This window comes from Pseudoalteromonas obscura (assembly GCF_030135505.1).
In the GTDB taxonomy this organism is placed as follows: Bacteria; Pseudomonadota; Gammaproteobacteria; order Enterobacterales; family Alteromonadaceae; genus Pseudoalteromonas; species Pseudoalteromonas obscura.
In genome coordinates this window covers 227,762-285,432 of the sequence record NZ_JASJUT010000002.1, presented here as the reverse complement: position 1 = coordinate 285,432, position 57,671 = coordinate 227,762, and the positions used below count along the sequence as shown (strand labels likewise).

General features: G+C 42.2%; 58 protein-coding genes and 1 tRNA gene (2 of these 59 running past the window's edge). 36 read left to right on the top strand and 23 right to left on the bottom strand.

What is annotated here, in order from left to right:
* On the top strand, positions 1 to 558 hold the 3' portion of the coding sequence (aroC, locus tag QNM18_RS05385; protein ID WP_211009648.1) for a chorismate synthase. The gene continues 543 nt to the left of window position 1, outside the view; 558 of the gene's 1,101 nt are visible here — the last part of the coding sequence; the start codon falls outside the window, past its left edge; the stop codon is at positions 556 to 558.
* Between the two features lie 54 nt (positions 559 to 612).
* On the opposite strand, the gene QNM18_RS05380 is transcribed toward aroC, so the two are convergent.
* The 5 genes from QNM18_RS05380 to QNM18_RS05360 form a co-directional block, all read right to left on the bottom strand.
* A complete protein-coding gene (locus QNM18_RS05380; RefSeq protein ID WP_211009647.1) occupies positions 613 to 3,159 on the bottom strand; it encodes an Ig-like domain-containing protein in 2,547 nt (848 codons plus the stop codon).
* A gap of 146 nt (positions 3,160 to 3,305) precedes the next feature.
* Entirely contained in the window at positions 3,306 to 4,145 is an 840-nt protein-coding gene (locus QNM18_RS05375; protein WP_284136608.1) for a mechanosensitive ion channel family protein, read from the bottom strand.
* Between the two features lie 34 nt (positions 4,146 to 4,179).
* Positions 4,180 to 4,869 (bottom strand): LrgB family protein, encoded by a 690-nt coding sequence (locus QNM18_RS05370; protein ID WP_284136607.1) that lies wholly within the window; start codon positions 4,867 to 4,869, stop codon positions 4,180 to 4,182.
* On the bottom strand, positions 4,862 to 5,152 hold the full coding sequence (locus tag QNM18_RS05365) for a CidA/LrgA family protein (RefSeq protein WP_284136606.1): 291 nt from the start codon (positions 5,150 to 5,152) through the stop codon (positions 4,862 to 4,864). Before QNM18_RS05365 ends, QNM18_RS05370 begins: the two co-directional genes overlap by 8 nt.
* 102 nt (positions 5,153 to 5,254) lie before the next feature.
* Positions 5,255 to 6,052, bottom strand: coding sequence for a crotonase/enoyl-CoA hydratase family protein (locus QNM18_RS05360; RefSeq protein WP_284136605.1), 798 nt, complete (start codon positions 6,050 to 6,052; stop codon positions 5,255 to 5,257).
* Between the two features lie 248 nt (positions 6,053 to 6,300).
* On the opposite strand from QNM18_RS05360, the gene QNM18_RS05355 reads away from it, so the two are divergent.
* From QNM18_RS05355 to QNM18_RS05345, 3 genes are read left to right on the top strand one after another with little or no spacing between them, the layout of a single operon-like run.
* Positions 6,301 to 6,618, top strand: a complete 318-nt coding sequence (locus QNM18_RS05355; protein ID WP_284136604.1) for a DUF440 family protein — start codon at positions 6,301 to 6,303, stop codon at positions 6,616 to 6,618.
* An 18-nt stretch (positions 6,619 to 6,636) separates the two neighbouring features.
* Entirely contained in the window at positions 6,637 to 7,461 is an 825-nt protein-coding gene (locus QNM18_RS05350; RefSeq protein ID WP_284136603.1) for a DUF481 domain-containing protein, read from the top strand.
* 6 nt (positions 7,462 to 7,467) lie between these two features.
* The gene (locus QNM18_RS05345) at positions 7,468 to 7,926 is read left to right on the top strand and encodes a hypothetical protein (protein ID WP_211009640.1); all 459 of its coding nucleotides are present in this window, start codon (positions 7,468 to 7,470) and stop codon (positions 7,924 to 7,926) included.
* A 9-nt stretch (positions 7,927 to 7,935) separates the two neighbouring features.
* Here the strand turns inward: QNM18_RS05345 and QNM18_RS05340 are convergent, their stop codons facing one another.
* Positions 7,936 to 8,421, bottom strand: coding sequence for an FKBP-type peptidyl-prolyl cis-trans isomerase (locus QNM18_RS05340; RefSeq protein WP_211009639.1), 486 nt, complete (start codon positions 8,419 to 8,421; stop codon positions 7,936 to 7,938).
* 10 nt (positions 8,422 to 8,431) lie between these two features.
* The gene (gene ygfZ / locus QNM18_RS05335; RefSeq protein ID WP_284136602.1) at positions 8,432 to 9,340 is read right to left on the bottom strand and encodes a CAF17-like 4Fe-4S cluster assembly/insertion protein YgfZ; all 909 of its coding nucleotides are present in this window, start codon (positions 9,338 to 9,340) and stop codon (positions 8,432 to 8,434) included.
* A gap of 239 nt (positions 9,341 to 9,579) precedes the next feature.
* Here ygfZ and QNM18_RS05330 point away from each other — a divergent pair, with 239 nt between their 5' ends.
* Together QNM18_RS05330 and QNM18_RS05325 are read left to right on the top strand one after the other, a co-directional pair.
* Positions 9,580 to 9,831, top strand: a complete 252-nt coding sequence (locus QNM18_RS05330; RefSeq protein WP_211009637.1) for an FAD assembly factor SdhE — start codon at positions 9,580 to 9,582, stop codon at positions 9,829 to 9,831.
* Positions 9,812 to 10,222 carry a hypothetical protein gene (locus tag QNM18_RS05325; protein WP_284136601.1) on the top strand — a complete coding sequence of 137 codons (411 nt, stop codon included), beginning with the start codon at positions 9,812 to 9,814 and terminating at the stop codon, positions 10,220 to 10,222. Before QNM18_RS05330 ends, QNM18_RS05325 begins: the two co-directional genes overlap by 20 nt.
* Before the next feature lies 1 nt (position 10,223).
* Here QNM18_RS05325 and nadB read toward each other — a convergent pair whose 3' ends face one another.
* A complete protein-coding gene (gene nadB, locus QNM18_RS05320) occupies positions 10,224 to 11,819 on the bottom strand; it encodes an L-aspartate oxidase (RefSeq protein ID WP_284136600.1) in 1,596 nt (531 codons plus the stop codon).
* A gap of 247 nt (positions 11,820 to 12,066) precedes the next feature.
* Here nadB and rpoE point away from each other — a divergent pair, with 247 nt between their 5' ends.
* The 10 genes from rpoE (at position 12,067) to pdxJ (ending at position 20,521) form a co-directional block, all read left to right on the top strand.
* Positions 12,067 to 12,648 (top strand): RNA polymerase sigma factor RpoE, encoded by a 582-nt coding sequence (gene rpoE, locus QNM18_RS05315; RefSeq protein WP_023398661.1) that lies wholly within the window; start codon positions 12,067 to 12,069, stop codon positions 12,646 to 12,648.
* The gene (locus tag QNM18_RS05310; protein ID WP_284136599.1) at positions 12,649 to 13,254 is read left to right on the top strand and encodes a sigma-E factor negative regulatory protein; all 606 of its coding nucleotides are present in this window, start codon (positions 12,649 to 12,651) and stop codon (positions 13,252 to 13,254) included.
* 6 nt (positions 13,255 to 13,260) lie between these two features.
* On the top strand, positions 13,261 to 14,211 hold the full coding sequence (locus QNM18_RS05305) for a MucB/RseB C-terminal domain-containing protein (RefSeq protein WP_211009916.1): 951 nt from the start codon (positions 13,261 to 13,263) through the stop codon (positions 14,209 to 14,211).
* On the top strand, positions 14,208 to 14,657 hold the full coding sequence (locus QNM18_RS05300) for a SoxR reducing system RseC family protein (protein ID WP_211009633.1): 450 nt from the start codon (positions 14,208 to 14,210) through the stop codon (positions 14,655 to 14,657). The genes QNM18_RS05305 and QNM18_RS05300 overlap by 4 nt, the downstream gene beginning before the upstream one ends.
* A 67-nt stretch (positions 14,658 to 14,724) precedes the next feature.
* Complete coding sequence (gene lepA, locus QNM18_RS05295) at positions 14,725 to 16,512, top strand: translation elongation factor 4 (protein WP_211009632.1); 1,788 nt, start codon at positions 14,725 to 14,727, stop codon at positions 16,510 to 16,512.
* Between the two features lie 15 nt (positions 16,513 to 16,527).
* Entirely contained in the window at positions 16,528 to 17,463 is a 936-nt protein-coding gene (gene lepB, locus QNM18_RS05290; protein WP_023398666.1) for a signal peptidase I, read from the top strand.
* A 2-nt stretch (positions 17,464 to 17,465) separates the two neighbouring features.
* Positions 17,466 to 18,143: a ribonuclease III gene (rnc, locus tag QNM18_RS05285; protein ID WP_023398667.1), complete on the top strand. Its 678-nt coding sequence runs from the start codon at positions 17,466 to 17,468 to the stop codon at positions 18,141 to 18,143.
* Positions 18,133 to 19,032, top strand: coding sequence for a GTPase Era (era, locus tag QNM18_RS05280; RefSeq protein ID WP_211009631.1), 900 nt, complete (start codon positions 18,133 to 18,135; stop codon positions 19,030 to 19,032). The genes rnc and era overlap by 11 nt, the downstream gene beginning before the upstream one ends.
* Positions 19,033 to 19,782 (top strand): DNA repair protein RecO, encoded by a 750-nt coding sequence (gene recO, locus QNM18_RS05275; protein ID WP_284136598.1) that lies wholly within the window; start codon positions 19,033 to 19,035, stop codon positions 19,780 to 19,782.
* 4 nt (positions 19,783 to 19,786) lie between these two features.
* Positions 19,787 to 20,521, top strand: a complete 735-nt coding sequence (pdxJ, locus tag QNM18_RS05270; RefSeq protein ID WP_284136597.1) for a pyridoxine 5'-phosphate synthase — start codon at positions 19,787 to 19,789, stop codon at positions 20,519 to 20,521.
* Between the two features lie 51 nt (positions 20,522 to 20,572).
* Here the strand turns inward: pdxJ and bcp are convergent, their stop codons facing one another.
* Positions 20,573 to 21,046, bottom strand: coding sequence for a thioredoxin-dependent thiol peroxidase (bcp, locus tag QNM18_RS05265; protein WP_211009628.1), 474 nt, complete (start codon positions 21,044 to 21,046; stop codon positions 20,573 to 20,575).
* A gap of 9 nt (positions 21,047 to 21,055) precedes the next feature.
* Positions 21,056 to 21,589, bottom strand: coding sequence for a glycine cleavage system transcriptional repressor (locus QNM18_RS05260; protein ID WP_211009627.1), 534 nt, complete (start codon positions 21,587 to 21,589; stop codon positions 21,056 to 21,058).
* 311 nt (positions 21,590 to 21,900) lie between these two features.
* Here QNM18_RS05260 and bamC point away from each other — a divergent pair, with 311 nt between their 5' ends.
* Positions 21,901 to 22,962, top strand: coding sequence for an outer membrane protein assembly factor BamC (bamC, locus tag QNM18_RS05255; protein ID WP_284136596.1), 1,062 nt, complete (start codon positions 21,901 to 21,903; stop codon positions 22,960 to 22,962).
* 65 nt (positions 22,963 to 23,027) lie between these two features.
* Positions 23,028 to 24,398, top strand: coding sequence for a YjiH family protein (locus QNM18_RS05250; RefSeq protein ID WP_211009915.1), 1,371 nt, complete (start codon positions 23,028 to 23,030; stop codon positions 24,396 to 24,398).
* Positions 24,399 to 24,435: 37 nt separating this feature from the next.
* Here the strand turns inward: QNM18_RS05250 and QNM18_RS05245 are convergent, their stop codons facing one another.
* Positions 24,436 to 24,615, bottom strand: coding sequence for a DUF2897 family protein (locus tag QNM18_RS05245; protein ID WP_211009625.1), 180 nt, complete (start codon positions 24,613 to 24,615; stop codon positions 24,436 to 24,438).
* Positions 24,616 to 24,890: 275 nt separating this feature from the next.
* Here QNM18_RS05245 and QNM18_RS05240 point away from each other — a divergent pair, with 275 nt between their 5' ends.
* Entirely contained in the window at positions 24,891 to 26,225 is a 1,335-nt protein-coding gene (locus tag QNM18_RS05240; RefSeq protein WP_284136595.1) for an ankyrin repeat domain-containing protein, read from the top strand.
* A 69-nt stretch (positions 26,226 to 26,294) separates the two neighbouring features.
* On the opposite strand, the gene QNM18_RS05235 is transcribed toward QNM18_RS05240, so the two are convergent.
* Positions 26,295 to 26,654: an outer membrane protein assembly factor BamE gene (locus QNM18_RS05235; protein WP_211009623.1), complete on the bottom strand. Its 360-nt coding sequence runs from the start codon at positions 26,652 to 26,654 to the stop codon at positions 26,295 to 26,297.
* 86 nt (positions 26,655 to 26,740) lie between these two features.
* Here QNM18_RS05235 and QNM18_RS05230 point away from each other — a divergent pair, with 86 nt between their 5' ends.
* A complete protein-coding gene (locus QNM18_RS05230; RefSeq protein ID WP_349774886.1) occupies positions 26,741 to 27,139 on the top strand; it encodes a GIY-YIG nuclease family protein in 399 nt (132 codons plus the stop codon).
* Here the strand turns inward: QNM18_RS05230 and QNM18_RS05225 are convergent.
* The 4 genes from QNM18_RS05225 to ilvC form a co-directional block, all read right to left on the bottom strand.
* Positions 27,022 to 27,843 carry a M20/M25/M40 family metallo-hydrolase gene (locus QNM18_RS05225; RefSeq protein ID WP_211009622.1) on the bottom strand — a complete coding sequence of 274 codons (822 nt, stop codon included), beginning with the start codon at positions 27,841 to 27,843 and terminating at the stop codon, positions 27,022 to 27,024. The genes QNM18_RS05230 and QNM18_RS05225 overlap by 118 nt on opposite strands.
* A 52-nt stretch (positions 27,844 to 27,895) precedes the next feature.
* Positions 27,896 to 29,083: a tetratricopeptide repeat protein gene (locus QNM18_RS05220; protein ID WP_211009621.1), complete on the bottom strand. Its 1,188-nt coding sequence runs from the start codon at positions 29,081 to 29,083 to the stop codon at positions 27,896 to 27,898.
* Positions 29,084 to 29,185: 102 nt separating this feature from the next.
* Positions 29,186 to 31,090, bottom strand: a complete 1,905-nt coding sequence (locus QNM18_RS05215) for a methyl-accepting chemotaxis protein (RefSeq protein WP_284136594.1) — start codon at positions 31,088 to 31,090, stop codon at positions 29,186 to 29,188.
* 182 nt (positions 31,091 to 31,272) lie between these two features.
* Entirely contained in the window at positions 31,273 to 32,745 is a 1,473-nt protein-coding gene (ilvC, locus tag QNM18_RS05210; protein WP_284136593.1) for a ketol-acid reductoisomerase, read from the bottom strand.
* Between the two features lie 131 nt (positions 32,746 to 32,876).
* Between ilvC and ilvY the strand changes: the two genes are divergently transcribed.
* The 6 genes from ilvY to QNM18_RS05180 all read left to right on the top strand — a co-directional run bounded on the left by ilvY (position 32,877) and on the right by QNM18_RS05180 (position 41,317).
* Positions 32,877 to 33,770 carry an HTH-type transcriptional activator IlvY gene (gene ilvY, locus QNM18_RS05205; RefSeq protein WP_023398682.1) on the top strand — a complete coding sequence of 298 codons (894 nt, stop codon included), beginning with the start codon at positions 32,877 to 32,879 and terminating at the stop codon, positions 33,768 to 33,770.
* Positions 33,771 to 33,834: 64 nt separating this feature from the next.
* A complete protein-coding gene (locus QNM18_RS05200; protein WP_211009618.1) occupies positions 33,835 to 34,542 on the top strand; it encodes a winged helix-turn-helix domain-containing protein in 708 nt (235 codons plus the stop codon).
* Between the two features lie 297 nt (positions 34,543 to 34,839).
* Positions 34,840 to 36,663, top strand: coding sequence for a DUF4856 domain-containing protein (locus QNM18_RS05195; protein WP_284136592.1), 1,824 nt, complete (start codon positions 34,840 to 34,842; stop codon positions 36,661 to 36,663).
* 87 nt (positions 36,664 to 36,750) lie between these two features.
* Positions 36,751 to 38,040: an imelysin family protein gene (locus tag QNM18_RS05190; RefSeq protein ID WP_284136591.1), complete on the top strand. Its 1,290-nt coding sequence runs from the start codon at positions 36,751 to 36,753 to the stop codon at positions 38,038 to 38,040.
* Positions 38,033 to 40,252, top strand: a complete 2,220-nt coding sequence (locus tag QNM18_RS05185) for a TonB-dependent receptor family protein (RefSeq protein WP_284136590.1) — start codon at positions 38,033 to 38,035, stop codon at positions 40,250 to 40,252. Before QNM18_RS05190 ends, QNM18_RS05185 begins: the two co-directional genes overlap by 8 nt.
* 87 nt (positions 40,253 to 40,339) lie before the next feature.
* Entirely contained in the window at positions 40,340 to 41,317 is a 978-nt protein-coding gene (locus QNM18_RS05180) for a sterol desaturase family protein (protein WP_211009614.1), read from the top strand.
* A gap of 76 nt (positions 41,318 to 41,393) precedes the next feature.
* On the opposite strand, the gene QNM18_RS05175 is transcribed toward QNM18_RS05180, so the two are convergent.
* Both QNM18_RS05175 and QNM18_RS05170 read right to left on the bottom strand, forming a co-directional pair.
* Positions 41,394 to 41,678, bottom strand: coding sequence for a hypothetical protein (locus QNM18_RS05175; protein WP_211009613.1), 285 nt, complete (start codon positions 41,676 to 41,678; stop codon positions 41,394 to 41,396).
* A 291-nt stretch (positions 41,679 to 41,969) separates the two neighbouring features.
* Positions 41,970 to 43,538, bottom strand: coding sequence for a cation:proton antiporter family protein (locus QNM18_RS05170; protein ID WP_211009612.1), 1,569 nt, complete (start codon positions 43,536 to 43,538; stop codon positions 41,970 to 41,972).
* A gap of 202 nt (positions 43,539 to 43,740) precedes the next feature.
* Here QNM18_RS05170 and QNM18_RS05165 point away from each other — a divergent pair, with 202 nt between their 5' ends.
* Complete coding sequence (locus QNM18_RS05165; RefSeq protein ID WP_023398690.1) at positions 43,741 to 44,484, top strand: sporulation protein; 744 nt, start codon at positions 43,741 to 43,743, stop codon at positions 44,482 to 44,484.
* A gap of 26 nt (positions 44,485 to 44,510) precedes the next feature.
* Positions 44,511 to 44,957 carry a GNAT family N-acetyltransferase gene (locus QNM18_RS05160; protein ID WP_284136589.1) on the top strand — a complete coding sequence of 149 codons (447 nt, stop codon included), beginning with the start codon at positions 44,511 to 44,513 and terminating at the stop codon, positions 44,955 to 44,957.
* A 62-nt stretch (positions 44,958 to 45,019) separates the two neighbouring features.
* Here QNM18_RS05160 and QNM18_RS05155 read toward each other — a convergent pair whose 3' ends face one another.
* The 4 genes from QNM18_RS05155 to QNM18_RS05140 form a co-directional block, all read right to left on the bottom strand.
* Positions 45,020 to 46,366: a sodium-dependent transporter gene (locus QNM18_RS05155; protein WP_284136588.1), complete on the bottom strand. Its 1,347-nt coding sequence runs from the start codon at positions 46,364 to 46,366 to the stop codon at positions 45,020 to 45,022.
* Between the two features lie 201 nt (positions 46,367 to 46,567).
* The gene (locus tag QNM18_RS05150; RefSeq protein ID WP_284136587.1) at positions 46,568 to 47,881 is read right to left on the bottom strand and encodes a sensor histidine kinase; all 1,314 of its coding nucleotides are present in this window, start codon (positions 47,879 to 47,881) and stop codon (positions 46,568 to 46,570) included.
* 101 nt (positions 47,882 to 47,982) lie between these two features.
* Entirely contained in the window at positions 47,983 to 48,690 is a 708-nt protein-coding gene (locus QNM18_RS05145; RefSeq protein WP_211009608.1) for a response regulator, read from the bottom strand.
* A 145-nt stretch (positions 48,691 to 48,835) separates the two neighbouring features.
* Positions 48,836 to 49,639 carry a hypothetical protein gene (locus QNM18_RS05140; protein WP_211009607.1) on the bottom strand — a complete coding sequence of 268 codons (804 nt, stop codon included), beginning with the start codon at positions 49,637 to 49,639 and terminating at the stop codon, positions 48,836 to 48,838.
* 264 nt (positions 49,640 to 49,903) lie between these two features.
* On the opposite strand from QNM18_RS05140, the gene QNM18_RS05135 reads away from it, so the two are divergent.
* Positions 49,904 to 51,019 carry a serine hydrolase domain-containing protein gene (locus QNM18_RS05135; RefSeq protein WP_284136586.1) on the top strand — a complete coding sequence of 372 codons (1,116 nt, stop codon included), beginning with the start codon at positions 49,904 to 49,906 and terminating at the stop codon, positions 51,017 to 51,019.
* A 19-nt stretch (positions 51,020 to 51,038) separates the two neighbouring features.
* Here QNM18_RS05135 and yhbY read toward each other — a convergent pair whose 3' ends face one another.
* Entirely contained in the window at positions 51,039 to 51,335 is a 297-nt protein-coding gene (yhbY, locus tag QNM18_RS05130) for a ribosome assembly RNA-binding protein YhbY (protein WP_023398697.1), read from the bottom strand.
* A gap of 84 nt (positions 51,336 to 51,419) precedes the next feature.
* Here yhbY and rlmE point away from each other — a divergent pair, with 84 nt between their 5' ends.
* The 7 genes from rlmE to QNM18_RS05095 all read left to right on the top strand — a co-directional run.
* Positions 51,420 to 52,049 (top strand): 23S rRNA (uridine(2552)-2'-O)-methyltransferase RlmE, encoded by a 630-nt coding sequence (rlmE, locus tag QNM18_RS05125; protein WP_023398698.1) that lies wholly within the window; start codon positions 51,420 to 51,422, stop codon positions 52,047 to 52,049.
* A 67-nt stretch (positions 52,050 to 52,116) separates the two neighbouring features.
* Positions 52,117 to 54,054: an ATP-dependent zinc metalloprotease FtsH gene (ftsH, locus tag QNM18_RS05120; RefSeq protein ID WP_211009605.1), complete on the top strand. Its 1,938-nt coding sequence runs from the start codon at positions 52,117 to 52,119 to the stop codon at positions 54,052 to 54,054.
* A gap of 181 nt (positions 54,055 to 54,235) precedes the next feature.
* Entirely contained in the window at positions 54,236 to 55,081 is an 846-nt protein-coding gene (gene folP, locus QNM18_RS05115; RefSeq protein WP_284136585.1) for a dihydropteroate synthase, read from the top strand.
* The gene (gene glmM / locus QNM18_RS05110) at positions 55,078 to 56,418 is read left to right on the top strand and encodes a phosphoglucosamine mutase (RefSeq protein ID WP_211009603.1); all 1,341 of its coding nucleotides are present in this window, start codon (positions 55,078 to 55,080) and stop codon (positions 56,416 to 56,418) included. The genes folP and glmM overlap by 4 nt, the downstream gene beginning before the upstream one ends.
* A gap of 80 nt (positions 56,419 to 56,498) precedes the next feature.
* Positions 56,499 to 57,242 carry a triose-phosphate isomerase gene (tpiA, locus tag QNM18_RS05105; RefSeq protein ID WP_211009602.1) on the top strand — a complete coding sequence of 248 codons (744 nt, stop codon included), beginning with the start codon at positions 56,499 to 56,501 and terminating at the stop codon, positions 57,240 to 57,242.
* A 4-nt stretch (positions 57,243 to 57,246) separates the two neighbouring features.
* Positions 57,247 to 57,588, top strand: a complete 342-nt coding sequence (gene secG / locus QNM18_RS05100) for a preprotein translocase subunit SecG (protein WP_211009601.1) — start codon at positions 57,247 to 57,249, stop codon at positions 57,586 to 57,588.
* Positions 57,589 to 57,595: 7 nt separating this feature from the next.
* Positions 57,596 to 57,671 (top strand) — tRNA-Leu (locus tag QNM18_RS05095) (it continues 10 nt past the right edge of the window).

Genomic DNA, 57,671 nt, shown 5'->3' with positions numbered 1-57,671 from the left:
GATGAAAGCAAGTTAGACGCACTTGATGAGTATATGAGAGACCTTAAAAAACAGGGCGACTCAATCGGTGCTAAAGTCAAAGTAGTTGCTAAAAATGTCCCTGTTGGCCTTGGCGAACCTGTTTTTGATAGACTGGATGCCGAACTTGCGCATTCATTAATGAGCATTAACGCGGTGAAAGGCGTCGAGATTGGTGATGGTTTTGACGTAGTCGAGCAAAAGGGTTCTGAGCATCGAGATGAGCTGACGCCTGAAGGTTTTGTTAGTAATCATGCCGGTGGTGTGCTTGCGGGTATATCTACAGGGCAAGACATCATCGCTTCTATTGCCTTAAAGCCAACATCAAGCATTACAGTGCCAGGCCAGAGTATCAATACCGCGAACGAGTCTGTGGAAATGATCACCAAAGGCCGTCATGATCCCTGCGTAGGTATTCGGGCGATCCCCATTGCTGAAGCCATGATGGCTATCACAATTATGGACCACCTACTGAGGCAGCGTGGACAAAACCCGCATGTTGAAGTTCCTCAAGGACCAATTCCTGCTCAAGTAAAATAAGAAAAGGCACCATTTGGTGCCTTTTTACGATTTTGCACAGATAACAATACCTGATTAATTGCCTTGGTTCATTTGAGTTAACTTGTCGCCAATTGGTTTTGAGAAGTTATACCCATCATACTTATCCCAATTGATTGACCAAGTCATCACACCGCCAAACTTTGGATAGTTAAATGCGGGTTTGATAGTGCCACAGCTGAGGCCTTTGGTTAAGCAGTCCAATGCTGCGATGATGTTTGCTGTTGGTGCTTGTCCTGAGTTAGCTGATTTCGGACCAGATGGCAAACCGATAGCAACTTGGTCATCTCTTAGTGGCGCAAAGCGTGTGCCATCGGCTAGGTCAAATCCTTCTATGAGCATTTTAGCGTGAGCGACCATCATATTAACGGAGCCCTCTGGTGCGCTACCTGGTTCGTATGGGTTAGGTAAGCCACCATTGTTGTAAAGTTGCACGTGCAGTAAGTCTAATGTATCTCTAAGTGCGTCAATTAAAGGAATATAGGCACCCCAAATGCCGGTATATGCAACCATACCTCCATGAACATAAGGGTGCTCCGGTGCCATGGTAAGTACCATATTGCCGCCGATATTTTGTTCGATTTGTTTAAGTGCACGAGGTAGACGAGCTTGTATTTGTGAACCGTGTACTAGGTTAGAGCCACTTTCTAAATCGATATCCAGCCCGTCAAACCCCCACTCTTGTATGATGTTGGTTAGGCTAGATACAAACTTTGCCTCATCAGCATCGGTATTAAGTGTAATGGTACCTTCTGCACCACCTAGGCTTAAGACGAATACTTTACCCTGTGCTTGTAGTGCTTTCATATCTGCTTTGAATTGCACCGGGTCAATCGGTGGGCAGTTGGAGCGAATGTCTTTTTCAAATGGCTGGAAGTGAACCGTGCCATCGGAATTTCGGTCATTTTCTGCAAACGCAATATCGATAATATCCCATGCAGGTGACATCTGCGCGAGTGGGATAGGGCAGCCAGCTGGATTGACAAAGTTATGCCAATAACCGATCAATTTGTGTGTCTTACCTATCGGCTTATCGATGACATTAATCGTGGTACCAGCACTGCTTGCTTGGTTCCCGGCACTGTCTTTTGCAACAGCTGTAAGTGTCTGAGTGCCAAGCACAGCAGGTGTGTATACCCAACTGTATGGCGACGTTGTGTCACTACCTAATAGTGTGCCGTTGGCATAAAATTCCACACTGCTAACTGTACCTGTAAGTGCTTGAGCCTGCGCTTTAATATTAACCGAGTCACCAAGTGTGTATTGTGTACCTGCTGTCGGTGAAGTTAAGTCCACAACTACAGGCTTATCCGTGATATTCACTTGAATTTGCTCAGTGCTAACATTCCCTTCATTGTCTGTAGCACTCGCTGATAGAGTCACAGCACCAAGCGTAACAGGCTGCCAATTGACCGAGCCCGTTCCACTGGTAAAACTACCCAGCAATGTTTGATCTGCATAAAGCTCCAGTTGTGCCACAGTACCATCTGCATCTGTTGCTACAATGCTGACTTCACTGCTTTGCCCCTGAAGAAGTGTACTGTTTGGCTCTGGCGAAACGAAGCGAATTTCAGGTGCTATTGCGCAAATACCAAGATCGCTCCATGCATCCTGCCAATGTTGGCCCGCGCCTGGTTCGTATGCCCATTGTGCATTCGAACTACACCAGCCACCAACATCACAGCGGTATTTCCTATTGTTATGGGAAACCAGCTCACCAGTTTGGTATGTCTGGCCTGCTAGGTATGATTTAAGACCTTTACATCCACCTTGGTTGGACGATGCGATGTTGATATTAACGCTTGCATTACTGCTGGCATTTTTATCATCAACGGCAGATATCTTTATTTGCACTTGGCCGGTTGTATCACTTACCCAGTTATAAGAGATATTTCCATTTGCAAATGTCGCAACCTCTAAATTGTTGATGGATATTGATGCCCCAGAAATAGAGCCGTCCTGATCTGTTGCTGTCGCTTTGATGCTTACTGTATCACCCAGCGTAAATTGATTGTTATTGCCGGGAGATGTTAGCTCGATCGCCGGCGGTGTATTGATTGTTCCATCGGTAACCTCGATTGTTGCCGAGCTAGCTTGGCTGACAGCGCCTTGATCATCTGTTGCCACGGCTGAAACTACATGCGGGCCGAGCTGTGCTGACCATGTGACCTGATAAGGGGCTTGATTGTCAAAACCGACAGACACATCATCGACGAAAAACTCTACCTGGCCTACTGCACCATCTATATCTGCCGCATCAGCTGATAAGACAACGCTGTCATTAAGGGTGAAAACACTTCCTTGAGCAGGTGTTACTAATGTAACTTCTGGGTTTTGGTTGCCACCACACGCACCTAAGTTTTTCCAGACCTTAAAATCGCCAAAATTTTGCTGTGGGTCTTCATTTTGACTATACCACCTTGCTTCAAAGGCACTGTTTAAATGTTTTACTTGATCGCCAGCGCGATACACATCGGAAGCTTGCCAAGTGGTCAAGCCGGTACAATTTGCTGCCAGTGTCTGCATGCTAGATAGCAACAGCACGCCACTGCCGAGCAAGTAACTAATATTACTATTTCTCATTGTTTTTCTCCTTACATGTTGTATGTTTTGTGAACAAAACGTTTCCAGCATAGAACTATGTAAAGGGTTAATCAATGGCTTTTTTTATGAACGCTATAATGCAGAAAGGGGCTGCAGTTGGTTTATACCACCTGCAGCACAAAGGTTTATTCTGGCTTTGATGTGTTTGATTTAATAGTGACAACTCGTTGAGGGAACGGAATTTCGATATTTGTGTCTTTAAAACCTTGGTAGATTGCTTGATTGACATTGAGCTTATTTTCAATCAAAGATGTGGTGGGTGTCCAATATCGATAGCTGATAGTGATCGCGCTATCAGAAAATGCTTCTATGCCAACTTGCGGGGCTGGATTATCTGCGACATTATCATCATCAACCAGTATTTTTTGGATAACAGATATTGCTAGGTCGACTGGTGCATCATAGGCTATACCGACCTGACCCTCGATATGAGAATAGTTAAAAGAGTTATGTAATACCTCGCCAATAATGTGTTTATTGGGCACCGTGATTTCGACTTTTTGTTCATTGATTAAAATTGTATGACCGAGCTCTATGGACTTAACTTGTCCACTGACCCCTTTTATGGCGATAGTGTCACCAACAACAAACGGGCGAGTTGCAATCAGCGCAAGACCTGCGCCATAGTTTGATAGCATACCCTGTACTGCTAAGCCGGCCCCAAGAGAGGCTGCACCAATTGCCGCGACAAAAGGTGTGACACTGATCCCAACCTTTCCTAAAGCAATGATAATAAACATTGTAACAACTAAGACTTTAACAACATTTGATACGAAATTGGTCAAGGTAATATCAATATTGTGTCGTATCATCACTGCATGGGTTGCTGAGGCTAGTTTCTTAGCAAGCCATAAGCCCACAACTAAGATCAACAAAGCAGCTATTAGTTGCATACTGTAGGTAAGTAAATAAGTACGGATCATATCGTAGTACTTTTCAAACTGTTCTATTTCTTGCTCTATCAAGTTGAGCTCCTTTGAACGTCATGTTTAGTGCCTGTTAGGCGTATAAGCTATTGAGTATAGTAAAAAGTATCGGAACCCAAAAAGCGCTTATTATGGCGCTTAAGATCATAGCGACGGATGCAAAAGCACCGGCTAGCGGGTGGTATTCCATTGCAGCAGCAGTGCCAATCGCATGGCAACTGACACCCAATGCAATCCCCTTTGCTTGGGGTTGAGAAATATTGAGCAGTGTAAGTAGTTTAAGGCCAAAAACGCCGCCAAATACGCCGATTAAAATAACCATAGCAGCAGCTATACTTGGTACTCCCCCCAGCGACTCTGTGATAAGCAATGTGATAGGGGATGTGACCGACAGTGCCATCATAGTGCTGGTTAAATCACTGTCTGCTTGCATGAATACACATAAGGCATATGCAAAAATAGTAGACACGGATACGCCAATGAAAGCACAAAAGATCAATAGTTTAAATGCCGATTTTATATGGGTGTATTGCTGATACAGTGGGTAAGCGAGGGCCACAACTGCGGGTTCCAAAAACCAATCTATGGGTATACTGGCTTGGAAATAGGTCGGGTATTTATAACCGGTTAACAGCAATACTAAAGTGATTATAGTGATACAAATTAATACAGGGTTGAGCAAAGGGCTCGGCCAGCTTTTATAAACTTGTCGCGCAACTAAGAATAAGCCAATTGTCAGAATACAAACAAGTATACTAGTCACGGTATTTACCTTTTGCGGCAAGTTTACCAACACTGAATAGAACCAGGCAGGGAAGCAGAAAAAGTAACGATAATATTAAAAGTTTATGCTGTGCTATTAGCTGTAGGTGCTCAATAAAGCCAACTCCTACAGGGATAAAAAATAGTGCCATATATGCAATCAGTGATTGACATGTCGCAGCCAACCTTTGTGGCGCAAGTATACGACCTTTGAGCAACAGAAACAGCATGATCAAACCTACTAAAGGGGCGGGAATGTTTAGCCCGGTCAATAGGATAAGCATTTTGGCGCTATATAGGCATATAAGTACATAAAACATGCCGATGATGTAATTGAACTTTTCCACTACCTTATTCACTCAAAGGGTAAGGGCACGAATAGGATGCTATTTCCATTTTGCACGCTCAAAGTAAGGTTGCTTTTCGTTATTTTTTACACCATTTTTCATAGCGATACGAGTGTTTTTTGAGCATAAAAGCTTAATTTGATACCAGGTTTCCCGCCATAATAGCTGACGAGTAACTGGTTGGTAGGCACGATTGTAGAGTTGCTTGATCGCGGCTAATGCATCGGGCGAATGGCAACTTAAAGAGTCGATGTGTTGTTTTACATATGCCAGTGGGTTTTGATCAATTTTACTAATAAGACCAAACTCCAATGCTTGTACAGCAGGAATTCGCTCGGCGCTCAGTGCCATAGCTAAAGCATGGTCTTGTTTGACGTAGGATGGCAAAACAATGCTAGTGCCCATGTCAGGGCAGAGCCCCCAACGGGACTCCATAATAGCGACCTGTGTATTGGGGTGGGCAATTCTAAAGTCTGCGCCCAGTGCAATGTGCAGGCCACCCCCTAAGCAATTACCTTGCAAGATGGCGTATACAGGTACTGGGAGAGTACGCCAACCTAATACAACTTTTTGTACCAGGTTTTGGTTTCCCGGGAGCAATTTGAATAACAACTTAAATATTTGCGAGGGGTGCTTGGTGACACTTTGTACATCTAGTCCAGAGCAAAAGTGCAGTCCTTCTCCTTGTATAACAGCTGCTCTGAGTTGGCGGTTCGATTTGATCTGTTTGATTGAGTGAGCTAGCTGTCGAAACATATCATAGTTGAGTGCATTTTGTTTGTCAGGGCGGTTTAATGTTACCCATGCGATGTTATCGATGACTTTGTACTGAACCATGGTGGCTCCTGTATATTGTTATTTTTCTTTTTAGTAAATATTAGAGTATTAACATTAATCGTTCCACTGAAGCTTATTAAGTATAGATTTAATAAGCCTCAGTGGACATAATTGCGTTTTATGAGCGTTACTGTGTTAATTTAGTTAATGCACTTTAGCGTTAAATTTATTCATTACACCCTATCCTTGTAGAAAACGAAATTACGGATTTGGTATCATGGGGCTGGTTATAAATGAGGGGTGAGGACATGTCAGCAAGACTAAGCAGTATTGAAGAAGTAACACATCAGGCATATGATATTTTTCTTGAGTTGGCTCCAGAAAATTTATCTCAAGAAGATATCGATGTATTTAATGAACACAGAGAAGAGTTTGGCTTTATTGAAGAAGCGGATGTCGATGAAAGTTGGCACGCTGTCGTGGCATTTGAGCAAGAAGCTGAACGTGAGCATTTTGTACAGGTCACAATCGGCGTTGAATTTGAAGACGGTGATGAGGTGTTTGCAAAGGTATTGATCAGTCGAGACTTAGATGCGCCATTTTGCCATGTAGTTTGGAAGCAATAAAAAAGAGTCTGTTGTCGAGTGAAAAGAGAGAAGTTACTCCTATTTATATCTGCATTATGCTGTACTCAGGCGTATGCTGTTGATCCTTTTGAAGACTTTCATGAATATGGCGAGTTATCTGAAGAAGAGATCCACGAATTGCATAAAGGTGAATTTTTATATGGTGATGTTGAGTTTGGGTTTATTGCGAACAGTGGTAATACTAAAAACTCCTCATTTAAATTAAAAGGTAACCTCTATCAGGATTTTCAACATTGGCGTAACCAATTTAAAATTGATGGTCACTACGCAGGTGAAACAGATATTGAAACCGGTATTGAAGATGAAACTGCGTCACGTTACTTTGTGTCTGCGCAAACAAGTTATAAGTTTGGCATAGATAACGAATCATTTTTTCTTTACGGTGATTACGAAGTTGATGAGTTTAATGGCCGAGAATATACATCGACCTTTGTTGTAGGGTATGGCAACCGCATATTTGAAGGACGTAAGAATACAGTCGACTTTCATTTTGGACCTGGTGTCCTAATATACCGGGTTGACAATGAATCTGAATTGCTTCCACACCAAGAGAGAGTCGAACGAGGGTACTTATTGCGTGCCTCACTACAATGGGAGCGCAATATTTCAAAACGGACGCGGTTTAATCAAGATTTTAGCTACGAAAGATCTGTGTCTGGACTCGGTGCTAGGAGTTTTTCTGAAACAGCATTAATTAGCCAAGTTATTGAAGGCTTGTCACTTAAGGTTTCGTATACTTATCGGTATAATTCCGATCCAGAAGAAAATAAAAGCAAAGTAGATACCGAGTTTGGTGTGACATTTGTTTATGGTTTTGATTGAGGCAATATGTATCAAAAAACGCAGCTCGCATGGGCAATTTTTGGGATCTTGGCTTGGCTAAGTACTTTTGTTGTGATGGGGTTTATACTGCTTGGCGAAAATGTAGGGGTTATTGCCTTTGGCATCATTTTAGTTCTGGTTGCAATTGCCTTCTATGGTTTGACGATTAAAGTTGATACAACGGCACAACAGTTGAGCTGGTGGTTTGGGCCAAAAGTGGCGAAAAAAACAATTCGCTTTGAAGACATTGAATCCGTGCGCGCAGTCACCAACTCATTTAGACATGGTATCGGAATAAGAATTTCCCATGATGGTTGGGTTTATAGTGTGTCTGGGTTTAAAGCGATAGAAGTCAATATGGTGGATGGCACTAAATATCGTTTAGGCACATCAGATCAAGCTGGCTTGCTCGAAGCGTTAAAAGAAAAAGTTAAACAAGAAGTACAAGAAGAAAGCGCCTCGTAGGCGCTTTTTTTAATGGTCGTGGCCGCAGCCGCCCGCGCCATGCACGTGACCATGCTCTAGCTCATCAGCTGTTGCTTCGCGCACTTCCAAAATTTCGACATCAAAATGCAAAGTAAGACCTGACAGAGGGTGGTTACCATCGACTATGACTTCATCACCTTCGACACCTATCACAATAACAGCTTGCTCACCTTCATCTGTAGTGGCACGAAATTGCATACCGACTTCAACATCAATACCTTCAAACATGCTCTTTGGTACTGCTTGAGTTAGGTTGTCATTGCGCTCACCGTAGCCTTCTTCTGGCTTTACAGTCACGCTGACTTTGTCACCAGCTTGTTTGTCAATAAGTGCATTTTCTAAGCCTTCGATTAAAAAACCAGTGCCGATGATAAATTCTAGTGGATCTTCATCAAATGTATTATCAATGGTATTTTGGTCATCATCTAAAACCGCGTAATGCATTTTTACCACTGCATTTTGAGCAACTTTCATAGTATTTCCGTTAATTATCTTCTATAGAGTAAGGCAAAGCCTTGATGTTTAGCGATACTGAAAGGTTATCTTTCGGCCTCAGTACAGCTGAATTTTCTAGGTCGTTAGGTAAAACGGCCAATGCATAGTATGTTTTTGTTGCCGCATCATATGTTTGGCGGATAACCTTGCCAGCCCGGCGCCAATTGCCTTCATCAAGCTGCATTTCAAGATCTTGTACTTCGATACTTGATTCTGATTGTCCTTGAACAATGAACATAGCGCGTTTGTTCTTACCTAAATAACGCATACGGGCAACAGTCTCTTGACCAGTATAGCAGCCCTTTTTAAAGCTAATGCCGTTTAGCGCTTGTAGGTTGACCATTTGTGGCACAAATTCATCTATGCCATGCTCACCGAGTTGCGGTTCACCAGCGAGAATATCACGGACCTCAAACGTGGTAGAATCAAGCTCTACGGTATATTCTGTAGGTAGAGAGGTCGTATTTTCGAGAATTAAAATTAGGCTACTGGCATCTATTTTTAAGGCTTTACCGCCATTAAATGAACAGGCATTATTGTCTGTATCAAACTGCAAATTGAAGGTGTGGCAAACTTCATCAAATGAATCGGCCAGTACACCAAAACATTGGTGTTCGGACAAGTTAATGTCTACCTTAGCAAAGACGCCGTATTTACTTAACTCACGACATGCTGCTTCGGCCTCTGGCTGTGAGCCTAACAAGCAAAATGCATCATCTAAACGCAATACGCGCAGCGCCGCCCATAACTTACCTTTCGGGCTACAGTGACCAGTCCAAAGAAAGTTATTATCTTGAACTAAGTTCATATCTTGTGTTACTTGTCCGTGAAGGTAGCTGAGTTTGTCTTGTCCGGATACTAAGAGCAAGCGAAGAGGGAGTTGGTATACTGTGGCCATCAAGCTGATCCTGCGTAAATATTTTAGATTATGTTACCTGATAAATGGGTCTTGAGGTAGGCAAAAGCAAGATCAAATGACAATAATTCTTAACAATGACTATGCAGTGTACAGCTGCTTTTTAACTGCGCTTGCTGAGTTAGCGCAAATGAGTAGCGATCTGATTTTCCCCAACGACTAATTGCGGTTATACTGCTTGGCGAGATTTGTATGTTCTAGATAAGAGGTATTTAAGCAATATGGAACAATTGTATCCTAAACCCCGCATTAAGTGGGCCTGTCGTCGAGGCATGTTAGAGCTAGATGTATTGCTTGAGCCATTCGTTGATGAAGCTTATGATCAACTCAGCGATACAGATAAACTCACTTTTCAGCGTTTGTTAGAAGTTGAGGATCCGGACTTATTTGCATGGTTTATGGGACACGAGAAATGCCCGCACCCGGATTTAAGCAAAATGGTGCAATTTATTCTTGACCGAGTTCGCGTATAGCATTGCTTTTAAAAATAATTATGTAGACCGCAAAGTGCTTGCGGTCTTTTTTGTGATTTTTGCCTTCTTGTTACTCGTCTTAATTCCAGAACTGTGGTGGTTACATTTAACACTCTGTTATTTGGGTTACCGTCATGCATTGTTTACCTGCACTAAAATAATGCCCAAAGAGGGCGATATTACACTGATTGAAAAGGATATCTGGTTTAAATTAGCCAGTGAAGCTAAGCATAGCGAAGGTACGATAAGCTACGGCAAAGTATTTGCGTCGTTATTAATTGTGGAAGTGCGTTGCGAGTCTGGCGAGAAGGTTTGGTTAGCGTTTATGGCTAGTGCAATGGGCTCGGATGCTTGGTCACACCTGAGCCGCATTGCCTTGCAAGCCAAGTAAGCTAGGGCGTCAAAATTGTTGGCTTGGGCTGGCTGTGTTGCTCTGGATAATCTAGAGTGTAGTGAAGACCTCGACTTTCCGTTCTTGCCAATGCGCTGCGAATGATAAGCTCAGCGACTTGCACAAGGTTTCTAAGTTCCAATAGATTATTGCTGACTCGGAAGTTTGCATAATACTCGTGTATTTCTTGTTGTAACAACTCAACCCGTCTAAGCGCTCGCTCCAATCGTTTTGTTGAGCGGACAATACCAACATAATCCCACATAAACAGTCTAAGCTCATGCCAATTGTGTGTGATGACTACCTCTTCATCAGAGTCACAAACTTTGCTTTCATCCCAAGGGGACAAAGCGGATATGTCGGGTTGAGTATCTATATTTGAAAGAATATCCTGAGCAGCTGCATGGGCGAATACAATACACTCAAGCAGTGAATTACTTGCCATACGGTTTGCGCCGTGCAGACCCGTGTAAGCGACTTCACCTATCGCATAGAGGTTTGATATATCCGTTTTACCATTAAAATCAGTCATTACGCCGCCACACGTATAGTGTGCCGCGGGTACTACAGGAATAGGTTCTTTGGTGATATCTAGCCCGACACTTAGACATTTTGCATAAATAGTCGGGAAGTGTTCGATAATGAAATCTTTGTTCTTATGTGAGATATCCAAATATACACAATTCGCACCTAATCGTTTCATCTCGTAGTCAATTGCCCTGGCTACGACATCTCGTGGAGCAAGCTCTTCTCGCTCATCGAAGTCGGGCATAAATCGCGTGCCATCAGGGCGTTTTAAATGCGCACCTTCACCTCGCATAGCTTCGGTGATCAAAAAGTTCTGCAATTCAGGGTGGTACAAGCTGGTAGGGTGGAATTGGTTAAACTCCATGTTGGCGACTTTACAGCCTGCGCGCCACGCCATGGCTATACCATCCCCACTTGAAACATCTGGGTTTGATGTATACAGGTAAACTTTACTTGCACCACCTGTGGCAAGGGCGACATATTTTCCTGCAATAGACTCTACACAGTTGTGTTTACGGTTGTATACATAAAGTCCGTTGACCCTTTTATCATCAGCGGTTTTGTCGGTGATGAGATCAATCGCATTGTATTGCTCAAGCACGGTAATATTGGCGTGTTCGAGTACGCGGTCAACCAAGGTTGTTTGCACTGCTTTTCCTGTCGCGTCGGCTGCGTGTAAAATGCGTCTATGACTGTGACCGCCTTCGCGAGTGAGGTGATAACGTTCTTTGCCTTTGCTATCAAACTCCATATCAAATGGCACGCCTTGCTCAATTAACCACTTGAGGCATTTTTTTGCGTTAGAAGCTGTATAATGAACGGCTTCTCTGTCGCACAAACCACCACCGGCTTTCAAGGTATCTTCAACATGAGATTCTATACTGTCGTTCTTTTTGTCAAACACAGCTGCAATGCCGCCTTGGGCGTAAAGTGTTGAACCTTCCTTTAAATCCCCCTTACTGATTACAGTAACTTGGCAATGATTTGCCAAAGAAAGAGCGAGGCTTAGTCCGGCTGCGCCGCTACCGACAATAATTACATCTGTCTGATGCTGCATTTTTTTCTTCATGTTAGTGGTTCTTAGCTTTTAAAGTTTTATTACAACTACAAAAATTGCGTCTATCATATATCAATAATGTTCGCTGGTACGAGATAAAAATAGTAGTTGTGTATCGTCTACGACGAAGTAATACGGAGTATTTTAAAAAAAATATTAAAAAAACAGAACTTTTTATTCATGGTACAGTCAGACTAGCTGTAAAATGATGGCAACACTGCGCAAATATAAGTAATAACAAAGAGGAGTACCGGCTCGAATGAACGAGCAGGATTTGGATTTAGAATTAGTTAGAAAAGTTCAGCAAGGAGATAAAAACGCCTTTAACTTATTGGTTGCCAAATATCAAAATAAGGTGGCGGCGTTGATCTCTCGATATGTATCTAATTCAGGTGATGTGGCCGATGTGGCCCAAGAGGCATTTATCAAAGCGTATAGGGCATTGCCAAACTTTCGCGGAGACAGTGCTTTTTATACTTGGCTGTACAGGATCGCGGTAAACTGCTCTAAAAATTATTTAGTATCTCAGGGGCGAAAAGCGCCTGCGAGCGATATCGATGCTGAAGAAGCAGAGGTTTACGATGGAGCAGATCAATTACGGTCTAATGCTTCGCCGGAAAGTCTGTTATTGAGCGATGAAATTAAAGCAGTCATCTTTAAAACCATAGACGAGTTACCAGATGACTTGAAGACAGCGATCACTTTAAGGGAAATCGAAGGGATGAGTTATGAAGAAATCGCTGTGGTAATGGAGTGTCCTGTCGGAACCGTCAGGTCGCGGATTTTTCGGGCACGTGAAGCCATTGATAAAAATATTAACCCACTCATAGGTAAAGATTAAATGACGCAGTCAAAGTTTGATGTAAACAATGAGCAAATGACGTCTGAGATTTTAGACGCAGAGCGTGAACTCAATATGAGGAACCAAGCTCAATTAGATGCAGATAAATTTGCTCGCTACGCGCTGATTGGCGATGTTATGAGACAAAAAGAGCAATCGACGCCGTGTATCGATATTACAGCGAGTGTCGCTGCTGCGATTGCAGATGAACCTGTTTACAACATGACTGAAGAAGAGCCCGCACAAAAGCAGCAAAGTGAAAATAGCAATGTGGTGCAAATGTCTTTTTGGCGCCGGCCTTTATCTCAAGTAGCTATAGCGGCGAGTGTTGCATTATGTACTGTCATTGGGGTTAACAACTTTACACCTCAAAATAACATTGATGCACAAGCGCCTATGTTACAATCAATGCCTTTGACAGGTACTGTTGCGCCAGTGAGCTTATCGTCAGAACCGGCAATGCAATCAGCAGAACGCGGTGTTAGAGAATTGCAAAAGCAACGCATTGGTGCCCTGGTATTAGAACACCAACGCCAATCTAGAATGGCACATGCTCTGTCTAAGAATACAAAACAGACAGAAAAGGATAAACAAGAGGAAAATTAAATCTTGATTAAATGGCTCGCGGTTGTACTGAGTGTAGTGCTAAGCACTCAGGTATTCGCCAACGAAACTATCAATGCACGGCAACTCCTAAAAGATATGTCTTCAGCGGTGCAAGAGAGAAATTTTGACGCATCTTTTGTCGTTGTTAAAGGCAAAGGCATGGAACCATATCGGTGGTTACATGGGCAAGTAGAGCAAACTGATTTAGAAATTCTGACTTTATTAAACGGCGCTGGCTTAGAAGTTGTGAGAGTAGACGATGTGGTGACTTACTTTGAACCACAAACAGAGCCTTACTCTTTAAGTACAGATGTGATCGCCGGGCCAATTCCTGAGGTACTGCTACGCGATATTAGTACATTGGACTCGAGCTATGAGTTTGTCCTTGGAGGGAAAGAGCGTATTGCCGGCAGGCCTGCTCAATTGGTTAGGCTGGTGGCGAAAGATGAAAGTAAATTTAACTATTGGCTGTGGGTTGATTTGCAATCAGCGCTATTATTGAAAGCCGCGTATGTTAATCAAGACTCAGAGGTATTAGAGCAACTGCAGTTGACTCATATCTCAGTCACAGAGCGACCAGCTAGCCAGCTACTGGAATTGAAAGAGAAGACGCTGCCAACTCCAATTGCAGCGCTGTCTGATGACGGACCTGTCAAGCAACAAAATAATTGGCAAATTGGATGGCTACCGAGTGGCTTTAAGTTACTTAAAGCTGATAGGCACAAGCTAGATTTGAATAATGAGCTTGCGGATTATTTTCTCTATTCGGATGGATTGGTTGAAGTGTCTGTATTTGTTCAAAGACCATTGACTGGGCAGCGAGCGAGTGGTGCACTTACTTCTGGCGCGACCACCGTGTATGTGCACAACGCCGGGGCATTTGATGTCTCTGTGGTCGGTAAAATTCCTGTAGAAACGGCTAAAATTATTGCTGAATCTGTAAAGCGTTCCTTATGATAGAACAAACACTCACGGTGTCTGAGCTAAAAGGAAACACAGCTTGGCTGATTTCAGAACAGAAACCCGCATGCGAGGGCTGCAATGGTAAATGTGGCTCTCAAGTGTTTAGCAAGCTTTTTGGTACTCACAAAAAAGCATTCCCCTTACCAAATTCATACCAACTCAACGTCGGGCAAAAAGTGAAACTCGCATTGGATGACAGTAAAGTTGTACAGCATGCATTGTGGGTCTATTTGCTACCCTTGTTAATGGCGTTTTTAGGTATGTTTAGCGCGTTACTTATTTTTTCTTTACCTGAACTTGGTCAGATAGGCTTTGCCATAGTGTTTGCTGCCATTGGGTTTGTGATAGCGAAAATGAAGGGGCAAAGCCTAAAACATGAGGTAAAAGTGATAAAAATTTATCCAATTAGCCTTCCAGTCACGCAAATAGATGGTGATTGAGTCAAATAAATTGTAAAATGGGCGTTTAATCTCTATTTGTGAATAACAGAAGTTTAGAATCCAGTATATGAAGCATATCCGTAACTTTTCAATTATAGCCCATATAGATCATGGAAAATCGACACTTTCGGACCGCTTAATCCAGGTATGCGGTGGCTTGTCAGACCGCGAAATGCAGCAGCAAGTACTGGATTCAATGGAACTCGAGCGTGAGCGCGGTATTACGATTAAAGCGCAAAGTGTTACCTTGAACTATACCGCACAAGATGGCGAAACCTATCAATTAAACTTTATCGACACACCAGGACACGTTGACTTCACTTATGAAGTGTCACGTTCATTGGCTGCATGTGAAGGTGCATTATTAGTAGTCGATGCAGGTCAAGGTGTAGAGGCACAGACGCTTGCTAACTGTTACACAGCAATTGAAATGGACTTAGAAGTCGTTCCAATTCTGAATAAGATTGACTTACCACAAGCCGACCCACTGCGCGTTGCAGAAGAGATCGAAGAAATTGTAGGTATTGATGCATTAGAAGCTGTTCAATGTAGCGCGAAGACCGGTATTGGTATTGATGCTGTTCTTGAAGAGATTGTAAAGGAGATCCCACCACCTGAAGGTGATGTGAATAAGCCATTACAAGCGCTGATCATCGACTCATGGTTTGACCCTTACCAAGGGGTTGTATCACTTGTACGCATTAAGCATGGTCAATTACGTAAAGGTGAAAAAATCAAAATTATGTCTACGGAGCAAGTTCATATCGTAGATAAAATTGGTATTTTCACGCCAAAGCAAACCGATACGGGTGTACTAACGAGTGGTGAAGTTGGCTTTATCATAGCAGGCATTAAAGACATTCATGGTGCACCAGTTGGTGATACTATTACGCTTGCAAAATCGCCTGCAGAAGAAACATTACCGGGCTTTCAAAAAGTGAAGCCGCAAGTGTATGCTGGTATGTTCCCGATTTCTTCAGATGATTACGAAAACTTCCGTGATGCACTGAATAAACTGAGCTTGAACGACGCATCTTTGTTCTTCGAGCCTGAAAATTCGACTGCACTAGGTTTTGGTTTCCGCTGTGGCTTCTTAGGCATGCTGCACATGGAAATTATTCAAGAGCGTTTAGAGCGTGAATATGACATGGATCTTATCACGACAGCGCCAACGGTTGTGTACGAAGTTGAAACTAAAGATGGCGTAATTCAAATTGATAATCCGTCAGATTTACCGCCGGTCAATGATATCTTAGAAATCAGAGAACCAATTGTAGAAGCTAACATCTTGGTACCACAAGAATACCTAGGTAATGTAATTACGCTATGTATCGAGAAGCGTGGTGTACAAACTAAGATGAGTTATCATGGTAATCAGGTTGCCGTAACCTATGAATTACCTATGGCTGAAGTGGTTATGGACTTTTTCGATAAACTCAAATCGACTAGTCGTGGTTTTGCTTCACTTGATTATAACTTTAAACGCTTCCAAGTATCTGACATGGTTCGCTGTGATATTTTGATTAATGGTGATAGAGTGGACGCACTTGCGATCATTGTTCACCGTGATAATGCACAGAGCCGAGGCCGTCAGCTGGCTGATGCTTTGAGGGAGCTAATTCCAAGGCAGATGTTTGATATTGCGATTCAGGCTGCAATTGGCAACCACGTAATTGCCCGTACAACAGTGAAACAGTTACGTAAAAACGTAATTGCAAAATGTTATGGTGGTGACGTGAGTCGTAAGAAAAAGCTATTACAAAAGCAAAAAGAAGGTAAGAAACGCATGAAGCAACTGGGTAACGTAGAAGTACCTCAGGATGCGTTCCTTGCAATATTAAAAGTAGGTAAGTAACAGGAATTATTATTTATGGCAGGTTATTTTTCGGTCTTTCTCGTGCTGTTGACTTTGGGATCGGGCCTGATCTGGTTAATAGATCACTTAGTTTATGCACCAAAGCGTAAGGAGCGTATAGCGCTTGCACAAGGAGCATCGGAGCAACCGCTGGACCAAGAAGTTATTGACCAGATTGCACCGGTACCTGCCATAACTGATAGTGCAAAGTCTATCTTTCCAATGATCGCGGCAATTACTGTGTTTCGGTCATTTATCTTCGAGCCGTTTCAAATACCGTCAGGCTCTATGATGCCAACATTGTTGGATGGTGACTTTATTTTGGTGCAAAAGTATGCGTACGGCATTAAAGACCCGGTTTGGCGTTCACAGTTAGTTGATGTGGATGACCCAAAGCGAGGAGACATAGCTGTATTCAAATTTCCGTTAGACGAACGTATTGACTTTATCAAGCGTATTGTCGGTTTGCCTGGTGATCGTATTGTGTATCGCAATCGTCAGCTTTTCATTAACCCAAAATGTGAAGAGGGTGAGCAAAGCCGAGATGGGTTGGCGTGTGGAGAGTTCAACAAGATTGACGTAGAAATTGTTAATCGCGATGAGTTTAAGCAAGGTTCAATGCCACTAGTACGTTTGACAGAATCTCTACCTGATGTTGAGCACGATATTTTAATTAACCCGAAAGCACTGGAATTGTCAGAGCGCTATTACCAACAACCAGGTACGCGACGCGATGAGTGGGTCGTTCCAGAAGGTAGCTATTTCGCTCTTGGCGACAATCGTAATAATAGTCAGGACAGCCGCGTATGGGGTTTTGTTCCTAAAGAAAACTTAGTTGGAAAAGCTGTATTTATCTGGATGAGTTTTGATTTCGAAAATGGTCCAAATAGCTTATTGCCAGGCTGGGTTCCAACAGGGGTTCGTTTCGAACGCCTAGGTAATATTCAGTAACAATGAAAAAGAACGTCACAGAATTATATAAAAAAATAGGCTACGACTTTGCTGATCAAGCACTGCTTGAACAGGCAATGACTCATCGTAGCCACAAAGGTCAGCATAATGAACGCCTAGAATTTCTAGGCGATTCTATTTTAAGCTTTGTTATCGCAGATGCGTTGTACCACAAGTTTCCAAAGGCGCGTGAAGGTGATTTAAGCCGCATGCGTTCGACTTTAGTACGCGGTCAAACACTGGCTGAATTTGGTGTTGAATTTGGTTTAGGGGACTATCTGAGGTTAGGCCCTGGCGAACTTAAAAGTGGTGGTTATCGCAGGGAGTCAACGCTGGCTGATGCGGTAGAAGCGATTATTGGCGCGGTGTTTCTAGATTCAGACATCGAGACCTGTAAGACGCTTGTGCTTAAATGGTATAAAAGCCGTTTAGAAGCCATTTCTCCAGGACACAATCAAAAAGATCCAAAAACGCTGTTGCAGGAATATCTGCAAGCGCGAAAATTACCATTACCTGCATATCAAGTTATTGATACAAAAGGGCAAGCACACAATCAGACATTCACGGTTGAGTGTACTGTAAAGGGTATGGATAGTATTATTTCTGTCGGTAGTTCACGTCGAAAGGCAGAGCAAAAAGCCGCAGAGCAAGCATTGAAGATATTAAAAGATGAATCCTAACACCCACTGCGGCATGATTGCGATTGTCGGCCGCCCAAACGTAGGTAAATCGACTTTGCTCAATAAAATTGTTGAGCAAAAAGTCAGTATTACATCTCGTAAGCCTCAAACGACTCGCCATAGAATTATGGGGATACATACTGAGGACAATTACCAAGCTGTGTATGTTGATACACCAGGTCTTCATATCGAAGAAAAGCGCGCTATCAACCGTTTAATGAACCGTGCAGCAAGTAGCTCGATTGGTGATGTCGAGCTGATTATTTTTGTCGTTGAAGGAACATTGTGGAACCAAGACGATGAAATGGTTCTAAATAAAGTTAAAGAGAGCGGTCGTCCAGTTTTGGTCGTAATGAACAAAAGTGATCAGGTCAAAGAGAAAGAAGCCATTTTGCATCATATGCAATGGCTAGCCGAACAGCATGACTTTGTTGGTATCGTGCCAGTTTCTGCGAAGATCGGTAAAAATATTGATATGGTCAAAGAGGAAGTTAAAAATCGCTTACCGGAGTGTGAATTTTACTTCCCTGAAGACTATGTGACAGATCGCTCTATGCGCTTCCTTGCGGCGGAAATCGTCCGCGAGAAGCTGATGCGCTTTATGGGTGATGAATTACCTTACTCTGTCACCGTTGAAATTGAGCAGTTCAAGTGGCAAGACAATGGTGTATGGCAAATTAATGCGCTGATCTTGGTAGAGCGTGAGTCACAAAAGCGCATGGTGATCGGCAATAAAGGCGAAAAGCTAAAAGTCATTGGCCGCGAAGCGCGACGTGATTTAGAGGACATGTTGGACAACAAAGTGTTCTTGGAGCTGTGGGTAAAAGTTAAGTCTGGCTGGGCGGATGATGAGCGTGCTCTAAGAAGCTTAGGCTACGGAGAAGACTGATTGGATAGTGACTTTCGACAAGCATATTTGCTTCATCGGCGACCATATAGAGATTCGCAAGTGATGTTAAATATGCTCGTTGAAGGCGTTGGTCAACTATCCATGCTCGCTAGGATTAAAGGTAAGCGTGCGCTCAAACAGAATGCTGCTTTGCAGCCGTTTACTTGCTTGCTGATCCGTTATGCGGGTAAATATGACTTAAAGTATTTAAACGATTTCGAAATTCAATCACCCCCTTTGATGTTTAAAGGCACACATTTGTATTGTGCTTTTTATCTTAACGAATTGTCTCATCGAATAATTCCTATCAATGAACCACTTGATCATGTATTTTGTTTGTATCAAGACCATCTCAAGCGATTGTACAATGATGGGGATAATGGCCTTGCCATTAGTGTAAATAGCCAACAGCCTAAAAAACAAAACAACAGCGAACAAATTGAAGAGATCCTTCGTACATATGAGTTTCAGTTATTGTACGAATTGGGTGTCGGTGTTGAATTTGATTACGATGCATTTGGCACACCCATTGATGAAGGAAGTTATTACCAGTTTGTAAGAGAAGTTGGCTTTTGTCCTAGTGAAGACATACATCGCAGCTTTTCAGGAAAAACACTGCTTGCAATTGCTCATGGAGACTACGATTCCGTAGTATCTCGCAGGCAAGCGAAGGCACTAAGCCGCTATTTATTAAAACCACTGCTTGGAAATAAACCACTAAAAAGCAGAGAACTTTTTCAACCAAGGTAGAGTAATGAAAGATATTTTATTGGGCATAAATGTTGACCATATTGCAACCTTAAGACAAGCACGTGGTACGAGTTACCCAGATCCAGCTCACGCTGCAGCTGTCGCAGAGCACGCTGGTGCCGATGGGATCACAATTCACTTGAGAGAAGACCGTCGTCATATTCAAGATCGTGATGTATATGTCATGGCAAAGACTATTCAAACACGCATGAATCTAGAGATTGCGGTTACAGAAGAAATGCTCAGCATTGCGTGTGAAGTCAAGCCTGAATACGTCTGCTTGGTGCCAGAAAAGCGTGAAGAGCTGACAACTGAAGGCGGTTTAGACGTCATAGCAAACCAGCAAAAAATTACCGAAGCGGTCGAAAAGTTAACTGCTGCAGGAATTAAAGTCTCATTGTTTATCGATGCGGACAAGGGACAAATTGACGCGGCGAAGGCGACTAAGGCTCCGTATATTGAAATTCATACCGGAGCTTATGCGGATGCTGAATCTGATAGCGAGCAAAATGCAGAACTTGAGCGCATTAGAGAAGGCGTACAATATGCACATGCAAACGGCATCGTTGTCAATGCCGGCCATGGGCTGCATTACCATAACGTTAAACCAATTGCGCAAATGCCAGAGATTTATGAACTGAATATTGGTCATGCAATCATTGCACGCGCTGCGATTGATGGACTAGAGAAAGCGGTCAGAGATATGAAACGCATTATGCTTGAAGCTAGGCAAGCGTAAGTAGAGGCTGACTTGAGAATTAAAAAACCCAGCGTAGAGCTGGGTTTTTTGTTATTGCTGTGCGTTTAAGTGGTCTATGACCACTTGGTGGTGCTCTTTGGTTTTGAATTTATTAAATACGTGTTTAATTACGCCGTCTTGTCCAATTAAAAAGCTGAGCCTATGAATACCGTCGTACTCTTTGCCCATAAACTTCTTTAGCCCCCACACGCCAAACGCGTCGGCAATTGCGTGATCTTCATCAGATAGTAGGTCAAAGTTGAGCTCTTTTTTCGTCTCAAAGTTTTTTAGTTTTTTAACTGGATCAGGGCTAATCCCAACTGCAACAGTGTTTAGTTGTGCCAGTTGCTCTTTGTGATCGCGAAGCTGCTCAGCTTGGACTGTGCACCCAGGCGTCAAAGCTTTTGGGTAGAAGTAAACCAACACTTGGTTTGACTCAAGTAGCTGACTGAGTGCTACTGCGTCGCCATTTTGATTTTCTAATGTAAAACTAGGTGCATTATCACCTGCTTTTAATGTATTCATTAATGATCCTTAGCGAATGCGTCTGAAAACATACTGTACGTTTGAAATGCTAGAAAGTTCTTCAAACTTTATTTTAAACTGGTCAAAATTCAGCTCTGATGGCGTGTTAAATTCGAGTACACAGCGCATGTGTAGTTGCTTCTCTTCTTCAAAAGTATCTGATTTAAGAGAACAAATACTGATATTTTGCTCGGCAAGAAAACGGGTGACTCGGCTTAAAGTACCCTGCGTATCAATGCCTGTGTATTCCAATGTATATCCGGCGCTGTAGTCACTTTCAGTGTGGCTTGAAGTACGCTTCATCATGGTTAGCAAACCAAGCTCCATACTTTTCACGGGCAATGTATGCTCGACTCGACTAATTGCCGCCATATCACCAGCCAACAGCATTATAAATGTAAATTCATTTCCTAAAATCGCGATGCGGCTGTCAATAATATTGCAATTACACTCACTGACTAATTGAGTGAGTTCACCGACAATGCCTGATCTATCTTCCCCTATTGCTGTTAAAACAAGTTGATGTGAAGTAAAAGTAGTCATACCGACGTCCTAGTGAGCTTGCGCCAAAGTGAGTCATAGAGGCTGTTTTTAAATTTATAGCGGCGAATACTATCACAGTTTATAAACGAGTCCTACACGTTGTCAGCGATTGTATTGAGGTGAAGTATAGACAATTCAAACGCGTGATTCTTGTGTTTGCCAAGTTTGCCAAGTAACATAGTGCAGATTTTTTGAAATTTACTTGTCTGGCTAAATAGAAAATTAGTGTAAATGGCAGTGAACCATTTCAGCATTCCTTAATCTTAAGTGAAAGAATAATTACATAGTGGGTTTGCTAAGGAGTTTTATTAGTGCAGTATTGGGTCCCTAAAGCGCTAACGTTAAGCGTTATACTCGGTTTATCAGGTTGTAGTGTTTTTACCAATGACACGCATCAAAAGAAAAACTATCGTGTCCACGAGGCTGTGCAAGTTCCAGCAGATCTCGAGCAACCTTATCAAGATAAAGAATTCCAAATGAATGTGGCCGTCTATAACAATGACGCTGAGCCACTGAGTTTTCGACCACCTCAACAAGTACTGACACTTGCCAAAGGCAGCTGGGCTGAGGACAAAGAAGATGTTGCGCGTATATATTTTGATAAAAATGATGGTATAGACGCACTTGATGCATTTATTTGGCAAGCAGTTGAAGGCGTGATTGAAAACCATCAGTCTTCAATTAGTGCAGATGATCGTGCCAACGGCAAGCTCACCACAGGTTGGTACTCCATAATCAAAGCTGAAGAAGGTTGGTTTTGGGAAACAGTTACTGAGGTTTCAAGACAGAAGTTTGAATTTACATTGTCACAAGAGGAACATCAGCGCACAGCCTCTTTAGAAGCAAAACTGGTTGATTACCAAAGTGACAAGGTTGAACTTGACGACATGTTGCAGCAGCAGCTTGAAGTACGTGCGTTGAATGAAGTTGTTGCAGAATTCGACTATAGATACCGCTTACTTGAAGTCGAGTTGCGTAAACAACAAGGTGTACTGTCACTTGAATTAGGCTTCGATAAAGACGGCAAGGCGGCGCTTATTACACTTGCAGATAGAAGTTCTGTCATGGAACGACTCTCTAACTTCTTAGAAAAGCTGAGCTTTACAGTTATTCGTCTTGACGAAGAAAAAAATGAAGTGTTCGTTAGATACGAAGCGCCAGAAAATAGTGTTTGGGACTCTATATGGGGTGACGAAGTAACAACGCTTGCCATTGAAAATGGCGATTATACGATTGAAGTGGGTACAACAGACGATGGGCAAACCTCGTTAACCTGGTCAGATGCTGAGGGGAATGTACTTGACTCCGTGACTATGGAAGCACTTCAAAAAGGGTTGGTCGAGGCCCTGCGTAATCGCGGACTGAGTATATAAATACAAACCGCTAAGTAGTTCAGAAAAGAGCGAATGCTCTTTTCTTTTTTTTGGATAAAGAAATGATGTCAGATACAACGCAAACGTCGCCTGTGAATTGGCAAACATGGTTCGCATTTATTGTGCCGTCACTAATAGGTGTATTTTTATTTATGACGCCTGTTGCTGTCGGCGATGCAATGACAATCCCAATCGCGGTGTTGGCAAAAGAGTTGCAGCAATTGACTGGTCCTTTTATACACGCGCTGATTGTGACCATCGTGTGTATTACCGGTGTGTTTAGTTTAGTGATTAAACTCTTTAAACCAAGGATATTGCTAAACAACGAACTTATTAAGCACTTGTTTGATGTAAGCTGGTTGTGGGTTACTACCAGACTTTTTGGTATGGCATTCATTCTAATGACTTTCTTTCAGGTTGGCCCTGAGCTTATCCACTCAAGTGGTACGGGAGCCTTAGTTTTAAATGACCTATTACCTGTACTATTCTCAGTATTTGTATTTGCGGGCCTGCTCCTTCCTTTATTGCTCAATTTTGGTTTGTTAGAACTTGTGGGCACCTTGCTGACCAAAGTTATGAGGCCTTTGTTTGGTGTACCTGGGCGAAGCGCAGTGAACTGTGTTGCATCATGGTTGGGCGATGGTAGCGTTGGTATTCTGATGACTTCTCGTCAATATGAAGACAAACATTACACACAGAGAGAAGCTGCAATCATAGGTACCACGTTTTCAGCGGTATCGATTACGTTTTGTCTCGTTGTCATTGGCCAAGTTAAACTAGAGCACTTGTTTGCACCGTTTTACTTGACCGTTTGTGCTGCGGGTGTTGTAGCGGCCATCATAGTGCCTAGACTACCGCCGTTAAGCTTCAAAAAAGACGTTTACGTTGATGGCAGTACACATAATCAAGACTCTGAAGCTGTGCCTGAAGGCAAAACCCTATTTGGCCATGCTTTAGATGTCGCGCTGGTAAAAGCACATAAGGCCCCTGGTGTAAAAGGGACTGTTAAAGAGGGTGTTCACAATGCCCTAGATATGCTATTTGCGGTTCTTCCAGTTGTTATGGCCGTTGGTACATTTGCCCTAATCATTGCCGAAGAAACGCCTATATTTCAATTCTTAGGTCAACCTTTCATTCCTTATTTGGAGTTGCTACAGGTGCCTGAAGCCGCAAAAGCTGCTGAAACAATTGTTGTAGGTTTTGCTGATATGTTTATTCCGTCGATTCTGGCTGCTAGTAATATAGAAAGTGATGTAACGCGTTTTATTGTAGCTGCGCTTAGTGTGACACAATTGATATACATGTCTGAAGTTGGCGCTTTGCTATTAGGCAGCAAAATACCGGTCAACATTTTTGAGTTGTTTGCAGTATTTATTTTGAGAACATTGGTTACTTTGCCAGTGATTGCGCTGATGGCACACTGGTTAGTGGGCTAATAAGTCTGTGCAGTGAGTATTGCTAGATACTCACTGCTTATTTAGGTTCTTCTTTCTCTTTCTCTTTCTCATCACTTTGTTCGGGTTTGATTTGCTTATTAATCTTGTCTTTGACGTTAAATTTATTCGCATATTTAAGTAGCATAATATTGCCAATAACATAGCCAAAAACAGCGACGATGATGAGGATAACTTTCCAAGTTTCTAATTTTTCCAAAATAACTCCGGTGTACCTATTCAGCCTAGATAAACTTACGATCCATAGGCTATTGCTAGGTTGTATTATTACATGGATCACAGTCTACTAAATTCAGTGTCATTGTACGACTGATACGTTACTTATGCTCATTGCTTGGTATGCATGTAAATAGTGTGAGATATTCGCAGCTTTTTCTGTTTACACTTGGTATTATCTTGCTGACTAAGCATCGTGATAATTTTAGTTCTTAGTAAAAGTAAATTTGGTGATTTTATTAAATGGTTTGTGCATCCATGGAGCAAGTTTTAATTTGGCCTTCTCAATTTCCACTTTTGTTAAAAGGCCTAGTGGAAGACAATGGTGCATTCATTCTTGATGCACTCGAAGCGTGGCCTGAGTGCGACGTGGTAAAGGATGAGCAAGGAGTCATATCTCAAGTCTTGCCTCCCATATTTTACGTTGCATGGTTAAAACCTCTGGATCCATTCGAATCCTGCTTTTTTCAACATATTGATGAATATGATGATGAACAGCACAACTATGTTATTCAGTTGCTCAATCATATTGAGCAAGCCGGGATCTCTCGAGACGAGTTAACCTTGAAGTTACTGGGATGTTTGTCTCAGTATTCAAGCATTGCATCACAGGCTAAAATTCAAAACAAAATTTCATTTATCGATTTATTGCTCAAGTATAAACAGTTTAAGACGCTATGTTGGCTGTTACCGAATGGCTTTAAGCTTACGCCAGCACAAACTTGTGAGCTTTGGCTTTATGGTGAAGAGAGTAGTAGGCGATGTATACAAGAGGGTTATCAGGGTATCTTAGAAAATACCTCGTTAACCCAGACAGAAGCGGTCAAATACTTAAATGAAGGACAGGACTGCGAAGGTTTGCTTACACTCCTGTGCAACGAAGAAGAACGCTTACGAATACTCGACAATGCATTATTGGAGCAGGTTATGTCAGGTGCTGCGAAACAGTCGAGTATGCTCTCCTTAATAGAGAAGGGAGCCAGAGGTCATGGCGCGGACAGTGCTGGTAAATCAGCGATGATGTGGATCGTTGAAAAAGGCTTTGTTAGTGCAGCCAAGGCCTTACGAGAGTTTCACTGTGGTGTTTCACTGGATGATTTGGGCAGGAACCTGATGCATTATGCGGTGCTATCAAATTCTAGACCCATGCTTGAGTTGATTGAAGATATGGGTGTAGACCCAAGGTTAGCAGATGCGTCAGGTTGTACCCCTTATCGATTGGCAACAGAGAATCAGTCTGTAAATTCGAAGAAGTACTTGGAAAAGCGTGGCATCATTGAACTCAGTGAGGAAGCAAAGTACCAGAGAATTTTTAGGGTGTATGTTTTAAAAGCATTTGCTGTACTATTTTTGCCTCTGCAATTAGCTCTTTTTTTAGATGCCTCACGAGACAATAAGCTATCAATGGTGTTACTACTGTCAAGTTGCACTTTATTTATATTTGCTTTGGCGAGACTCTTGAAAAGAAGGCGACTTTTTCCTACCGCAAAACTGCCTTTGAGCTTGCGCTGTATAGGGGTGTTGAGCTGGTTGAGTCTGTCTATTCAAGCAATATTTACGGTAGTGATGTGTTTGGCTGTGGTCAGTATTTAACTTTTATGCGGTTACTTTAGCGTTTAGGTGTGAGGCAGGTTAGGATTACCTGCCACAAAGTGCAATAACTTAGTTATCGAGTGGCGTGTTGAACTCAGCTGGTGTTTCAAAATCGCCTGATAACTTAACCAGTTTGTCGTTCTCAAAATGGATCACTAAACTTTTACGCACTTCAGAGTCTCTGTCTATGTTAAATACATATTTATAGTGCCACTTTGAAGAGTCAAAAGCATCTTTAGCAACTGGCGTGCCCAATACGAACATGACTTGTTCTTTTGTCATTTCTATTCTGAGCTTATCTACATCAGATTGCTCTAAGAAGTTGCCTTGAGGCACATTTATTCTATAAACCCAGCTTGAACAACCGGACAGAAAAATAGTCATCATGGCTGCTACGAGCCAAGTCAAAAGGGGTTTATTGTACTGCATGTATGTGTATCCTTATTTTAGGTTATTACGAATGATACAGATTGCACTAAGAAGGTAAAGTAGATTGTGCATTTCGACTGCGCATTTTGATAAAAGTTCTAGATTTGAGAAATTTAAATTTGAGTGAACATGAGCAAGTAAAAAGAGATTGGTACCTATATATTGTCGAAAACAAATTAGGGCAGTGGTATACCGGGATCACCAACAATCTAGCAAGAAGGTTAGAGCAGCACCGCAACGGGACAGGCGCTAAAAGCTTGCGTGGCAAAGGTCCAATTGAACTGCAAATTGCATTGTCTGGTCTCACTAAAGTTGAGGCTGCAAAATTAGAATGGCAAGTTAAACGTTTGAGTAAAAAGAAGAAGTGTCAGCTGGTTGCCGCAGCATTGTTGGAAACTTGCGATAGCACAAACTTGGTTATCGCATTCGACACTTGTGTGAGCTTTTCAAAGTTAATTTTATCTAGTGAATCATTGACTGAGTGATGATGCTTATCCACTCCTGCACCAAAATAGATAAACGGGATGTCTGCTCTGTAGAATGGGTAGTGATCACTGGCCCGTAACCAATCGATTTGAGGTGCATTTAGCCGTCTAGCCATTATTTTCGCTGAAAAATAAAGCTGGAACTTAACTGGAGTACTGGCAAATGTAGAGGTGATTGTCTCTTTCATTGGTTGTAATGACCTTGAAGCAAGCGCATAAAGCTTGTTTTTTCTTTGTAGGTCGAGCATGTCTAGATTGATGTTCATATGTATTTGGGTGTCTGATAGTTGCTTAACGAACGCTTTGGCACCGTGGAGGCCTTTTTCTTCGGCGTCCGTAGCGACGAAAATAACGTCACGATTTACGTCGATGCCTTGCAACTGCCTGGCAATGTCAATCATCACTGCAACACCGGATGCATTATCATTTGCGCCAGGAAAGTACCTACTACCACGGGTGCCTAAGTGGTCATAATGCGCGGTGATGACAATGGGTGAGTGGCATTGCATCCGAGTACAGTACTGAGTCGCGACTACGTTGTGGCCAGTCGCAGAATCAAAGAAGCCGTATTCAAATTCGAACTGATCAAATCGTACTTCTAACCCATATTTTTCGAATTGGCGAGTAATATAGTAGGCGCTGCGGTGTGGTTGAGCCCCGCCTGAAGGTCGACCTTCAAACTCGGGGCTAGTTAAAATTAGCATATCTCTTTCTAGAGAGTAGCTCTGACAGCTAAACAAAAACAATAAAGTGAAATTAATTCTTAGCCACTGCATCTAGCCATTCCAATTTGCCTTTATATTGTTTTTGGTTGTGTTCAAATTCAGCCAGTGCTAGGGCTCGCTTCATGTGAAGTCGGGTAAGCTTTAAATTGCCCAAGCTGTAATATGCCTTTGCGAGAGCAAAGTGGCCCTCATGGAGGCGGTTATTTATTTTGAGTGCGTTTCTATAGTGTTTGATTGCTTTTGTAAAGCTACCTTGCGCCATGGCCTCATGACCGACTGTTAATATGTAATACGGGTTATTTCTGCGTATTTGATGGAGACTAGCCCTAATATCTTCCGCTTGTTTGCGTCTGTCGGTTAATTCATACAGCAACGCTAAATTACCTTTTGCTGTGTTGTTATCGGGGTCTAGTACTATTGCTTGGTCATATAGCCTTTCAGCCGTATTATACTGCCCCGCAATACGGTAGAGTATGGCAAGGTTTGCCCATGCACTGGAATAGTAGTTGTCCATCTCTATGGCCGCTCGAAAATAGCTAAATGCGAGATCATGTCGGTTCTCAACCATATTGAGTGCCCCTTTGTTGTTGTAAAACATGGCTGTGACGCGATCTTTGCTAATCGGGGTGGTTTTAAAGGCTTGGCGACGGCTATTTGGATCAAAGTCAATGGTTAAGGTTTTTGGTGCGGTATGCAGTACCTTTTTAGTGAAGTACCGAGATCGGTCTTCGTGAATTTTTACATTGACATGGCCACTTAAAAAATTATACCCGCGGCTACTTGCCCAGTATTCTGGTACATGTACTTTTTGAAATTCAGCGCCCAAGTTCAAAAACTCAGACAAACTGTAAGACAAAATAGAGAGAGACAAGCAGTTCGCGTTTAGGTTTTGGTATGTTTGCGAGGCTGTGAGATTGGCATCACTCATATAGGAGAGTGAGGCATCCCCGTTTTCTAATAAGAACTGCATAATGAGTTCAGCGTGTTTTAACTCAGGGGGGGCATCCTTTTTAAAGTATTTCTCAAGGGATTTAATGATTTGCTCATCTAAGACGAATATCTCTGATTGTGATTCAACTTCTAGTGTTTTAAACGGAGCCTGATTGAGTAAAGCTAAACTTTCAGGGGCAACATTCTTGCTTGACTGACACCCACTTATAAAGACTGTGGTCGTGATGATAAACAAACTTAGTAAAACGCTTTGATAACATAACTTCATATTATTTACTCCCAAACGCCCTTTCTTATTAGACTAGCGAAACTTGAGAGTAAATAAAGAAAAAATTGTTACAAAGCGTTGCTTAAAGTTCGACCTAGCTTATTAGAAGCTCGCCACTAATTTATCCAACGCTTTTGCTGAGTCAGCGAGTCGTTGAATTGCTTGCTCGGTACTAAGCTGGTCATTCATCACTTCGTCACTAATGACACTGATCTGTTCGATACTTCTACCTACGTCAACCACAACATTACTTTGTTGCTCTGTCGCCGTGGCGATAAGTGTTGTCATATCATTGATTTGATTAGCTGTTTCAGTGATCTTATCCATTAATTCAACAGAAGTTTGCATTTGTGAAACACTTTGCTCCGCTTGCTGCGACGATAGTGCGATTTGTTCGACGATGGAATCAGATGCGGCTGTGAGTTCAGTGATCGTGGCTTGAATTTCATCTGTGGATTGAGATGTGCGGCTGGCAAGCGCGCGTACTTCATCTGCCACCACAGCAAATCCTCTGCCATGCTCACCGGCGCGTGCTGATTCTATCGCGGCATTAAGTGCTAACAAGTTAGTTTGCTCAGATATCGCCCTTATCACGTCAAGAATATTGGCGATAGATTGTGTTTTACTCGCGAGCGTTTCAACTTGAGTGGCCATATTTTGTATATCGGTTGCCAGTTCCATAAGCGTTTCTTGGCTGGTCTGTACGCAGTCATGGCTCTCTTGCGAGCTCTCTTTACTCGCCAGTGTCAACTTAGCTGTATTGTTTGCACTGCCTGCAATTTCTTGTACTGTGGCCGCCATCTCATTGATTGCTGCTGCCACAGAAAGCGTCTGGTTTTTTTGCTCGTCTAATGACTGTGAGTTGCGTTGTGACTGCTCGAATACCAATTCACTGGCCGCGCGAATATCACGGCTTTCAGTCGCTACATTGCTAATTGCACTGTCTATTTTATCGATAAATTGATTAAACCCATCACCTAGCGCCGCAAGTTCAGGCTGCTCTGAGCGCGGTACACGATAGTTTAGATTGGCATCACCACTTCCCAATTGCTTAAACACGTCGGCCATTTTCAGCAGTGGGGCGCTCAGGGTACGAGCGAGGAGTACGCTGATGACACTAGCCACCAGAGCTATTACCAAGGCAAAGGTCACAATTTGCCATTGTAATTCGGTAACTTGGGCAAATACTTCTTGCTGCGGAACTTGCGCTATTACATATAGATCGGTTTCAGGAATGCGATTGGCCGCAACCAAAACGGCTTGGTCGTTGGCTGACATCTCGAGGATATTGAGTTTGGAGCTATTCAATAATGCACTAACTGATCGGGCTCCGTAGAAGTCATCGAGGTTTGAGGTGGCGACCAAACTGGCATCTGGGTGAAGCTGTACGAGTCCTTGTTGGTTAACGACAAATACAAAACCACTTTGTTCGATGCGCATATTGGCAAGTTTTCGCTGCATTTCATCAATGCTTTTTGCGAGGCCTGCTAGCCCAATACCGTTGGTTTGCTGATGATTAACAAACATTTTTACATCACCAGGCGCTTCTTGAAAGATACTAATTGAGTAAGCTTGGTTACTGTTGGTAAAAGCAAAAAACCAATTGTCTTGCTGTTTATTTAATACTCTCAAAAAGCCATTTTGATTCCAGTACTTATGGTTTTGTCTATTGGCCCAAGAGGCCGTTGCTAAGCCATACTGTTGCTGTAACCGATTTAGCTCTGCGAGTAACAAAGGCTCATTTAGTTGACCATTTTTTGCTGAGTCAACGATAAACTTGTTGCTAGAAAGCTGCTCCGCTGCATTTTTTAGTACCACAATTTCTTGTTCAATAGACTTTGTAATACTTTCAACTTTGCTGGGCAATTCGGAACCGAGCATCCTCGACTCTACCATGGATTTAGATTGAAAAATCGAAATAAATCCTATTAAACAGGCAACTACAATTGCAGTGGCGCTACCGAGAATGGTGATTTTTTGAGTGATTGTAAAGCTTGTGTTACTCATTTAGCCTTCTAAAATTGATAACCGCATGGCGATAATTCTAGCATGGTCAATAATTAACACATATAGATTTATTAATTTTATCGTATAGATTTATTAGCTTGTGATGGTTTTTATCATGTAAATGTATGAAAAAAAGCCCAAAGTTTTCACTAATGGGCCTTGGTTCTAACAAGCGAACTGATTTATACGATACGTTTCATTGCGGACATATAACCTCGCAATTCTGTACCTATAACTTCAACTGGGTGATTTCTTATTGCACTGTTAACTGCGATAAGTTTTTGATTATCAACATGATTGTCTTGTGAGTCCAAACCTGCACCGATCACATCCGTATTGATTTTCTTCATAAACGGCTGAAGCAGAGGTATGCAAGCATGGTTGTAAAGGTAGCATCCATATTCAGCTGTATCTGAGATGGTTCTATTCATCTCAAAGAGCTTTTTGCGTGCAATTGTGTTAGCAATAAGTGGTGTTTCGTGCAAAGACTCGTAATAAGCTGACTCGGCGATGATCCCTGCGGCTGTCATTGTTTCAAACGCAAGTTCTACACCCGCTTTAACCATCGCAACCATCAGAATACCTTTGTCAAAGAACGTCTGCTCAGAGATATGTTGCTCAGTATTAGCCTGCTTTTCAAAAGCGGATTGCGCGGTTTCTTCACGCCAAGCGAGTAGTTTAGCATCACCCTCAGCCCAGTCTGCCATCATGCCAGTTGAAAATTCACCACTGATGATGTCGTCCATGTGTTTATTGTAAAGCGGTGTCATAATGGTCTTAAGCTCTTCACTGAGGTCATGAGCTTTAATTTTCGCAGGGTTTGACAACCTGTCCATCATGTTGGTAATCCCACCATGTTTTAACGCTTCAGTGATGACTTCCCAGCCATACTGAATCAACTTTGACGCGTAGTCTGGTGCGATGCCTTGTTCAACCATTTTATCGAAGCACAGCAAAGAGCCTGTTTGTAACATGCCACATAAAATGGTCTGTTCACCCATTAAATCGGACTTTACTTCGGCGATAAAAGAAGAGTTAAGGACGCCAGCACGGTCTCCACCTGTACCTGCCGCATAAGCCTTGGCTTGTGCTAAACCTTTACCTTGGGGGTCGTTTTCAGGGTGCACCGCAATGAGTGTAGGCACGCCAAACCCACGTTTGTATTCTTCACGTACCTCAGTGCCTGGACATTTTGGGGCTACCATTATAACCGTAATGTCTTCACGCACCTGCATGCCTTCTTCGACGATATTAAAACCATGAGAATAGGCAAGTGTAGCGCCTTGCTTCATTAGTGGCATAACTGCATTAACAACAGCTGAGTGTTGTTTGTCTGGTGTTAAGTTGAGTACTAGATCTGCTGTTGGGATCAGCTCTTCATAAGTACCAACAACAAAGCCGTTGTCGCTAGCATTAAGAAACGACTGTCTTTTTTCATCAATCGCAGATTGTCTCAGTGCGTAAGTAACGTCCAAACCTGAGTCTCTTAGGTTAAGGCCCTGGTTCAAACCTTGTGCGCCACAACCAACAATCACCAACTTTTTGCCCTTCAATACATCTACGCCCTCACTAAATTCTGATGGGTCCATAAAATTACATTGAGCTAATTGAGCAAGTTGCTCACGTAGAGGTAAAGAGTTGAAATAATTCGCCATGTCAGATCCTGCTTTATCGTCTTAAAATAACTGTATATGTGTTTACTCTAAGATAGAGAGATAATGTGCTTGCGTAAAATGATATATTTAAATTATTGTATTTCATATTATGAAATACTTTAGGCGTGCTAATGGACCACAAACAACTTAATTACTTTTTAGCGTTAGCAGATACATTGCACTTTTCACGCGCAAGTGAACGATGCTATATCAGTCCACCGACCTTGAGTCGACAGATAAAACAGCTAGAGAGTGAAGTGGGTGCCCCGCTGTTTATTAGAGACAATCGCAGTGTGTCTTTAACGCCTCAAGGTAAGGCTTTTGTCCACTATGCTCAGGCTACTTTAGCTAGTTGGCGACAGTTTAAAAGTGAATGTCAGGATGAGTCTAAACCGCTCACAGGTGAATTGAGTTTATATTGCTCGGTTACTGCATCCTACAGTTTTATATATGATTTGTTTGCGCGATACCGCAAGGAGTACCCTCAGGTTGAATTGAACCTGATGACGGGAGATCCCGCGTTTTCAATTTCTCAAGTGCAGGGGGATTTAGCTGATGTAGCCGTTGCAGTAAAACCTGCATCGTTACCACAAGGGCTTGAGTATCAATCTATTGGTCGCTCCAGATTGGTATTTATCGCACCGACCATGACGTGCCCGTTAACTGACTTAATTGACAATCATAGTGCTGGCGATATGCCGTGGGGGGCTCTGCCTTACATTGTGCCAGAGCAAGGGGTGTTGAAAGAGAGGATCGACCATTTTTTTAAACGTAAAGGCATTCAACCACAAGTGTATGCACATGTCTCAGGTCATGAAGCGATGGTCGCTTTGGCAAGTTTAGGGTTTGGTGTTGCATACATACCCGAGATCGTACTCTCACAAAGCCCATTTAAAAACCAAGTTCAGCAGCTAAATTTGCAATCCGAAGAGATTGATATTGGATTGGTTACAAAGAAAAAACGGCTACAAGATCCGGTAATTAATAAATTGTTTTCAGTCTCTTGTGGAATATTTAATTCGTAAAGCTGATGTTCAGTTAAAAGGAGTAGACTCGCAAAAAATTAGGTGCCATGAACAGGGGTAGGTAGTGCATACCGTACTGATCGCTGAGAGTAAAAGTAATAGTTTGGCCGTGCCACAAGCCGCACTTCAAGGTCAGGGGTTTGATGTGCAAAAATTGGTGCTAGAAAGCTTGGATCACATTAACCATAAAAACAATCAAGGACTTGTGAGTAGCATTGTGATTGATCAGGCAATTGCAACCAGTGCAAAGTTCGATACCATTAATACACTGAGGACGTATTATCAAGCACCCGTTTTAGTTTCTGTCGATGACAATAATGACGATATGCAGAGTCTATTATTGGAGTTGGGAGCGGATGATGTGATTGCGACAAATGCAAAGCCTAGGTTATGGCGGGCACGACTAGACGCAATATTACGCAATAGGCAGATTGTTACGCCAAATAAAAGCAATGTTAAAGAGACAAACCTGTCATTTGGCGCTTTGACAATTAAAGGTGATGAGCGCACTGTATTGATTGACAACAAGCGCGTAAGTTTGACAACCCACGAATTTGATCTAATTTGGTTATTGGCGTCCCGAGCACCAAAAGTAGTAAGTCGTGAAGAAATTTACCAAACAATTATTGGTCAAGGTTATCAAGTTAGTAGCCGCACCGTTGATGTACGCGTCTCTTGTTTAAGGAAAAAGCTAGGAGACAATGCATCGAGCCCACAAAAGATAAAAACCGTGTGGCGACAAGGTTACCTCTTTGTGAAAGAAGCTTGGTAAGGATTTATAGTTCGAATTTTTCGAACTATAAATCAACTAAACCCTGTGAAAAATATATAACGAAATAATCTATAATTTGTATACAAAATTTCAAATCCATTAAAAAACATTAAGTTATAAAATATTTCGTTACAAATACTACTGACTCTCATTTTCTCTTCTATATTTAGTCCTAACTCTACCTGTCAATTTGTATACTTTTAACAACGCAAATAATATTGATTGCTATTTAGGTCAGTGTATACTTGCTCCGTGAATTGAATGCAAATACAAATAATTTTCATAGGAAGACGTCTAATGGCATTAAGAAAGTCTCTGCTTGCAACTGCAATTTTGGCAGCTACAGTTGGTTTAACAGGTTGTGGTGGCTCTAGTAGTGATAACAACACAGTAACTACACCAGAAACTCCAGCACCTACAACTCCTTCAAACAAAGCACCAACTATTACTGTTGAAACAGCAAGTGTTATGGAAGATACGCTGGGCGCCGAAATTACAGGTATCACTATTGCGGATGACAATGATGATGCAGCTGCACTTACATTTACAGTAAGTGACGGTCGTTTTGAGGTTGTTGAAGGTAAGTTAAAACTAAAAGCTACTAACGCATTAAACTTCGAGCAAGAAGCTGATCAAAAAGTTAGCTTAACAGTAACTGCAACTGACTCTGCGGGCGAAAAAGTTGAGCAGGCAATCGAAGTTGCTATCACTGATATGCAGCCTACAGCTGGTAAAAATCTGTATGCATTTGAAAATAATGGTAATTCAAGCGTAGCTTACTCAGGTCAAACATCTCGTCATGCCGCTATGGCTGAAGCTAAGTCTCTGCTTGGTAAGCTGACGACTGATGTAAGTGTTGAAGACCGTAATACAACACTTACGGTAGCTGAAGGTTTCATCTTAGCGCAAGATGAGAGCTTCCACGGCTCTGCTTTCACGTTTACAGAAGGTAAAGGTGTAGCACAAAGCAACTTGGGTGAAATCAGCAGCAAAAAAACAGTTGCAGGCGAAGGCGGTAAGATCGCTGGTAGCGATGCGTCTCCAATGAATAAAACATGGAATGATGGTACATCATTTGTTGGTTGGAATGAGTTTGGCACCTTTGATAAGACACCAAATGGTCTAGTTGAGTACTACTTTGACTTGATTAAAAAGCAAGTAGAAACGGCTAATAGCGGTACTAAAATCTTTGCTGAGCACAACGAAGGTAGTGTTGAATTAACCAAGCTATATGTCACGCCTGAAGGTCTAGACCTTGCGCAGCTTATCCAAAAGCACTTAAATGGTGCTGTTTCACTGTCACAAGGTGCAGATGATTATATGGATGAGTTGTTGTTTAACAACCCAAATGGTAACACTGAGATCACGCCAGCTCAGAATGCTGAGGTTGATGCTGACAAAAACTACACCGATATGGAGCACAAGTGGGATGAAGCTTATGGCTACTTTGGCGCAGCAATCAACTACTTAGAGTACTCTGATGATGAAATTGCTGGTAAAGGTGGTCGTGATGCATTTAAAGGCGGCTACAACGATTATGATGGCAAAGACGGTATTGACCTGAAATCAGAGTATAACTTTGGTAATTCGGGCAATGCAGCAAAGCGTGACCGTGGTACGAAGAGCAATACAAATCCAACTGACTTCAGTGCAGCAGCTCAAATTGCATTTATAAATGGTCGTGCAATCATTAACAAAAATGTAGGTACTAACATTGATCAGTGGTCTTCTGAAGATCAAGCTGAACTTAAAGAGTACCGTGACCAAGCTCTTCTTTACTGGGAAAAGTCAATTGCAGCGACAGTAGTACATTACATTAATGATACTATCAGCCATGAAGATGGTGACCTGAAAGACATCGCTAGTGGTACATACACTGCTGATCAGTTCTATGCTGTTGCTAAACATTGGTCTGAGATGAAAGGCTTTGCATTGAACTCACAGTTCAACCCTCACTCACCAATTACGGATGAAAAGTTCAAAGAAATCCATGAGTTAATGGGTGATGCCCCTACGTTGACTGCAGCTGGTGTGGATGCTTACATCACGAATTTAGAAAAAGCACGTGATATCATCGCAGAAGCATATAAGTTTGATGCAGATAATGTTACTAACTGGTAATCTGTTTTATAATTTATAACGTAAAGGTTAGCTGCGTATGCAGCTAACCTTTTGTTTTATTTATAGGTATCAAAAAAGAGAGACGCAATGAGAGTGTTAACCCCATTGAGTGCAGTCGCTGTGGCAGTCACCTTGCTATTAAGTGGCTGTGGAGAAAGTAGTTCAAGTACAGCAGGCTCTGAGTTTGCCGGTGGCAATGGCACGACTAATCCGACTACGCCAACGACTCCGACTACGCCGACAACGCCAACGTCGTTTGATGAGGCTGCGCTGGTTGCAAACTTGGTTAATAATGTATTGACGCCAACGTTGACTCAATTCGATCAGTTCGCCAGAGCACAGCAAACCCAAATAGCAGAGTACTGTGCTGCAGAAAAGTCGCAAAGTGACACGGCCGCTGCGCTTCATGACAAAGCTAAAGATAGCTGGCGTGCGGCTATGGTAGGTTGGCAATATGTTGAATTAATGCAAGTTGGCCCATTGCTAGAGAATGGCGAAGCATTAAAGAATAATATTTACTCTTGGCCTGCAGGTGGTGCGCTTTGTAGTATTGATCAGGATATCGTTTATCATGAAGATGGCTTTATTAATGGTGACTCTAGTAAGCCTTATGATATCAAAGCTCGTACATCTGATCGAAAGGGTTTAATCGCTATTGAACATGCGTTATTCAGTACGAACTATGACCATAGCTGTAGCTTTGCAAATGAAGCCCTTGCTCCATGGAACAGCCGCACGGTTGAGGAGCGAAAAGTTGCTCGTTGTGAATTCGCCCACACAGCGGCAGGCGATATAGTCGTTAATAGCGCTGCAATTTTGGCTCGCTGGCAAGGAGATAACGGTTTTGCTAATCAATTAATTAATGCAGGTAGCTCAGGCTCGCAAATCGACTCTGCACATACTGCATTAAATGAAATATCAAAAGCCTTGTTTTACATGACTAAAGAGCTTAAAGATATCAAGTTAGGTGAACCTTTGGGTTTGTTTACAAATAGCTGTGGCTCTAATATTTGTCCGCAGGATGTTGAGTCCGACATCTCTGAACATTCAAAAGAAAATCTACTGGCTAATATCCGCGCATTTAAACAGATCTTTACGGGTGAGGGCAGTAGTACAGATAATACGCTAGGGTTTGACGACTTCTTAGACGCAGAGCAGGGTTCTGATGTAAAACAGCGTATGTTAACCGGTTTAGCGGAAGCTGAGGCAGCTTTATTGGCAATTGATGGTTCATTAAAGCAAGCTGTTGAAAATGATACTGCTGCGGTGACAGCCGTTCATGACAAGGTCAAAAATGTGACCGATGAGCTTAAAAATGACTTTATCAATAAGCTAGCCTTAGAACTTCCTCAAACATCGGCAGGTGACAATGACTAAATACAAAGGTATGAATAAATCACTGTTGGCAATGGCCGTCGCTGTTGCATTACCAAACGCTTACGCAGATGAAAATGCGAAAGACGACATCGAGCATATTCAAATAATCAGTCACTATGACAAGCTAAGAACAGAGGCAGGCTCTGCCACTTTGCTTACAGAAGAGCAACTTGGTGAATATGAGTATGATGATATTCACCGTGTACTTTCTTCTGTGCCAGGTGTGAATATTCGTGAGGAAGATGGTTATGGCTTGCGTCCAAACATCGGATTTCGTGGTGTGACACCGGAGCGCAGTAAAAAGATCACCATAATGGAAGATGGCGTTCTAATTGGCCCAGCACCATATTCAGCGCCTGCTGCCTACTACTTCCCTCAAACTACGCGCATGACAGCGGTTGAAGTATTCAAAGGGCCTGCGGCGATTAAACATGGTCCACAGACCATCGCTGGTGCGTTGAACTTGGTGACGCGTTCAGTGCCTGAATTTACAGAAGGTGCAATAGATATTGCCGCTGGTGGTGACGGTTATACCAAAGCGCATGGTTATTTTGGTTCTGTAGTCAACAATATTGGCTTTTTAGTAGAAGCGGTTAACGTCCAAGCAGATGGTTTTAAAGAGCTTGATGGCGGTGGTGATACAGGTTTTGATAAGAATGATTTCTTAGCTAAATTTAACTACCGCCTGCAGCAAGGTGATATTGAGCACAATTTCGGCTTAAAACTAAGTTACGCAAATGAGATATCAGACGAGACATACCTTGGTTTAACCGAAGCGGATTTTGCAGAAAATCCATATCGTCGATACGCAGCAACAGCGCCTGCAAAAATGGACACGGAACATCAACAGGTGATGTTTACCCACAGTATGAGCACAGATAATTTGAGCTTAACAACGCGTTTATATCGCAACGATTATGAGCGTGCTTGGCTGAAATTAAATAGTGTTGAAGGTAAATCACCTCAGGAGATTTTGCTAAACCCTGAATCGGAAGATAACCAGCGTTTATATGAAATCTTAAAAGGTGAACAAGACTCTGTGGTTCCTGGCGCTGCTAATTTCCTAACAATGGGCACGAACGATAGGGAATACTATTCTCAAGGGTTACAAATTGATGGCGATTTTTCGTTTAATTTGTTCGACTTAAATCATGACTTATCATTTGGTGTGAGATTCCATGAAGATGAAATCGAACGCAAGCACTTTGAAGAAAGCTATGAAATGAAGTCGGGAATATCTTCACTGGTTGAAAATAGCAAACGCTTCACAACATTGAATACAGAGCATACTGAAGCATGGTCTGTGTATGTTGAAGACAAGATTAAGCTGGATGCATTAACTCTGGGTGTAGGTGTGCGTGGTGAGCTGATGGACATGCATTACCAAAACAACAACAACCCAAATGATTGGCTTGATAAAAAGACTCGTATTTGGTTACCTGGCGTCAGTGGTTTCTACCAATTAAGTGAAGACTCAGGTGTATTGTTTGGTATTCACCGTGGTTTTTCTCCAGCTTCTCCGGCACAATCGTCAGAAATTGAGATAGAGAAGAGCACTAACTATGAATTTGGTGGGCGCTATAATGATGGTGTGACCGAATTTGAAGTTGTGAGCTTTTTCAATGACTATAGTAACTTAAAGGAGAGCTGTGGACAGTCTAACTGTGGTGACAGCTTGCAACAAGATGCTGAGTTTAATGGTGGTGCAGCCCATGTTTATGGTCTTGAAGCGCAGTTCTCGCAGCGCTACCCACTTAATTTGCAGTTAGATATCCCGTATAGCTTCGTTTATACCTACACCAAGGGTGAATTTAAGAACGATCGTCGTACATCATTTGCTCAATGGGGCGAAGTAAAAAGTGGCGATCCGCTGCCTTATTTACCGGAGCACCAAGTTAGCTTTAACGTTGGCCTAAGTGCAGACAAATGGCGCACGTCTTTAGCGGTTAAATATATTGGCTCTATGCCTGAAGCTGCTGGCCGAAGTTGGCAAGAAGGTACTCAAGAATTTACTTTATACTTAGAAGGTCAAGAAGTTCCTTCATCGACAACAGTCGATCTGTCAGCAAGTTACGACTTTGATGATTATGGTCAGGTATACCTAAAGGTAGACAACTTACTTGATGAAGATAAAATTGTAAGCCGTAGACCTTATGGTGCGCGTCCAGGAAAGCCAAGACAGGTTACTGTTGGATACAAATACCAATTTTAGACATCCATGATGTTTAACGCTACGCATACATAAGTAAGGCCGCATCATGCGGCCTTTTTTACCAATTTATGGGAGTGTATAGGCTTAATGTTTGAGACTATTTGGCAAAGTATTTCTACATTGCCAGGCTATTTGGTCGATGCAAATAAACGTATTTTCTGGCTATATCTGGCATCGGCAGTTGCAATGGCTTTTTTTGTATACTTCACGACCAATACAACTCGCAGCTTAAAAGGCTTTTGGCAATTTTTATTTCCCCGTTCTGTTTGGTTGCATGAAAGTGCCAAACAGGATTACGGGCTGTTTATTATTAATCGTATTATTAAAGCCCTCACTTTTGCGCCTATTGTATTAACCATGGTGCCAGTTGCAATTGGGTTATCTGATGGGCTAGAGGCTTTATTTGGCCCATCTTTACATTTACAGTGGCCTCAGTCAGTAGTAATTGGCTTGTTTACACTGATGTTATTCATTGTCGACGATTTGACGCGATACCTACTTCATCTTGCATTGCATAAAGTCCCATGTTTGTGGGAAATTCACAAGGTTCATCACTCTGCCAAGGTACTTACACCGTTTACTATTTATCGCTCACACCCGATAGAAAGCTACTTCTATGCATGTCGTATGGCTTTAACACAGGGGATTGTTGTTGGTCTCGGTTATTTCTTTTTTGGGTCTGCGCTGAGTATGTTTGATATTCTGGGGGCTAATTTATTCGTTTTTGTATTCAACGTATGTGGGTCTAATCTCCGCCATTCTCATGTCTGGTTTAGTTGGGGCGATAAATTGGAAGGTTGGTTTATTAGCCCAGCACAACACCAAATTCATCACAGTGATAACCCAAAGCATTTTGATACAAACATTGGTTCGGCATTGGCTATATGGGATCGCATAGCAGGCAGTTTAATTCGTGCATCGCAAGCACAGAATATTTCAATTGGGGTGGGCAAATACGACGCTGGTCACGATAGTCTTTGGGCGATTTACTACAAACCTGTAGTGGCTGCACTCAAGGCGCTTTATCCAGCAGCACTCATGAGCAAAAAACAAGACAATCAGTAAAAAGAAGAGAAGGTAGGCTGGCGACGGGCATGGCCAGCCTATTTAAGAGGGAGTAGGCCCTCAAAAAATCGATTGTTTAGTGCATTACACGAGAAGATGAACGATAGAAGCCTAATTCATTTAGCTTATCAATAAGGCTAGGGTCGTCTAAACGTTCTGGTGTCGATTCAGTACGCAAGTAGTGATCTTCGGGTACAGCATGTAAGTCCAGCATTTTTTGAAATAAAATATTACGAATTGCTAGCGCTGTCATCCCCGAGTCCTGAATGCTATCTAGGCGTTCTTGTATGTCGGCGAATGGGCCCGCATTCACATCGTCAACCGCTGCTGGAAAGTACGAATTTAACTTATTCTTGCTCATGCAAACCCTCATAAAATATCTCGTTAGGATCCGTGGGTGTTCCCCAAAAAGGATACTAAGTATAAGATTTAAGTACAAAAAATTATTGAACCAGTCTTTAACTGACACAGCCAGTGTACTCTGTTTCTATGTCGAATTACTAACTTCGATGTAAAGTTTTGTAAATCGCACTAATACAAAAAAGTACGAAAAAGCAGGGGGAGTTTTAGACGTCTAGATGTAACTATATGACAGGAAAATAAAAATAGTTCTCAGTACCCTTTAAAGGGTCTGAGAACTGAAATAAATAATTTAGAATAATTTTTCTTTTACATGTTCAGCAAAACCACTTCCTGCTTCTAAATAGAAGTTATAGGTTGAGTGGACGCCCATATCTTCAAGCTCTTTTTGTTGATCTGGGTAATTAGCGATCGCAGTTACTTGACCTGTATAACCAGATGCTTGCAGCTGCTCCAGTGCATAGATGTTCTGCATATGTTTGGGCATAGCAAGCATGACCATTTCTACACTAGAATGGTTTACCCTTTGCCAAAAATCTGGGTCCGTTGCATCCGCAAGAAGTACACGCCTGCCGCGCTTAATGTGTTTATCGACGACTTCCGGTTTTATGTCTATACCAGCCACAGAATTGGGATGTGAGCAGTGAATTGTTTCATATGCACCAGTACCTATTCTGCCCATACCAAATATCACGATCCGGGTGTCTGTGAGGTTCACAGGCAGCTCTTCTTCTAAGCGTTTTGGGCTCTCAAACTTTTGTAACACATGTTCTAATTTGACATAAATCTCATTGGCGCGTTTGTTTAGTGGCGACGCGAGAATAAAGGTGATTGAGACTGCAATAGCAACGACGGCTAGCCAGTCTGGCGCAATCAGTCCGGAGCTTGCTGCAACGGCACATACAATGAGACCAAACTCACTATAATTTGAAAGGGTAAAGGCGCTTAGCAGCGACGTACGAGCGCGCAACCTAAACATATTTGTTAGCACGTAATATAAGAGTACTTTAATCGGTAATACCAGCACTAGCAGTAAGCCGATCATAAAGGCATTGACAGATATACTGGCATTTAAACCGATGTTTAAGAAAAAGCCTACGAGAAGAATGTTTTTTAAATTTAACAATGATTTAGAAAGCTCGCTTGCCTTTTTATGCGGGGCAAATATCATCCCGATAATCAACGCACCTAAGTCGCCTTTTAACCCTGCAAATTCAAATGCATGGTAGCCAACGACTAAAGCGAAAAAGAATCCGAATAAAGGTAGTAGTTCACCATGTTTGGAGCGGCTGAGCACCCAAAACATCACTTTTCTAAATACGAATAGACCTGCAATAAGCGCCAGCGCCCAAATATTAGGCATTTTACCAGTGCTGATCGCTAAAAATACAACGGCAAAGATATCTTGCATGACCAAAATACCAATGGCGATTTTGCCATGCAGGCTCGCCATCTCCCCTCGTTCTTCTAACACTTTTACTGCAAATACCGTACTTGAAAAACTAAACGCAAAGCCCACCAATAAAGCACTTTGAAGATCCAGTTGATTAAATAGAGGTAAGTTAAAAACACACAATAACAGCAGTAGAGAAGCGAAGAAGGCACTACTTAAAACAATATGCAAAGTTGCTGGTGCCCATACCTGGGGCTTTACAAGGTTTTTTACTCTGAGCTTTAGGCCAATACTAAAAAGTAGGATAGTGACGCCCAAGTCGGCAAGTTGAGAGAGTAATGGTGTTGTTTGTTGACCCATGAGGTTGAGAATAAACCCGGCCATCAAGAATCCTATCAGAGGTGGTAGCTTTAATTGATAAATTGAAAAACCACACGCGAAAGCAATTGCAAAGTAAAGTAGTTCCATAAGTTACGCTGGTTGTGATTGGTAACTTGATTCTACCAAATCGCGTTGGTTTATAAATCAATTCTGGACAAAAGTATATGGCACTTTGCATTAGTAATATGCAAACAAATCTATATTTATCAAAAATAGCCAGATTTTCACTGACAAGCTTGAATAAATGTGTTTAAGATGCCTTAACGGAACATCCTCGAGAGGAGTAATGATGTTTAAAAAACTCTTAGCATCTGTCGGAGTAGGTGCAGCAAAAGTAGACACAGTATTAGAAACGGAACATTTACATCCGGGTCAAAAATTTCAAGCCCAAATTATTGTGATGGGCGGAGATGTAGAACAAGAAATATCTGGACTTGAATTGGCGTTAATGACCAAGGTCAAAGTTGAGAATGATGATGGCGAATACTTCACCAATCACGTCATAGAAAAATGGCGAATCCCAGAAGAGTTTACAATTTCCCCTGGCGAGCAAAAAGTGATCCCATTTGAAGCTCGACTACATTCAGAAACGCCAATAACACAGATAAACGCGCCCTATAACCATTGTCATGTGTGGCTGGAAACGGGTTTGGATATTGATCTAGCACTAGACCCGTCAGACAAAGACGCGCTGCATATCTATCCGAATGAAGCGGTAAAAGCTGTACTTAGCGCGATGGACAAACTGGGCTTCCAACTGGTTAAAGCGGATGTTGAAAAAGGCTATTTACGTGCCTCAAGCTTCCAGTCAATTTCGGGGTGTTACCAAGAGATAGAATATCGACCGAGCAGTCGCTCTATGTTTGGTTTACAAGAGGTGGAGCTTTCGTTCGTACCTGAAGCGCATAAAACCCATGTATTAATCGAATTAGATCGCGCTTTCCGTAATGACGGTTATGTTGATTTAACGATTGAACATGATCAAGTTAACTTGTCGCGTATATGTGATCAGCTCGAACGCTTATTTGCCTAAATAATTGAAGAAGGCATCTTGAATCAATGACTAATTTTAAAGATAAGTCATTTTATGAGCTCAGTCATGATGAGCTCTTTGACGTGTTTAAATTGCGTGTTGATGTGTTTGTGGTGGAGCAAAATTGCCCTTATCATGAAATAGATGAAGTAGACCGAGTACCAAGTACGCGGCATATTTTGCTTATCGGGAGTGACCGCTTACAAGCATATGCGCGCTGTTACTCAAAAGAAAATGGTGCAGCAGCAATAGGGCGCGTTTTGATCTCGGCCGAGCAGCGTGGCTCAGGCATTGCCTATAAACTTATGGAAAATGCCCTGGCGTGCTGTAATGCGCACTTCCCAAACAGGCCAATCGAAATATCGGCACAAACATATTTGCAGCCATTTTATGAAAAGCTAGGCTTTAAAGCTGTGAGTGAAGCTTATTTAGAAGATGGTATTGAACATATAGATATGCTGTTGAGGCTCTGAAGGCTCTGCTTCATTGAGCTAAATTGTCATTAAGAAGTGAAAAGGCGCTAATAGCGCCTTTTTTATAGTGAATTAATGAAGACCAACGCAATTGCAACTGGGCATACAAATTTAATATACCAAGGCCAAATCTTCCAAAAGAAAGAATGTTCAACCGCGTCATTACCTTCTTTAATCGCAGACAAAAGCTTGCCCCTATGCCAAATCCAACCTGCAAATACACAGCACAACATGCCAATCAATGGCTGTGCAAACTGTGTCGTTAGCTGCACAACAAAGCCGAATAAACTATTGAAGTTAAGAATAATTGTAACACTGATCACACTGACGATGACGCCGATTAACCTGGTCGCTTGTACACGTGCTAGTGCAAATTTTTCTACAACATAAGAAACAGGTGCTTCCAGCATTGAAATAGAGCTGGTTAAAGCTGCGATACTCATTAAAGCAAAGAAGGCAAAACCAATGAATATCCCAATGCTGCCCATGCTTTCAAACAAGGCGGGTAAAACTTGAAATACTAATGTGTCTTCAGACAGTAGTTCGCCAGTCTGAGAGAAAATTTCAACCCCTTGTGCCTGAGCAACGTACATGGCTGGAATGATCAACATACCGGCGACAAAAGCGATGAAAACATCGATCAGAGTAACGTAGGCCCCCAAAGAAACGAGGTTTTCTCTTTTACTGATATAAGAGCCATATATGATCATGACACTGGTACCTAATGAAAGAGAAAAGAATGCTTGCCCCAGCGCGCTCACGAGTAAGTTCGGGTCTAGAATAGAGCTAAAATCTGGCACTAAATAAGCTTTCAAGCCCGTCATCGCGCCTTCTTGTGTTAGCACATATCCGATGAGGGCAAATAAAATGAACAGTAGTGCGGGCATGAGGCGTTTAGACCACTTTTCAATGCCATTCTCAACGCCCTTACTAATGATGGCAACGGTCAGCAAGATAAATGCCGCGGTGAATAGTAAGTCTCTAGATAGTGAGCGCTCGCTAAGCCATGTGGTAGCGGTTTCACTGCCACTGAGTACGGAGATCGGTTCCAATGTTGCACTGAACATCCAGCCTGCAACAATTGCGTAGAAGCTTAATATTAAGCCTGAACAAATAATTCCGCCGAATCCGACGATAAATGCAAAACGCTTTTGAGCATTGTTGTTTGCTAGTTTTTGCAAAGAGGCAACAGCATTAGCCTGGCCATGGCGACCAATGACTAACTCAGCCATTAATGCTGGATATGCAAGGCAAAATGCGAGCACCAAATAAACTAATACAAACGCAGCACCACCATTGCTTGCCGTTTGTGTCGGGAATCCCCAAATATTGCCTAGGCCCACCGCGGAGCCAGCAGCGGCCATAATAAATCCAAACCGAGAACTAAACTCTCCTCGAATACTGCTCATGTTTTTATACTTCTCTTTTTTTAAAGACGGCCGCAACAATCTACTGTAAATGACGCGAAATAAAAAGGTTTATCTGCACTGATCCAGCACAAGTTTTTGATGGAAAAAACACCGTAGACTGGAGTATCCATAATTTTTCATTAATTTCGCATTTAAGTGTTTGTTTTATAGTTACTATATTGTACTTCAATACAATGACTGTCAGTCACTCTGTACAGCTTGAGATACTGCTTTACAGGGGAGAATTAATGTAAACTTGGCACCACCTAGCAACTCAGAGCGACTAACAGACGCTTTACCATGGTGCCAATCGACAACTTTTGAGACGATAGCGAGACCCAACCCATAGCTCTTCCCGGCTCTATTTCGGTGGCCTTGCTCTTGGAAAAATGGGTTGAAAACTTTATTCCAGTTTTCAGGCTCGATACCAGGGCCATCGTCTTCGACTGTGATTTCGATTTCATGGTCATGTAATTTGGCGCTGATAAACAGCTGCATTTGTGCAAAGTCACACGCATTACTTAGCAAGTTAGATATAGCACGGGCAAGCCAGTGTAGATCTGCTTCCATTACGAGCTCTGCTTTAATCGACAGGTTTGCAGTTAATCCATTTTTAGACATTTTTGGATGCATCTGGTCAACGATGTCGGATATATAGCCTTGCAGTCTTATGGGCTCAAACTTAAGCAAGTGTGACTTTTGTTCTAAGGTTGCAAAAGACAGGTAGCTCGATAACATATCTTCCATTTGGTCGAGATCTTTCTCCATTCGCTCAAGCAAATGGTGTACTTCTTCAATATCAGTTTCTTCTAGTGCAGCATCGAATCCAAACCTTAAACACGCAACAGGTGTTCTTATATCGTGAGATAAGCTTGATGCCATTAATTTATTTTCGGCTAACAATTTTTCGATTTGGTTTGCCATTCGATTAAATGTGAGCTCAACATCTTTGATGTAAGTGAAATGATTAACTTCTATCCTAGTATCTAGGTTGCCCCCTGCAAACTGCTTTGCTGCGTGAGTGAGCACTGACAATCTTTTTGCAAGCGGTGCTAAGACAAACCACATAAAGGCACAGACGCCGGAATAAAAAGCAATAGTGAGTATGACGTCATAGCTATTTCGTTCAGGGGGCTTTTCCAATTGCAGCTCTATATAGTCCGGCTTTATGGCAGGTGTTGATTTTAGTAGATAAAAATACCCCTCATCAGAGTCAATAAGCAGCCCTTGAGGGCGATGCATTTGCTCGGTGAGTTCAGTCGGTAGTGCAAGCGAAGCGCCTGAGTGATAAGCTATTTTTAAGTCGAAGTCTTTGCCAGCTTGCTCGATAAAGCTTGCTCTGTTATTTAATGGGTTATTGCCAGCTTGATTGGCTATACCTACCAGTAGTTTTGCTTGCCAAAAAAAATTATCCTCATCTGGTGCAGTTTGCTCACTAAAGGTATCAATGAGCCAACCCAATAAGATAATTGAGATGATCACACCGGTTAGTAAGGATAAATAGAGTTTTCTCATTAATTAGCTCCAATGAGAGTGGCACAGAGCTCCGACAAATGGGACTGTAATACTTTTAAATATGCAGTAGCTTTGGTAATTGACCTCAGCTACACGCAATACTACCAAGCCGACGGCACGAGCAAATAGCCTTTCCCCCAAATGGTTTTGATCTTTTCAGGGTTTTGAGGGTCGTCATCAAATTTTTTACGTAGCGCTGAGATCAGCACATCGACACTTCGATCAAGGCCATCATATTCACGGCCCTTAGTTGCTTTAAACACAGCGTCCCTAGAAACAACTTCACCTGCGTTGGAAGCTAAGAAGTGCAACAGTAAGTATTCGGCACTAGAAATAACGATTTCTTTATCAGAAACCAATACTTTTCGAGACTGTGTATCTATTTTAAGATTCCCTACAGTCAAAATGGCGCTGTTGGTTTGCTCATTATTTGAAGAGTCTTGTGCTGCGCGCGCATTGGCCTTAATTCTAGCAAGCAAGGCTCTTGGTCTGACAGGTTTTATTACATAATCACTGGCACCGACTTCAAGACCAATTACTTCGTCCATCTCTTCATCTTTTGCTGTTAACATGATGATGGGCTTGTTATAAAACTGGCGCAGCTCTCTACAGACACTAATACCGTCCTGACCAGGTAACATAATATCTAGCAATACTAAGTCTGGGTTAATTTGCTTTACCATTGACACCACTTCATCACCACGGTGGCAACAATGTGTGTTATAGCCTTGATTATTAAGGTAGTCAGCAACCCACTGTGCGAGTGATTCGTCATCTTCGACTAGTAAAATAGTCCCGTATTGCTCCATGAACAAGCTCCTTTAAATCGAATAGGTATCATTGTTAAAGATGACACTTATTTAGTAGTAAAACCATACTAACTTTTAATTTTAAACGCGCCAATTATAATATTTGTTTCACTAAAAAATGTAATGAAGTGTATGAGTTTGTTGATTATTGAACATTGAGTTTATCAACAAGGCCCTGAGTTAATTTCAGTAGCATTTTAGGTGTCAGTGCATTGACTTCATCTTGCTCACAGGCTCCAGCTACCTTCACCAGTGGGGTTTGGACTGGCTCTACAATATACTTTGGGATATCGACAGACGCTTGATAGCGAGCACGCCTTGCTTCATCTGTGTTTTGTTGTTCGATGAAGTTTTTTACATCTTTCTCATTGGTAATGTTTTGTGTTTCAGTAAAGGTATATTGCATTGGGATACCTTGAAAACCAGCGCTATCTACTGAAGACTTGGCAAACCAAACCACATCCGTTGATTGGTTGTGAGTTAGTCTCATACTTAGAGAAGCCGTAATATTGCTGCACTGCTTTGTAGGCATTGTTTGAGATATTTTAGCAATGTATGGGTGATCACTACTCGGTTTGTTTAACACATATACTTTGTCTTTGCCGTAAGTTAAATCGATTTGTTGCACCACTAAGCGATAATCAGTTGCTTCACTATTGTCTACAATAAGTCCTTTCTTACTGAGAATATTTGCCAGTGCTTTGTGCAGCTCGTCGGTCATAGATACTTTACTGGCATCTATAAAGACAGAATCTAGCTTTTTAACTGTATGCGCAGGCAATTGTACCGATTTAATTCGAGCTGATTCGAGCTCGCTACTGTAGCTTATTTGAAATATGGACTTTTGTAGCAGAGGCTTAGGAGGTGTATTGAGCTTTGGCGCAAGTGGCTGAGTCACCATGCAGCCAGCTAGCCCTGTCAATGCAATACCGCCAATGATTATTCGCATTACTAAACACCTCAAATTACTTTTCTTCATTATCTTGTACAACCAATGTGCTAAATTCTACCTTGTAATCATTAGTCACTTACAGTCTAAAAATGTTCAAGATTGTAACCAGTTATGCACTGTAACTTTAATTCTACAAAAAGATTAGCGGTTTAAATTAATGTATGTCGTGAGACAGCAACTTACGTGATACCATAACATCGCGTGTTAATGAACTGAGTCATTATGAAGTCACTATTTATATTTTCAAAATGCTTATTATTGATGCTTTTATCTCATTCTGTAAAAAGCGATGAGATAGACAGAGCCAAAGCTTGGGAGCATTTTGTAAACGACTATTCTAAGCAAGTCCGACAAAAACTAAAAGAAAAATCGGTTCCCGGGGCTGCATTGAGTATCACCCACCTAGAGTTTGGAGATTTAGCCAAAGGTTATGGGCGTACTAAGGTAAAAAAAGGCCGTCAAGTAAATGGCAAAACTCGATTTCGCTTGGCGTCTGTGTCAAAAACATTTGCGGGTTCTTTGGCGGCAAAATTAGCGGCAGAGAACCGCGTCGACTTAGATAAATATGTAGCTGACTATCTCCCCATCTTCCTCGATAGTCAGTATTCAGGACTGCGTGTATATCACCTATTAAGTCATTCAAGCGGCCTAGTGCCCAATGCTTATGATAATTTGATAGAGTCACGAATGTCCTATCAAGATATCTACCCACGCCTTTTAAAAGTCGACAGGCTGTGTCGGCCTGGTATTTGCTATGGTTATCAAAACGTCATGTTTAGCTTAGTCGGTAATGTTATCGAACAGGCGACAGGGCTCAGTTATGAGACTTGGCTCAATGAATTTATCTTTAAGCCACTGCGAATGAAAGATGCTGGGGTCGGCTACGCTCATATGATCCAAGATGAAAACTATGCTTTACCTCATGTCAAAGGGAGAAAGTATTGGCATACTGCAAAGCTGAAAAAGCACTATTATAAAGTAGCACCTGCGGCTGGAGTTAATGCCAGCGCCGAAGATATGGTAGTCTGGCTTAAGGCACAGTTAGGCCTATACCCCAATGTTTTGTCACTGGATGCTTTAACTATTCAATCTCGGCCATTTACTCGCACTCAAAGAGAGTTGAAGCGTCGAGTGTGGCGAAAGTATGTCGACCATGCTCATTACGGACTAGGTTGGAGAATATATGACTTTGCAGGTGAAACAGTGTACTACCATAGTGGCTGGGTACAGGGATATAGAACGGATGTTGTTGTGTTACCTTATCTAGGTATAGGGTTTAGTCTGTTATTAAATGCAGAAAGCGGAGTTATTAACCAGTTGACGACTAACTTTATTCGGGATGCGATTGCTGTTGTGCGAGAAAACGAGCCGCAATAGCGGCTCTGATTAAGACTGATTAGTTGCGAGGCAGAACAATCTTTTTCTCTTCGCTTTGACGATAAAGTACTAAAATATGGCCGATCGCCTGAACTTTGTGCGCGCCTGTTTCACGGACGATAGCATCAAAAATAAGCTGTTTTGTTTCACGGTCATTAGTAGGGACTTTAACTTTGATCAATTCATGAATTTCTAAACATTGTTCAATTTCTAACAATACGCCCTCTGTTAAGCCGTTTCCACCGAGTAAAACGACAGGTTTTAGAGCGTGAGCTAGCCCTTTAAGGTGCTGCTTTTGTTTATTTGATAAAGTCATATTGGTACAATTTACTAAATTAAGGCTTGAATTCTCGTTATTCTAACGCCATCTAAAGAAGATTACTAATGAGTTGCAGTGAATATGGCAAATAAAAAACACTCAGCGAGCTCAAAACGCTGGTTAAAAGAGCACGTAGACGATCCTTTTGTACATGAAGCGCAAAAGCGAGGCTACAGATCACGGGCTGTATTTAAACTTGAAGAAATACAACAGCGCGACAAATTGATCCGTCCAGGTATGCACGTAGTTGATTTAGGTGCGGCCCCGGGAAGTTGGTCACAGTACTTGGCTGAACAAGTCGGTGACAAAGGGGAAGTCATTGCATGTGACATTCTGCCAATGGACTCATTACCTGGTGTTGCATTTTTGCAAGGCGATTTTCGCGAAGAAAGTGTGCTAAACGCGTTGCTCGACCGTATTGGTGGTAAAAATATCGATGTTGTTTTTTCGGACATGGCACCGAATATGAGCGGTAACAATGTAATAGATCAAGCTGGTAGTATGTACCTTGTTGAGCTAGCACTGGATATGTGCCATCAAGTACTCAAGCCAAATGGTGCGTTTGCGGTGAAGGTTTTCCAAGGCGAAGGGTTTGATCAATTTGTACAAGAAGTGCGGAATGCTTTTAAAGTTGTAAAGATCCGTAAACCAAAAGCGTCTCGACCTAGGTCTCGTGAAGTATATATAGTGGCGACAGGATACAAACTGTAGTACAGTTGAGGTGCATTAAAGATGATTTTAAATAAATTGGATACAAGAGGTTAACCCCTTGAGCGATATGGCGAAGAACTTAATTCTCTGGCTGGTCATTGCAGTTGTGCTTATGACGGTGTTTCAGAGTTTCAATAATGGCGAGCAAATTGATCGTCAAACTAGTTACACTCAGTTTGTTAAAGAAGTGCGTAGTGGTGCGATCAGAGAAGCAAATATAGACCGTACAGCTGGTACTATTTCAGGGACTAAAAGTAATGGTGAACGTTTTCAAACAATCATGCCATTATATGACGAAGACTTAATTAATGACTTGCTCAAGAATGATGTCAACGTGAAAGGCGTTGCGCCAGAAGAGCAATCGTTCTTGGCAAACGTCTTCATTTCTTGGTTCCCAATGCTGCTGTTAATTGGGGTATGGATTTTCTTCATGCGTCAAATGCAAGGCGGTGGCGGCAAAGGTGCAATGTCATTTGGTAAGAGTAAAGCACGCTTGATGAGCGAAGACCAAGTTAAAACGACATTTGCAGACGTTGCCGGTTGTGATGAAGCGAAAGAAGACGTAACTGAATTGGTAGACTTTTTACGCGACCCGTCAAAGTTCCAAAAGCTAGGCGGTAATATACCTAAAGGTGTCCTCATGGTAGGTCCTCCAGGTACAGGTAAAACACTACTAGCTAAAGCTGTTGCTGGTGAAGCAAAAGTACCTTTCTTCACTATTTCAGGTTCAGATTTCGTTGAAATGTTTGTTGGTGTAGGTGCATCTCGTGTTAGAGACATGTTTGAGCAAGCCAAAAAAGCAGCACCTTGTATTATCTTCATTGATGAAATTGATGCTGTAGGCCGTAAACGCGGTGCTGGAATGGGCGGCGGTCACGATGAGCGTGAACAAACTCTAAACCAAATGCTCGTTGAAATGGACGGATTTGAAGGCAATGAAGGTATTATTGTTATTGCAGCGACAAACCGCCCTGATGTTTTAGACCCTGCGCTTCTAAGACCTGGCCGTTTTGACCGTCAAGTCGTAGTAGGCTTGCCAGATGTTCGTGGTCGAGAGCAGATCTTAAACGTGCATATGCGTAAAGTGCCACTTGATTCAAATGTAGAAGCGTCACTGATTGCGCGTGGTACACCTGGTTTCTCTGGTGCTGATCTAGCAAACTTAGTGAACGAAGCAGCTCTATTTGCCGCTCGTGGTAATAAACGCAAGGTCAGCATGGCCGAGTTTGATGCTGCAAAAGACAAAATCATGATGGGTGCTGAGCGCAAGTCGATGGTAATGTCTGAGAAAGAGAAAGAAATGACTGCTTATCATGAAGCGGGACACGCCATTGTTGGTCGATTGGTTCCAGAACATGATCCAGTTTATAAAGTATCGATTATTCCTCGTGGTCGCGCGCTTGGTGTTACTATGTACCTTCCAGAGCAAGATCGTGTGAGTCATTCTAAAGAGCATTTAGAGTCGATGTTATCTAGCCTTTATGGTGGCCGAATCGCAGAAGCCATAATTTACGGTGATGATAAAGTTACTACTGGTGCTAGTAATGACATTGAGCGAGCTACCGATATTGCTCGTAAGATGGTTACCCAGTGGGGTTTAAGCCCAGTGTTGGGTCCACAAATGTACATGGAAGAACAAGGTGAAATGTACATGGGTGGAAACGGATCTAGAATGGCAGGTGTGTCTGATGAAACTGCTAAGCTTATTGATGCGGAAATTAAGAAGTTTGTTTCTAGTAACTACGATAGAGCAGAGCAGATCCTCAAAGACAATATGGATATTCTTCATGCAATGAAAGATGCATTGATGAAGTATGAAACCATTGATGCTGGACAAATTGACGATCTGATGGAACGTAAAGAGGTACGTCCTCCAAGAGATGCGCATGATAGAAAATCAGATAAAGACAGTGGTCTAAATGGTGGTGCATCAGCTTCACAATCAGATGAACCAAACTCAGATATTCCACCTCAATCAAACACAGAGCTTGATGATAAACCTTAATCAAAGGTAAAATAGCGATGTAGGAATTTGGGCCTCGAGCATTCTCGAGGCCTTTTTGTATCTTGACCTTTGCATTTTGTCCGTTTTTCTCTTTGGTTAACTTCATTTTTAGTGAATCTAATCAATAATCTGGAAGGAGTTGTCAAAGTATGCTTAGATACAAATAGCAGGAAGGTAACAAATGTTTCAACTTTCATTACCCCGAGGTCGTGTTTTAGACCTTTCCAACCCTCAAATTATGGGTATCGTAAATACAACCCCAGATTCTTTTTCTGATGGCGGCAAGAACTACAAAAATGATAGCGCTGTCATGAATGCTTTATCACTGCTTGATGAAGGTGCAACCATTTTAGATATTGGTGGCGAGTCTACTAGACCCGGGGCTTCAGATGTTGCTTTAAATGAAGAGCTAGATAGAGTCATTCCTGTGATCAAAGGGATCAGAGCACATTCTGATTGTGTGATCTCTATTGACACCAGCAAAGCAGAAGTTATGAGGCAGGCTATTTTAGCAGGCGCAGACATAATCAATGATGTTCGAGCGCTGCGAGAAGATGGCTGTCTCAATGTAGCGGCTGAATTCGCGAATGTACCTATCTGCTTGATGCATATGCAGGGGCAACCTAGAACTATGCAACACGATCCTCAGTACGATAACCTTATAAATGATATAAAGCGCTTTTTTGATGAGCGCATTGAAGCGTGCGAGCAAGCGGGGATCTCGCGCTCTAGGTTGATAATTGACCCAGGATTTGGGTTCGGTAAATCGTTACAGCATAATTTCGAATTGCTAGGGCAATTTAACCAGTTTACAGATTTCAACATGCCAGTATTGGCGGGCTTATCTCGCAAATCTATGTTTGGAATGCTATTAAATCGGGATACAAATGAACGTTTACCAGCGAGTCTAGCTGGTGCTTTGTTATGTGCGCAACAAGGTGCGCATATTCTTCGCGTTCATGATGTAAGAGAAACCAATGATGTGCTGCAGGTGTGGTCTGCGGCAAACCATGGAGTAACTAAATGACAACAAGAAAATATTTTGGCACAGATGGTGTTAGAGGGTTAGTAGGAGAGTTTCCTATAACACCTGAGTTTGCCTTAAAGCTAGGTTGGGCTGCTGGTAAAGTTTTGTCTAAGTCGGGCACTAAAAAAGTAATAATAGGTAAAGATACAAGAATCTCTGGCTATTTATTGGAAACCTCTCTTGAGGCTGGGTTAATTGCAGCAGGTATTGACGTGGTTTTATTAGGCCCTATGCCAACGCCAGCCGTTGCTTATCTCACGCAAACTTTTAGGGCGGAAGCCGGTATAGTGATTAGTGCGTCTCATAACCCTTATCACGACAATGGTATCAAGTTCTTTGCTGGTAATGGTAAAAAGCTCGCCGATGATGTTGAGCTAGAAATTGAAGCAATGCTTGATGAACCGATGACTTGCGTGCCGTCTGAGCAATTAGGTAAGGCACGACGCCTTGATAGTGCAAGTGGGCGTTATATTGAGTTTTGTAAGAGCCAGTTCCCTAAGGAATATTCATTAGAGGGCATTAAAATCGTTTTAGATTGTGCCAATGGTGCTACATACCATATTGCACCTTCAGTGATGCAAGAACTTGGTGCTGAAGTGATAGCAACAGCCTGTGAACCTGATGGCATGAATATTAATGCGCAGTGTGGTGCAACACACGTCGACGCATTAAAACGTCAAGTTTTAGAGCACAAAGCAGATGTTGGTATTGCATACGATGGTGATGGTGACCGAGTGATGATGGTCGACCATAACGGTCGTGTATTTGATGGTGATGACATTGTTTACATTGCGGCATTACAAGCGAAGTTTAACGGTACGCTCAAAGGCGGCGTAGTTGGAACTGTGATGTCTAACATGGGGTTAGAAAATGCACTTAAGTCGCAAGATATTCCTTTCTTGCGTTCTAAAGTGGGCGATCGTTATGTGTTAGAACTGTTATCACAAGAAGGATGGAATATCGGTGGTGAAAGTTCAGGACACGTTTTGAATTTAGACTTGATTGCGACGGGTGATGGGATCATTTCTAGCTTACAAGTTCTGGCAGCTATGGTTGCACAGAATAAAACACTTAAAGATCTTGGCGCTGGTTTTACAAAGTACCCAATGAACATGATCAATGTGAGATATGCAAAAGGAAAGGATCCTGTGGCTAATGAAGCTGTACAGGAAGCTGTGAAAGAAGTTGAGGAAAAACTTGAAGGCAAGGGAAGGGTCCTATTACGTAAGTCAGGTACAGAGCCTGTGATCCGAGTCATGGTTGAAGCTGAGCAAGAGAAACAAGTGATGGACTTTTCTCAGCAGATTGCAGAAGTTGTTGAATCTGTAAGCAATTAAACCAAAAAAAATAAAATTTTTCTTGTAACTTTGGGTGAGTAGGGTTAGTATCTCACCCGCTTTCTGACGCGGAGTATCGAATGTTGAAAAGAAAGCCTATGGTGGCAGGTAATTGGAAAATGAACGGTTCATTAGAACTGGTTCAATCAATTTCAAGCACAGTTAAAAACATCAATAATCAAGATGTTGAAGTTGTTGTAATTCCACCAACTGTACTATTAAGTGACGTGATTGCGTCAGGCGTAGTCGCTGGAGTGCAGACTGTTTCAGAGCATAGCGAAGGTGCGTATACGGGTGAAGTGCAAGCTTCTCTAGTTAAATCACTTGGTGCTACTTATACCCTGGTTGGTCACTCTGAAAGAAGAAGTATTTTTGGTGAGTCTAATGAAGACGTTGCCAATAAGTTTGCACAAGCTCAGGCAAATGGTTTAACACCAATTTTATGTGTTGGTGAGACAGAAAGCCAAAGAGAACAAGCGCAAACTGAAGAAGTCGTTGCAGAGCAAATAATCGCTGTAATTGACAAATTAGGTATAGCATCACTGGCTAACTCTGTGATAGCATACGAGCCTGTTTGGGCTATAGGGACTGGTAAAACAGCTACCCCAGAACAAGCTCAGGCAGTCCACAAGTTTATTAGAAATTTAGTGTCAAAGTATGACGCTGACATTTCTGAAACACTGCAAATTCTTTATGGTGGCAGTGTTAACGAAAGTAATAGTGAATTATTGTTCGCACAAGCAGATATTGATGGTGGTTTAATAGGTGGCGCAAGCTTAAAACCTGAATCATTTAAAGTTATCTGCGAGAGTGCAAAAGGATAAGTAAATGTACGAAATTCTTTTGGTTGTCTACTTAGTCGTTGCTTTAGCGTTAGTTGGAATGATTTTGATTCAACAAGGTAAAGGTGCCGACATGGGCTCTTCATTTGGAGCAGGTGCATCAGCAACCGTTTTCGGTTCGTCAGGTGCAGGCAACTTTATGACGAAAACAACGACAATACTAGCAACTGTGTTTTTCGTGCTAAGTATTGCTTTAGGTAACCTTACTGCAGGTCAAATTAAACAGACTGACCAGTGGGAAAACCTAGAAGCGCCAGCTGCGACAACAGTTCCAGCGGCAAGTGACGTACCAGCTTCTAACAACGAAGACTCGGACGTACCAAAGTAAAATATTTGCGAATGTGGTGGAATTGGTAGACACGCCATCTTGAGGGGGTGGTGAGCTATGCTCGTGGGGGTTCAAGTCCCCCC

Coding starts and splice junctions, on each gene's coding strand:
- QNM18_RS05215 (WP_284136594.1), bottom strand. CDS start 31,090: ATGAGTAACACAAGCTTTACAATCACTCAAAAAATCACCATTCTCGGT.
- folP (WP_284136585.1), top strand. CDS start 54,236: ATGTTTCAACTTTCATTACCCCGAGGTCGTGTTTTAGACCTTTCCAAC.
- QNM18_RS05365 (WP_284136606.1), bottom strand. CDS start 5,152: ATGCTTATCCTATTGACCGGGCTAAACATTCCCGCCCCTTTAGTAGGT.
- QNM18_RS05355 (WP_284136604.1), top strand. CDS start 6,301: ATGTCAGCAAGACTAAGCAGTATTGAAGAAGTAACACATCAGGCATAT.
- QNM18_RS05235 (WP_211009623.1), bottom strand. CDS start 26,654: ATGCAGTACAATAAACCCCTTTTGACTTGGCTCGTAGCAGCCATGATG.
- QNM18_RS05345 (WP_211009640.1), top strand. CDS start 7,468: ATGTATCAAAAAACGCAGCTCGCATGGGCAATTTTTGGGATCTTGGCT.
- rnc (WP_023398667.1), top strand. CDS start 17,466: ATGAAAAAGAACGTCACAGAATTATATAAAAAAATAGGCTACGACTTT.
- bcp (WP_211009628.1), bottom strand. CDS start 21,046: ATGAATACATTAAAAGCAGGTGATAATGCACCTAGTTTTACATTAGAA.
- tpiA (WP_211009602.1), top strand. CDS start 56,499: ATGTTGAAAAGAAAGCCTATGGTGGCAGGTAATTGGAAAATGAACGGT.
- ygfZ (WP_284136602.1), bottom strand. CDS start 9,340: ATGGCCACAGTATACCAACTCCCTCTTCGCTTGCTCTTAGTATCCGGA.
- QNM18_RS05150 (WP_284136587.1), bottom strand. CDS start 47,881: ATGAGAAAACTCTATTTATCCTTACTAACCGGTGTGATCATCTCAATT.
- glmM (WP_211009603.1), top strand. CDS start 55,078: ATGACAACAAGAAAATATTTTGGCACAGATGGTGTTAGAGGGTTAGTA.
- yhbY (WP_023398697.1), bottom strand. CDS start 51,335: ATGACTTTATCAAATAAACAAAAGCAGCACCTTAAAGGGCTAGCTCAC.
- QNM18_RS05240 (WP_284136595.1), top strand. CDS start 24,891: ATGGAGCAAGTTTTAATTTGGCCTTCTCAATTTCCACTTTTGTTAAAA.
- QNM18_RS05185 (WP_284136590.1), top strand. CDS start 38,033: ATGACTAAATACAAAGGTATGAATAAATCACTGTTGGCAATGGCCGTC.
- QNM18_RS05160 (WP_284136589.1), top strand. CDS start 44,511: ATGACTAATTTTAAAGATAAGTCATTTTATGAGCTCAGTCATGATGAG.
- lepA (WP_211009632.1), top strand. CDS start 14,725: ATGAAGCATATCCGTAACTTTTCAATTATAGCCCATATAGATCATGGA.
- QNM18_RS05140 (WP_211009607.1), bottom strand. CDS start 49,639: ATGCGAATAATCATTGGCGGTATTGCATTGACAGGGCTAGCTGGCTGC.
- QNM18_RS05170 (WP_211009612.1), bottom strand. CDS start 43,538: ATGGAACTACTTTACTTTGCAATTGCTTTCGCGTGTGGTTTTTCAATT.
- QNM18_RS05135 (WP_284136586.1), top strand. CDS start 49,904: ATGCTTTTATCTCATTCTGTAAAAAGCGATGAGATAGACAGAGCCAAA.
- QNM18_RS05175 (WP_211009613.1), bottom strand. CDS start 41,678: ATGAGCAAGAATAAGTTAAATTCGTACTTTCCAGCAGCGGTTGACGAT.
- QNM18_RS05300 (WP_211009633.1), top strand. CDS start 14,208: ATGATAGAACAAACACTCACGGTGTCTGAGCTAAAAGGAAACACAGCT.
- QNM18_RS05360 (WP_284136605.1), bottom strand. CDS start 6,052: ATGGTTCAGTACAAAGTCATCGATAACATCGCATGGGTAACATTAAAC.
- ilvC (WP_284136593.1), bottom strand. CDS start 32,745: ATGGCGAATTATTTCAACTCTTTACCTCTACGTGAGCAACTTGCTCAA.
- QNM18_RS05225 (WP_211009622.1), bottom strand. CDS start 27,843: ATGCTAATTTTAACTAGCCCCGAGTTTGAAGGTCGACCTTCAGGCGGG.
- QNM18_RS05195 (WP_284136592.1), top strand. CDS start 34,840: ATGGCATTAAGAAAGTCTCTGCTTGCAACTGCAATTTTGGCAGCTACA.
- secG (WP_211009601.1), top strand. CDS start 57,247: ATGTACGAAATTCTTTTGGTTGTCTACTTAGTCGTTGCTTTAGCGTTA.
- QNM18_RS05340 (WP_211009639.1), bottom strand. CDS start 8,421: ATGAAAGTTGCTCAAAATGCAGTGGTAAAAATGCATTACGCGGTTTTA.
- nadB (WP_284136600.1), bottom strand. CDS start 11,819: ATGAAGAAAAAAATGCAGCATCAGACAGATGTAATTATTGTCGGTAGC.
- lepB (WP_023398666.1), top strand. CDS start 16,528: ATGGCAGGTTATTTTTCGGTCTTTCTCGTGCTGTTGACTTTGGGATCG.
- QNM18_RS05330 (WP_211009637.1), top strand. CDS start 9,580: ATGGAACAATTGTATCCTAAACCCCGCATTAAGTGGGCCTGTCGTCGA.
- QNM18_RS05190 (WP_284136591.1), top strand. CDS start 36,751: ATGAGAGTGTTAACCCCATTGAGTGCAGTCGCTGTGGCAGTCACCTTG.
- rpoE (WP_023398661.1), top strand. CDS start 12,067: ATGAACGAGCAGGATTTGGATTTAGAATTAGTTAGAAAAGTTCAGCAA.
- QNM18_RS05180 (WP_211009614.1), top strand. CDS start 40,340: ATGTTTGAGACTATTTGGCAAAGTATTTCTACATTGCCAGGCTATTTG.
- QNM18_RS05260 (WP_211009627.1), bottom strand. CDS start 21,589: ATGACTACTTTTACTTCACATCAACTTGTTTTAACAGCAATAGGGGAA.
- QNM18_RS05145 (WP_211009608.1), bottom strand. CDS start 48,690: ATGGAGCAATACGGGACTATTTTACTAGTCGAAGATGACGAATCACTC.
- era (WP_211009631.1), top strand. CDS start 18,133: ATGAATCCTAACACCCACTGCGGCATGATTGCGATTGTCGGCCGCCCA.
- QNM18_RS05380 (WP_211009647.1), bottom strand. CDS start 3,159: ATGAGAAATAGTAATATTAGTTACTTGCTCGGCAGTGGCGTGCTGTTG.
- QNM18_RS05155 (WP_284136588.1), bottom strand. CDS start 46,366: ATGAGCAGTATTCGAGGAGAGTTTAGTTCTCGGTTTGGATTTATTATG.
- QNM18_RS05310 (WP_284136599.1), top strand. CDS start 12,649: ATGACGCAGTCAAAGTTTGATGTAAACAATGAGCAAATGACGTCTGAG.
- ftsH (WP_211009605.1), top strand. CDS start 52,117: ATGGCGAAGAACTTAATTCTCTGGCTGGTCATTGCAGTTGTGCTTATG.
- QNM18_RS05250 (WP_211009915.1), top strand. CDS start 23,028: ATGTCAGATACAACGCAAACGTCGCCTGTGAATTGGCAAACATGGTTC.
- QNM18_RS05165 (WP_023398690.1), top strand. CDS start 43,741: ATGTTTAAAAAACTCTTAGCATCTGTCGGAGTAGGTGCAGCAAAAGTA.
- QNM18_RS05220 (WP_211009621.1), bottom strand. CDS start 29,083: ATGAAGTTATGTTATCAAAGCGTTTTACTAAGTTTGTTTATCATCACG.
- rlmE (WP_023398698.1), top strand. CDS start 51,420: ATGGCAAATAAAAAACACTCAGCGAGCTCAAAACGCTGGTTAAAAGAG.
- ilvY (WP_023398682.1), top strand. CDS start 32,877: ATGGACCACAAACAACTTAATTACTTTTTAGCGTTAGCAGATACATTG.
- pdxJ (WP_284136597.1), top strand. CDS start 19,787: ATGAAAGATATTTTATTGGGCATAAATGTTGACCATATTGCAACCTTA.